This window comes from Sinosporangium album (genome assembly GCF_900100605.1).
Classification (GTDB): domain Bacteria; phylum Actinomycetota; class Actinomycetes; order Streptosporangiales; family Streptosporangiaceae; genus Sinosporangium; species Sinosporangium album.
The window spans coordinates 56,231-97,625 of record NZ_FNCN01000012.1 but is presented as its reverse complement, the minus strand read 5'-3'; the positions used below and the strand labels follow the sequence as shown (position 1 = coordinate 97,625).

At 63.2% G+C, this 41,395-nt stretch carries 51 protein-coding genes and 2 pseudogenes (1 of these 53 only partly in view); 14 read left to right on the top strand and 39 right to left on the bottom strand.

Annotated elements, in window-relative coordinates:
- On the bottom strand, positions 1-235 hold a 235-nt coding region (locus tag BLQ73_RS33435; protein ID WP_218125859.1), incomplete at its 3' end, for a helix-turn-helix domain-containing protein.
- 206 nt (positions 236-441) lie between these two features.
- On the opposite strand from BLQ73_RS33435, the gene BLQ73_RS14825 reads away from it, so the two are divergent.
- The 4 genes from BLQ73_RS14825 (at position 442) to BLQ73_RS31335 (ending at position 2,665) form a co-directional block, all read left to right on the top strand.
- Entirely contained in the window at positions 442-708 is a 267-nt protein-coding gene (locus tag BLQ73_RS14825; RefSeq protein ID WP_093171038.1) for a hypothetical protein, read from the top strand.
- Positions 701-1,639, top strand: a complete 939-nt coding sequence (locus tag BLQ73_RS31340) for a hypothetical protein (RefSeq protein ID WP_143020274.1) — start codon at positions 701-703, stop codon at positions 1,637-1,639. The genes BLQ73_RS14825 and BLQ73_RS31340 overlap by 8 nt, the downstream gene beginning before the upstream one ends.
- Before the next feature lie 73 nt (positions 1,640-1,712).
- Entirely contained in the window at positions 1,713-2,414 is a 702-nt protein-coding gene (locus BLQ73_RS14815; RefSeq protein ID WP_143020273.1) for a hypothetical protein, read from the top strand.
- Positions 2,415-2,440: 26 nt separating this feature from the next.
- Positions 2,441-2,665, top strand: a complete 225-nt coding sequence (locus BLQ73_RS31335) for a hypothetical protein (RefSeq protein WP_143020272.1) — start codon at positions 2,441-2,443, stop codon at positions 2,663-2,665.
- 54 nt (positions 2,666-2,719) lie between these two features.
- Here BLQ73_RS31335 and BLQ73_RS14810 read toward each other — a convergent pair whose 3' ends face one another.
- The 12 genes from BLQ73_RS14810 to BLQ73_RS14765 all read right to left on the bottom strand — a co-directional run bounded on the left by BLQ73_RS14810 (position 2,720) and on the right by BLQ73_RS14765 (position 13,213).
- Positions 2,720-3,160, bottom strand: coding sequence for a hypothetical protein (locus BLQ73_RS14810; RefSeq protein ID WP_093171036.1), 441 nt, complete (start codon positions 3,158-3,160; stop codon positions 2,720-2,722).
- A gap of 174 nt (positions 3,161-3,334) precedes the next feature.
- A complete protein-coding gene (locus BLQ73_RS14805) occupies positions 3,335-3,514 on the bottom strand; it encodes a hypothetical protein (protein ID WP_143020271.1) in 180 nt (59 codons plus the stop codon).
- A gap of 28 nt (positions 3,515-3,542) precedes the next feature.
- A complete protein-coding gene (locus tag BLQ73_RS14800; RefSeq protein WP_093171034.1) occupies positions 3,543-4,985 on the bottom strand; it encodes a DUF3987 domain-containing protein in 1,443 nt (480 codons plus the stop codon).
- A gap of 94 nt (positions 4,986-5,079) precedes the next feature.
- Positions 5,080-5,730 carry an Lsr2 family DNA-binding protein gene (locus BLQ73_RS14795; RefSeq protein ID WP_093171033.1) on the bottom strand — a complete coding sequence of 217 codons (651 nt, stop codon included), beginning with the start codon at positions 5,728-5,730 and terminating at the stop codon, positions 5,080-5,082.
- A gap of 639 nt (positions 5,731-6,369) precedes the next feature.
- Complete coding sequence (locus BLQ73_RS14790) at positions 6,370-6,762, bottom strand: hypothetical protein (protein WP_093171032.1); 393 nt, start codon at positions 6,760-6,762, stop codon at positions 6,370-6,372.
- A gap of 76 nt (positions 6,763-6,838) precedes the next feature.
- Positions 6,839-7,153: a hypothetical protein gene (locus tag BLQ73_RS31330; RefSeq protein ID WP_143020270.1), complete on the bottom strand. Its 315-nt coding sequence runs from the start codon at positions 7,151-7,153 to the stop codon at positions 6,839-6,841.
- A gap of 755 nt (positions 7,154-7,908) precedes the next feature.
- Complete coding sequence (locus BLQ73_RS31325) at positions 7,909-8,202, bottom strand: hypothetical protein (protein WP_143020269.1); 294 nt, start codon at positions 8,200-8,202, stop codon at positions 7,909-7,911.
- Positions 8,195-8,509 (bottom strand): hypothetical protein, encoded by a 315-nt coding sequence (locus BLQ73_RS14785; protein ID WP_093171031.1) that lies wholly within the window; start codon positions 8,507-8,509, stop codon positions 8,195-8,197. Before BLQ73_RS14785 ends, BLQ73_RS31325 begins: the two co-directional genes overlap by 8 nt.
- A 342-nt stretch (positions 8,510-8,851) precedes the next feature.
- Positions 8,852-9,055 (bottom strand): hypothetical protein, encoded by a 204-nt coding sequence (locus BLQ73_RS14780; RefSeq protein WP_093171030.1) that lies wholly within the window; start codon positions 9,053-9,055, stop codon positions 8,852-8,854.
- 1,872 nt (positions 9,056-10,927) lie between these two features.
- Complete coding sequence (locus BLQ73_RS33430) at positions 10,928-11,233, bottom strand: hypothetical protein (RefSeq protein ID WP_093171029.1); 306 nt, start codon at positions 11,231-11,233, stop codon at positions 10,928-10,930.
- A gap of 131 nt (positions 11,234-11,364) precedes the next feature.
- Entirely contained in the window at positions 11,365-11,730 is a 366-nt protein-coding gene (locus tag BLQ73_RS14770) for a histone-like nucleoid-structuring protein Lsr2 (RefSeq protein ID WP_093171028.1), read from the bottom strand.
- A 349-nt stretch (positions 11,731-12,079) separates the two neighbouring features.
- On the bottom strand, positions 12,080-13,213 hold the full coding sequence (locus BLQ73_RS14765) for a helix-turn-helix domain-containing protein (RefSeq protein WP_143020268.1): 1,134 nt from the start codon (positions 13,211-13,213) through the stop codon (positions 12,080-12,082).
- A 1,203-nt stretch (positions 13,214-14,416) separates the two neighbouring features.
- On the opposite strand from BLQ73_RS14765, the gene BLQ73_RS14760 reads away from it, so the two are divergent.
- Both BLQ73_RS14760 and BLQ73_RS14755 read left to right on the top strand, forming a co-directional pair.
- Complete coding sequence (locus BLQ73_RS14760; RefSeq protein WP_093171026.1) at positions 14,417-15,247, top strand: endonuclease/exonuclease/phosphatase family protein; 831 nt, start codon at positions 14,417-14,419, stop codon at positions 15,245-15,247.
- A 721-nt stretch (positions 15,248-15,968) separates the two neighbouring features.
- Positions 15,969-16,229 carry a DUF4190 domain-containing protein gene (locus tag BLQ73_RS14755; protein ID WP_176955457.1) on the top strand — a complete coding sequence of 87 codons (261 nt, stop codon included), beginning with the start codon at positions 15,969-15,971 and terminating at the stop codon, positions 16,227-16,229.
- 35 nt (positions 16,230-16,264) lie between these two features.
- Here BLQ73_RS14755 and BLQ73_RS14750 read toward each other — a convergent pair whose 3' ends face one another.
- From BLQ73_RS14750 to BLQ73_RS35000, 19 genes and pseudogenes are all read right to left on the bottom strand, one after another.
- Positions 16,265-16,480: a hypothetical protein gene (locus tag BLQ73_RS14750; protein WP_093171024.1), complete on the bottom strand. Its 216-nt coding sequence runs from the start codon at positions 16,478-16,480 to the stop codon at positions 16,265-16,267.
- Positions 16,481-16,482: 2 nt separating this feature from the next.
- Positions 16,483-16,803, bottom strand: coding sequence for a hypothetical protein (locus tag BLQ73_RS14745; protein WP_143020267.1), 321 nt, complete (start codon positions 16,801-16,803; stop codon positions 16,483-16,485).
- Positions 16,804-16,833: 30 nt separating this feature from the next.
- Entirely contained in the window at positions 16,834-17,112 is a 279-nt protein-coding gene (locus tag BLQ73_RS14740) for a hypothetical protein (RefSeq protein WP_093171022.1), read from the bottom strand.
- A gap of 55 nt (positions 17,113-17,167) precedes the next feature.
- On the bottom strand, positions 17,168-17,398 hold the full coding sequence (locus tag BLQ73_RS14735) for a hypothetical protein (protein ID WP_093171021.1): 231 nt from the start codon (positions 17,396-17,398) through the stop codon (positions 17,168-17,170).
- Positions 17,399-17,450: 52 nt separating this feature from the next.
- The gene (locus tag BLQ73_RS14730) at positions 17,451-17,996 is read right to left on the bottom strand and encodes a hypothetical protein (protein ID WP_143020266.1); all 546 of its coding nucleotides are present in this window, start codon (positions 17,994-17,996) and stop codon (positions 17,451-17,453) included.
- Positions 17,986-18,369, bottom strand: coding sequence for a DUF6915 family protein (locus tag BLQ73_RS14725; protein ID WP_093171019.1), 384 nt, complete (start codon positions 18,367-18,369; stop codon positions 17,986-17,988). The genes BLQ73_RS14730 and BLQ73_RS14725 overlap by 11 nt, the downstream gene beginning before the upstream one ends.
- A complete protein-coding gene (locus BLQ73_RS14720; RefSeq protein ID WP_093171018.1) occupies positions 18,366-18,713 on the bottom strand; it encodes a DUF7296 family protein in 348 nt (115 codons plus the stop codon). Before BLQ73_RS14720 ends, BLQ73_RS14725 begins: the two co-directional genes overlap by 4 nt.
- Positions 18,714-18,993: 280 nt before the next feature.
- The gene (locus BLQ73_RS14715) at positions 18,994-19,557 is read right to left on the bottom strand and encodes a hypothetical protein (protein WP_143020265.1); all 564 of its coding nucleotides are present in this window, start codon (positions 19,555-19,557) and stop codon (positions 18,994-18,996) included.
- A 34-nt stretch (positions 19,558-19,591) separates the two neighbouring features.
- Complete coding sequence (locus tag BLQ73_RS14710) at positions 19,592-19,894, bottom strand: hypothetical protein (RefSeq protein ID WP_093171016.1); 303 nt, start codon at positions 19,892-19,894, stop codon at positions 19,592-19,594.
- Complete coding sequence (locus tag BLQ73_RS14705; protein ID WP_093171015.1) at positions 19,891-20,121, bottom strand: DUF3310 domain-containing protein; 231 nt, start codon at positions 20,119-20,121, stop codon at positions 19,891-19,893. The genes BLQ73_RS14710 and BLQ73_RS14705 overlap by 4 nt, the downstream gene beginning before the upstream one ends.
- Before the next feature lie 92 nt (positions 20,122-20,213).
- Complete coding sequence (locus tag BLQ73_RS14700; RefSeq protein WP_245691082.1) at positions 20,214-20,846, bottom strand: toprim domain-containing protein; 633 nt, start codon at positions 20,844-20,846, stop codon at positions 20,214-20,216.
- 19 nt (positions 20,847-20,865) lie between these two features.
- Positions 20,866-20,979: pseudogene (locus BLQ73_RS35005) on the bottom strand (CHC2 zinc finger domain-containing protein); the annotation flags it as partial.
- A 280-nt stretch (positions 20,980-21,259) separates the two neighbouring features.
- On the bottom strand, positions 21,260-21,826 hold the full coding sequence (locus tag BLQ73_RS14685) for an RNA ligase family protein (RefSeq protein WP_093171011.1): 567 nt from the start codon (positions 21,824-21,826) through the stop codon (positions 21,260-21,262).
- Positions 21,823-22,002 (bottom strand): hypothetical protein, encoded by a 180-nt coding sequence (locus tag BLQ73_RS14680; protein ID WP_143020264.1) that lies wholly within the window; start codon positions 22,000-22,002, stop codon positions 21,823-21,825. The genes BLQ73_RS14685 and BLQ73_RS14680 overlap by 4 nt, the downstream gene beginning before the upstream one ends.
- Before the next feature lie 48 nt (positions 22,003-22,050).
- Positions 22,051-22,428, bottom strand: coding sequence for a hypothetical protein (locus tag BLQ73_RS14675; RefSeq protein ID WP_093171009.1), 378 nt, complete (start codon positions 22,426-22,428; stop codon positions 22,051-22,053).
- Between the two features lie 78 nt (positions 22,429-22,506).
- A complete protein-coding gene (locus BLQ73_RS14670) occupies positions 22,507-23,298 on the bottom strand; it encodes a DnaB-like helicase C-terminal domain-containing protein (protein WP_093171008.1) in 792 nt (263 codons plus the stop codon).
- 3 nt (positions 23,299-23,301) lie between these two features.
- Positions 23,302-23,790, bottom strand: a complete 489-nt coding sequence (locus BLQ73_RS14665; protein ID WP_093171007.1) for a hypothetical protein — start codon at positions 23,788-23,790, stop codon at positions 23,302-23,304.
- 23 nt (positions 23,791-23,813) lie between these two features.
- A complete protein-coding gene (locus BLQ73_RS14660; RefSeq protein WP_093171006.1) occupies positions 23,814-24,662 on the bottom strand; it encodes a RecB family exonuclease in 849 nt (282 codons plus the stop codon).
- 439 nt (positions 24,663-25,101) lie between these two features.
- Entirely contained in the window at positions 25,102-25,539 is a 438-nt protein-coding gene (locus BLQ73_RS35000; RefSeq protein ID WP_093171005.1) for a helix-turn-helix transcriptional regulator, read from the bottom strand.
- A gap of 195 nt (positions 25,540-25,734) precedes the next feature.
- On the opposite strand from BLQ73_RS35000, the pseudogene BLQ73_RS14650 reads away from it, so the two are divergent.
- Together BLQ73_RS14650 and BLQ73_RS14645 are read left to right on the top strand one after the other, a co-directional pair.
- Positions 25,735-26,754: pseudogene (locus tag BLQ73_RS14650) on the top strand (SDR family oxidoreductase); the annotation flags it as partial.
- 221 nt (positions 26,755-26,975) lie between these two features.
- Positions 26,976-27,815: a glycerophosphodiester phosphodiesterase gene (locus BLQ73_RS14645; RefSeq protein WP_093171004.1), complete on the top strand. Its 840-nt coding sequence runs from the start codon at positions 26,976-26,978 to the stop codon at positions 27,813-27,815.
- Between the two features lie 49 nt (positions 27,816-27,864).
- On the opposite strand, the gene BLQ73_RS14640 is transcribed toward BLQ73_RS14645, so the two are convergent.
- Together BLQ73_RS14640 and BLQ73_RS14635 are read right to left on the bottom strand one after the other, a co-directional pair.
- On the bottom strand, positions 27,865-28,323 hold the full coding sequence (locus BLQ73_RS14640; RefSeq protein WP_143020263.1) for a hypothetical protein: 459 nt from the start codon (positions 28,321-28,323) through the stop codon (positions 27,865-27,867).
- A gap of 175 nt (positions 28,324-28,498) precedes the next feature.
- The gene (locus BLQ73_RS14635; protein ID WP_093171002.1) at positions 28,499-29,230 is read right to left on the bottom strand and encodes a hypothetical protein; all 732 of its coding nucleotides are present in this window, start codon (positions 29,228-29,230) and stop codon (positions 28,499-28,501) included.
- Positions 29,231-29,585: 355 nt separating this feature from the next.
- Between BLQ73_RS14635 and BLQ73_RS14630 the strand changes: the two genes are divergently transcribed.
- Positions 29,586-30,506, top strand: coding sequence for a hypothetical protein (locus BLQ73_RS14630; protein WP_093171001.1), 921 nt, complete (start codon positions 29,586-29,588; stop codon positions 30,504-30,506).
- A 295-nt stretch (positions 30,507-30,801) separates the two neighbouring features.
- Entirely contained in the window at positions 30,802-32,823 is a 2,022-nt protein-coding gene (locus BLQ73_RS14625; protein WP_093171000.1) for a PhoX family protein, read from the top strand.
- A 135-nt stretch (positions 32,824-32,958) separates the two neighbouring features.
- Here the strand turns inward: BLQ73_RS14625 and BLQ73_RS14620 are convergent, their stop codons facing one another.
- Positions 32,959-35,220: a WD40 repeat domain-containing serine/threonine protein kinase gene (locus BLQ73_RS14620; protein WP_093170999.1), complete on the bottom strand. Its 2,262-nt coding sequence runs from the start codon at positions 35,218-35,220 to the stop codon at positions 32,959-32,961.
- A 288-nt stretch (positions 35,221-35,508) separates the two neighbouring features.
- The gene (locus BLQ73_RS14615) at positions 35,509-36,078 is read right to left on the bottom strand and encodes a hypothetical protein (RefSeq protein ID WP_093170998.1); all 570 of its coding nucleotides are present in this window, start codon (positions 36,076-36,078) and stop codon (positions 35,509-35,511) included.
- A 256-nt stretch (positions 36,079-36,334) separates the two neighbouring features.
- Here BLQ73_RS14615 and BLQ73_RS14610 point away from each other — a divergent pair, with 256 nt between their 5' ends.
- Positions 36,335-37,417 carry an SAVED domain-containing protein gene (locus BLQ73_RS14610; RefSeq protein WP_218125858.1) on the top strand — a complete coding sequence of 361 codons (1,083 nt, stop codon included), beginning with the start codon at positions 36,335-36,337 and terminating at the stop codon, positions 37,415-37,417.
- Here the strand turns inward: BLQ73_RS14610 and BLQ73_RS14605 are convergent.
- Both BLQ73_RS14605 and BLQ73_RS32410 read right to left on the bottom strand, forming a co-directional pair.
- Positions 37,359-37,868 carry a quinone oxidoreductase family protein gene (locus BLQ73_RS14605; protein WP_093170997.1) on the bottom strand — a complete coding sequence of 170 codons (510 nt, stop codon included), beginning with the start codon at positions 37,866-37,868 and terminating at the stop codon, positions 37,359-37,361. The two genes, BLQ73_RS14610 and BLQ73_RS14605, sit on opposite strands and share 59 nt — an antisense overlap.
- A gap of 263 nt (positions 37,869-38,131) precedes the next feature.
- Positions 38,132-38,305: a hypothetical protein gene (locus tag BLQ73_RS32410; protein WP_176955455.1), complete on the bottom strand. Its 174-nt coding sequence runs from the start codon at positions 38,303-38,305 to the stop codon at positions 38,132-38,134.
- A gap of 115 nt (positions 38,306-38,420) precedes the next feature.
- Between BLQ73_RS32410 and BLQ73_RS14600 the strand changes: the two genes are divergently transcribed.
- The 3 genes from BLQ73_RS14600 to BLQ73_RS14590 are packed head-to-tail and all read left to right on the top strand — an operon-like array spanning position 38,421 to position 40,931.
- Complete coding sequence (locus BLQ73_RS14600) at positions 38,421-39,059, top strand: hypothetical protein (RefSeq protein ID WP_093170996.1); 639 nt, start codon at positions 38,421-38,423, stop codon at positions 39,057-39,059.
- Between the two features lie 46 nt (positions 39,060-39,105).
- Positions 39,106-40,239, top strand: coding sequence for a sensor histidine kinase (locus BLQ73_RS14595; protein WP_093170995.1), 1,134 nt, complete (start codon positions 39,106-39,108; stop codon positions 40,237-40,239).
- Positions 40,236-40,931, top strand: a complete 696-nt coding sequence (locus tag BLQ73_RS14590) for a response regulator (protein WP_093170994.1) — start codon at positions 40,236-40,238, stop codon at positions 40,929-40,931. Before BLQ73_RS14595 ends, BLQ73_RS14590 begins: the two co-directional genes overlap by 4 nt.
- Positions 40,932-40,997: 66 nt before the next feature.
- Here BLQ73_RS14590 and BLQ73_RS14585 read toward each other — a convergent pair whose 3' ends face one another.
- Positions 40,998-41,395 carry the 3' portion of a MerR family transcriptional regulator gene (locus BLQ73_RS14585; protein WP_093170993.1) on the bottom strand. The gene runs 331 nt beyond the window's last position, so 398 of the gene's 729 nt are visible here — the last part of the coding sequence; its start codon lies beyond the right edge, outside the window; its stop codon occupies positions 40,998-41,000.

Sequence of the window (41,395 nt, the reverse complement as noted above, 5' to 3'; positions counted from 1 at the left end):
GGGCGGGGTTCAGTCTGCACTCGGCGCCGCCGGCTCCTTTGGAGGTCAGGGCTGCGCGTCCGCCGTTCTCCAGGGCTCGGCGCCAGCGGCCGACCGACATCGGGGTGACCCGCAGCTCGCGGGCGATCCGGGTGTCGGTGGCGCCTTGGGCGATGAGGTCGGCGGCGCGCATCCGCAGCTGCTCGCGGCGTTTGCGCTGCTCGGTGGTCAGTCCTCCGCCGTCGGGGTATCTCATACCCCGGTGATCTCATCTGGGCGGGCGCGTGCCAACTGACGATCAGGTGACGATAGCTAACCCTCACCTTTAAAGCTCTCTAGCCGCATGGGCTATGCCCATCACATGAGTTTGGAGGGCCGCCGCTGGCGTCCACCTACAAAATCGCTATTGACCAGGGGGCTACCTGGGCACGAGCCCTCAAATGGTCCAAAGACGGCAACCCCGTGAACCTCACGGGCTGGACCGCCCGAATGGAAGTGCGGGACCGGATCGGTGGGGCGCTGCTGTACCGGCTGGACACAGCGAATGGCCGCATAACCATTGGCGGCACCACGGGGCAGATCACTCTCTCCATCCCTGACACGGTCACGTCCGCGTGGACGTGGCGTGCCGGAGTGTATGACCTAGAGCTGGTCGCGCCTGACGCGCGGGTGGTCCGTCTCATCGAGGGCACCGTGACTGTGCGGCCGGAGGTGACCACCGGTGCCTGAGATACTGGAGATCTCCGGCGGCGACGTCACCGTGATCGACGGCGGGCAGGACGTCATCCTCGTTATCGAGGCCGCGCCTGAGCTGGTGGAGATCGGCTACCTGTCGGGTGGGGGTGGTGGCGGGCAGGGCCCGCCTGGTCCCGAGGGCCCGCAAGGGCCGCAGGGCCCTCAGGGTGATCCCGGTTCCCAAGGCGTGCAGGGCGTTAAGGGCGACAAAGGCGACCCTGGTATCCAAGGAATCCAGGGTCCGAAGGGTGATCCGGGTGACCCTGCGCCGATAGCGGCCCACGAGGCAGCCGCCGACCCTCACCCCCAATACCTGACTGTGGCCGAGGGTTCGGCCGCTTTCGCGGTGGCCACTCACCATCACGACACGGCTTATAGCGCTGTCGGGCACACTCACACCCTGGCCGCTCTTGGTGCCGCCGCCGCTTCACACACCCATGTCGCGGCTGACGTCACTGGGGTCGAGACCCCCTCGGGAGCACAGGACAAGGCTACGGCCGCCGAGAACGCAGCCAAAACATATGCCGATACGACTGCTGTTCCTCGCGCTTCCACGCTCACGGCAGACCCGCCGACGCCTCTCTTCAGGCATAACCGGAACTATACGATCACTGCGGGCAGCCCCAACGTGTCCGAAGTTTCCATCCAAGGGACCCTGACGGGATGGATGAATGAATGGGGCGGATTCCGGGGGCAGCCTCATTTTGCTTGGGATGCGGTTTTGCGCATGTATGCGAACGCCGGCCAGTCAGGCAACATCGTCGAGTATTTGAATTTCACTCGGAACCGAACCTTGTGGGGGATCGATAAGGACGGTTTCACCGTCATGTCTGGCGTGAAGATGTCGCCGGTTCTGGTTTTGGGGCCGACTGATCCCGTTCCTGCGGATACTCCGGCAGGCACTGTCGTAATGAGGACCGCGTAGGAGGCTATTGCCTGTCATAGCGAAGTGGTCGGGCGATGGCCTGGCCGACGGAACGCCTCTCACGTCCTCTACTGTGGGTGCTGGTGATACGCCGTTCGGGACGCTCGCGGCCACCGGCACCCGGACCGTGGTTTCGGGAGGGCCGCGAAGCCCCCGTATCCGCGTCTCGAACAACGGCGCCGCCGGGGCGTCTTGGGTCGCATTCGGTCAGCCGGTCTTCGGCGCGGCCGGTCTGAGTGTCTACGCTCTCCGCCTCTATGTGGAGCTGGCCGCGTACGGTTCGACGTCGTTCACGCTCGCAAGCGGTTACACGGCGAATAACGCTACGCAGCAATGGAAGATTGAGCTTGCTGGTTCTGGTGCGGGTGCGCAGGCTGGCCAGATACGGATCAGGACCGGCGCCAACGTCCAACTCGGGTCGTCCGGGAACGATGTGATTCCGCTGAACCAGGTTACGCGTTTCGAGTTGACGGCCACGGCGTCGGAGATTCGGGCTTACGTGTTTGCGGGTGAGTCGGTTTCGCCGCTCGCATCTGCGGCCGGCACTCCCCCCGCCGGTATGACCCTCATAGACACGTGCCGTTTCGGGCCGACGACCACGAGCCCGCTCGTGGCGGATTTCTATCTGGACGATCTCGCGGTTTCAGATTCCGCGGAGTTGATCGGACCTGTCGTGGCTGCGGGGTGGGTGCCGTCGCTATGGACTGGGGCGGCCGAGACCGCGTTGACGGTGGCGGGGCGTTGGGACGGCGCCGTGTTGGTGCCGCTGAACTGATGGGACGTATGATTAAAGGTATTCACGTGAATGAGCCTGAGAGGCAATCTCAGCGGTTCGACGCGCTTGCGCGGTCGGCACGTACCCTGTTTCAGAATCTCGCCGCTGTGGCGCTTTTGGCGGCCTCTGGCACGGTGGTGGCGCTTGGGCCGTCCGATCTGAAATCGTATGCGGTGGCTGCCGGTCAGGCCGCGTTAGCGGCCGTGGCCGCGTACGTGCATAATCTGGTTTGGCCTCGTAAACAGGCATAAAAAAAGCCCCCCGGGGGAACCATCTTCGGTTCCCCCGGGGGGCTTTTTTGTTTTCTACTCTAACTCGTCGCCTGCCAGGTGCTCGCACCTGTAACAGGTGCGGTCATAGTGGTAACGTCCGATAGCGGCAAGGTGGATCAGCTCTTTGCAGCCGATCGGCGTTCCGCTTTCATCGGCAACCTTCCTGTGGGTGACCCTCAGATCGGGACACCCTAAGGCCATTATTACCGCCTTTGAAACGATGATCTCTACCCCGATTTGCGGCGGGGGAAGGTCTATAACTCTCCCGAAAGAGAGACTCACGTTAGGCACCTCTCCCCATTCCAACCGGGAGGGGGAAAGCGGCCCCACCCGGATGCAGGGGAGGTGTGCGTGTACGTTCCCCGCGGGGATGAGGCCCCGGTATCCGAGGCGCAGTTGCTCGTAGGTGGCGTGCTCCCCGGGTGTCTCTTCCGCGAAGATGATTATGTCTCGCTTGATACGGTTAATGATCATTTTTCGCCTTTATTCTGGGTTGTGAGTATGGGTTTCACCCATGCCCATGTTTCGCCACGCCTTATAGCGGTGATGCTTTGAACGCTCACGGCGAATCGTGCGGCCAGATATTTGACGGTTTCCGGCCCCGGGTCACGTGCGAGGACTCTCTTTATCCGAGCTACTTTTTGCCGGTCAAGTTTCTGCCCGATCCGGCACACGCGCCTCCCGCAGGGAACGCACATGGTCACCACCTGTTTCTACTTCGTACCCGAGATCTTTCGCGATCGACAGGAACATCTTTTGCAAGGTTTCCATGTCGCCGTCCGCTATGGCTTTGAGGCCGTCGTCTATCTGGATTTTCAGGGTGCTCATCCTGGCCATTCTTTCCCTCTCTATCTAGCTAGATACGGAACCCGACGACCTTTCCGCGCCCGTTCAAGGGATTCGTCGGGGATTTTGCAGTTACCGGTTTCGCAGCAACCGGCTTAACCGGGAGCGGTTTCAAAGGTATCTGCTTAGCAGGGACCGACCTCGCGGGTGCAGGCGTCGGAGGTGCGACGGGCGGCTCAGGCTCTTCAGGAAGCGAACCAATGATTGGTTCGATCCCCGCAGGGATATTTTTGGCCAGCCCGTAGACGTGGCCTCGGCGTCCCCCTGTTGGAGTTGGGTCAGGCCATACGGCGATATCGCCGCGCCATTCCCTGACAGCCGCATCGATTCGTTCCTTCGATCGATGCCGCCCGATCACCTCCCGTAGCTCACTGGCCTTTATCGGCCCACTCGAAACCACGTTGAAAATCTTGACAGCGAGCGACGACTTTCCATCGGGGCCGATGTCCGACTGCATCACATGGCGAACCGATTCGATGCTGTACCTGACCAGTGCTACCGAAGCGTTCAGATCATTGGCAGTGATAATCGGCGGGCCTGGTGTTGTAAGCGCGTAGAGACCAGCGGTGCGGAGAACGTGCGGGATCGTTCTCCCCGTGAATTGCTCCATATCCTCGCCAGAGGCCGCAAGGGCCTCTAGGTCGGTGTAGAGGGTTTCCCATAGCTTGCGCGCACCTGCATCCATTTTGACGGCATGAGTCTTCTGAGCGGCCTCGACGTATTTTCTGAGCTGAGAGACCAAAGGCTTGATCCTCCCCATATCCAGGTCCCCTCCGAAAGGCAACGCCTTCGACCTGAAAACGGAGAAGACGAGGAAGCGGTTTATTGTGCCTCCCGCGAGATCGGCCGCACCGAGCGAATCACGAAATTCCCTAGGTGTCGCATGCCCCGTAATGCACACATGCGGGTTCTTGAGAATCAACCTCCCGTCCTTCTTTGTGATCGAAGAGATCGATTTCCTCTCCCACAGCTTTCGGAGGTTGACGGAAAAGTTTTTATCCACTCTTCCGCGTAGGAGGGCTTTCGCCCATTCTTCTTCGGCGACAAGGACGGGGAACCCGTCCTCTCTGTGCCAGATAGGCACCGGTGCATTCATCTCAAGCAGGCCGCTTACTAGCGCGGCCCCCGATTCCGGGATTCCGTCCAGCAGGAATCCGGCGTCCTCACCGGCCATTTCAGGGGCGGCCATCTCCATTACTGTCGCCGCCGCATGCCGGGCTGTGCCCTTCTTGCCTGTCGACGTCGGCCCGATGAGCAGGCTCCAGATGATCAGCGGGTGGTTGATCAAGCCCTGTTGCACGTGCGGGTTGGGGCCCATGGCATGTGACGTGTAGGTCATGAGCGTTGCGAGTACGCCCATGGGGTCGGCCTCTGTGGTGGGCTCTAAGGCCCTCGTGAGGTCTCCCAGAACGCCCCGGTAAACGAGCTCGCTAGGCGTAGGTTTTTCAAACAAGGATATCCCTCGGTTTGGTTTTTGGGCATGGTTGGAGAGCCCCCCGACCAACGGCCGGCCGGGGGGCGTTACCGATTACAGAGCTAGCAGACTGCTACACGCTCAACTCGTGGCCGTGCGCCTTCTCATAGTTCCGCCGTATCCAGTTCTTGATCTGGCCACGGTCGCCAATCTCGATTCCCTCTGATTTGGCCCATGCACGCAAATGTGAGTCCTGGTATGCCCGCTCGATTTTCTGAGCGGGCTGTAGCCCGTTAGGCTTTTCCGGGTTCTGCGCCGATTGCCTGGCCGCCGCTCGGATGGCCTTCACGGCGGGATTCGGCGGTTTCGGAGCGAACGGGTTCCGCACCATTGGTGTGGACCTAACGGCCTCAGGCTCCGATTCCCGATCCGGATCCGGTTCGGTTTCCGGAATCTCCTCTTCGTCATCGGATGATTCAGTGCCCTCGTAGCCGTCGTCTATCTCGCCTGCCTGAGCGGCGGCGAATTTTTCCATAGCGCCGAGATAGGAATTGAGCTGTTCCAGGATTGTGAGCGCCCCATCCTTATGGTCCGTGCCGTGAGTGTGATCCTCACACACATGCAAGTGCCGCTTTTCGTGAGGGGTCTGCGCCTCAGTTCCGGGAGTATAGGAAATCTGGATACGGCCCGTTTCCTCATCCTTTTGATACGTGAAGTTCACCGTACCGGCGGCGAGCGTGAGCTCATTGCCCTGGTGGCAAATCGTGCAGGTCCTAACAAGCATTTCTAGATCCTTTCCCACCTAGATGCGATTACTTGCGTGACCCCGCTAGGTCGCGAACCTACGCCCCCGAAATCGGGTGCGGGGTCTGAAAACTATTTGACGGGTATCGGCGGCGGAGAAACTCCCCCGCCCGCCGTGTAGCTTTGAAGAGCAAGGACCGTCATCCGGTAGCGCCCCTCTGCCTCGTGTTCCGTATCGCATTCGCACACGTGGATCACTGCACCGATATTCCAGAACACCAGCCAACGTTTCTTGTCAGGGTGTTCCCGCCTGTTGAGATCAACGGGAATCCGTTCCATGAGGCTCACGAGCCCGCCGGTTCCGACGTGCGACCGCACCGTATGATAAATGTGCCGAGTGACCTTCATTTGACTACCTGTCCGTGTACGTTGTGCAGCACAGTTGTTCTCTCTTTAGTTTCAGGGTTTGTGTCGTGCCGCTTGACTTGGCCCCGCAGACGCACGCGGACGCCTTTCCGCCAACCGGGGAGCGGTTCCGGCGACCACCACTTGTATAAGTCGCCGTCGTCATCCTTAAGAAAGTAGAGCCAATAGGGCTCTCTAGTCCTTTTCGTGGAGACAGTATCGAGTATCTCCACCTCGCCCTCTACTACCTTTCCCACCTCGTAAACGTGGCGGCTCACCCTTCCACCCATTGAGGTCGCGGAAACGTCGTTTCCCCCGCCTTATAGTGGAGCCGGTGCACGAAGCCCTCCACTGTTCTCCGAAACTCTTGCGGAGTGCGTGCCGGGTCGTAATCGACCGGTCCGACCGGCACGGACCCAAACCTCAAGAGATATAGGGTTGCCAGCCACGTGTAATGCACATCTTGCTCTATCTCGTAATCGGGCCGATAGGTGAACTGCACCGTGCCGACACGCACCCCGTCAGCCTGAATGTGGTAGTACGCCACACTGTCCGGATCGTAATCCTGATCACTGATGTGAATGTGGTTCCTTCCCTCTACGAGGGTGATAGCCCGTCCTCTGATCTCACCTGCAAGCTCTTGCTGTCCGCCCGGGAAAAGACGCACAGTCTTTCTCCTTCCCGCAACGCTCCCCCCGCCCCTATAGAGAAGCGGGGGGAGCAATCACCTACCTACTAGCTGGCTAATAGGTCCTGATCTCTGCCAGCTTCCACCACGTGGAGTCTGACTTTTTAAGAGTTCGCAGGAATTCCACGAACACTTGAAGCGCTTGAAGGACGTCCGCGCATTCGTAAACGTGGATTCCTTCCTCCGAGTTGGACATGATGACTGCCGTGCCATCCCTTTTTTCTCGGACCGTGAACGACCATAGACTTTCTCGAATGCGGTGGACCGCACCCGCTACGGGATTTCCGTAGTTGTCGAGGTCTTTGCCGGTGATCTGCTTCCAATCCGAGCTCACCGACGGCACTATCAGCGAAATCTTTTCTTCTTTCACCGTTTTCCCTCCGCGCTTTCGAACCCCGTGGCGGCCCTTTCTGTGTCACCACCGACGGGAGCGGATTTCCGGCTACTCGCCCAGAGCCATACGAGCGACCCGAGACCGCCGATGACGAGGAGGACGGCCACCAGGACGAGCGCCCCGACGAGCGCGCTGCCCCCTGCCTCCTCAGGGACCGGCTCAGAGAGCGGCCCAGGGGGCGGAGCAACAACGGACGGGAAGGTCACACGAGGGGCCTCTAGACGCGTCGGCAGCACCTGGGGCACATGGGGCACCGGCGCTTGCGGCACCCCCACCCCCAGACCGGGCACCGCCGGACCGGGCACCGCCGGACCCGGCACCGTGACTGCCGGACCGGGCACCGTGACGGTAGGGCCCGCGACAGGCACGCTCACGGTCGGACCCGGTACCGGCACCGTCACCGTGGGGCCAGGTACCGGCACCGACACGGTGGGGCCAGGTACCGGCACCGACACGGTGGGCCCCGGCACGGTCACCATGACGCTAGGACCCGGAACCGTCATTGTTGGCCCCGGAATCATCACTGTCACCGTAGGACCGGGCACCGGCACGGCCGGTGCCTGTAATTTCGCTAACACCCTTTTCTCCTTTCGACTGCACAGCGTCTAGCCATGCAAAAGGGCACTCAACCCATTCAGGTTTGAGTACCCGATGCATTTCCAGCCATCTACGGGAGCCGTGTCAGCAGGATTGCGATAGTGCATCCGACGATGACCACAGCCACCAACACGTCACCCGTCGTTATTACGTTTAGCCACACTTGTCGCTTCTTCCTTTGCATCCTCCTTGATGAATACGCGGACTCGTTTCCCTTCGACCGCCCACCGGATTCCTTTGATCGTAAATAGCGCATACCTAGTCATTTCCGTGCCGTGGCGGCACCTGTCATAGTTCTTCGGAACCGGCTCACCCGGTCGAAATATCTCGATATCAATAACCGTCTGCCTCTTCTCTCCCCTACGTATCACGTCTCCTTTTCTAACCTCTCTTGGTTCTTTCGGCAGATAGACCCTTTCTCTACGCATCCCGCTTGCCACCCTCCAGAGCGATTACCCACAGGTCCTTTCCCTCCTTTAGCCCCCCCTCATCGCCGGGAAGGGCGCCCATAAGGGCATCCGTGAACAGTTCCCGATATCGGAAGAACCAGGCGCGATTAAACGCTTTCCGTCGCGCCATTTCCAGGGCATACTTTCGCAGCATCCCCGGATCACCGGCCCAAGCGCGGGCGCACATCCAACAGCGGGGGTCGTGCTCCATGTACGTGTACAGGCATCCCGTTTTGCCGCTCAGCAAGACTCGTACCGTTTCGCGGGCATTCGCAAGCACCGTCATTCGATTCTCCTTTCTAACCGGTCACAACCCAGGCGTAGGCGACAACGCCCGCCTGAACGATTGCGAACCACAGGCCAGTAACCAGATTGATAGTGTCCACGCGCCCTAGTGCCCTACGACAGGCATACGGCCAAACTCGCCGCTAGGGCTGACCCGAATTTCAGATTTCCGCCCCATGCACGTACTTGACATAGCGGCGGAGACTACGGGATCTCATTTTCCTGTCGAGGCCCGTCTCTCTACGCATGAAGTTCCAAGTTTCCTTAACTCGACTATCCGCCCGGCACGGCGGGCATTCAACTACATGCGCCATCAGTGTCGCAGTCGATAACCGAGATATCTTCACCTGATCGGGGTCCCTCTGTCGGCCATTACTTCGCGTGCCGCATCGGCAATGCCGTAATAGAAGCGATCGAGGCCGTGCCCGACCGAAAGGCCGTCGCTCCATCGCTCGCCCGCGAGATCCTCTAGATCTTCCACGAGGATCTCTAAAGCCTGGTCGTCCATGCCCTTAAGTACCCCGAACAGCGCGTCTTCCCACGCCATATTCAGCCCCTACTATCGAGCTGCTTAAAGATTCCGTCGACAGCGTGAGTTCTCATCGTCTCGGCCGGATCGGAGCTCAGGATGTTCCGTTCAAGCAGCAAACTCAGATCTAAGCACAAGTGAGACCACGCGAAAGGGAACCCTTTACCTACCCAGATACGGCACCCGCATTTCAGCGTGTAAGACCGGCGCTGATACCGATGAAAAAGCGGGAGATCAATTGTCCCCCCATCTCCGTGATCCCCATGGGTGCAACACCAGCCGTGGTCGGCGAGGGAAAGGTTGTCGATCGTGTGGAAGCAATCCATGATTGCTGCCCCCCGGCCCTTAACAATCTCCCCCGGGAGCGCGTTGGCATACCTGCCGTCCCGCATACTCCGCACACACACATACTTGGCGCGCACTGTGGCGACGAGAGCCGGATAGCCTGCCGAGCCTTCTTGCGGAGTCACGAAAACCAGATCACCGAAACGAAACACCTTTTCTTCCTTTCTCCCTGCCCGCCTCCTACGGCGGAACCGTTTCTCGTTTCGAGCTCCGGCACGGAATCGAACCGCGCGCTAACCACACAGACACAACCGCAATGATGGTTGTTGCCTGTGTGTGGACCCGTAGCGCCTACACCAGCAGGCCAGAGCAAAACAATGTGCGACGCATAAATCATTCGTCATTCCGACTTGAGAGAGTCCGGACGGCAAACCCCTTCTCTCATCTCCGAATCGGCGGTGAAACCAAAGTCCTAGATTTCACCCATCTAAATCGGGCATTTCCACTATTGAATTCTCAAGAAACAAACGCGTACCGTGAGACGAACCAGATCAAGAACCTTCCAACATCCCTCGGATACCTGAACGCCATGGCGTTCAAAGCAGGTCACAAAGACCGGGATTCCAGCTCTTGCCAGCTACATCTCCACCCGCCTTAGAGAAACGAATCAGAAGCGAAAGTTACGGAAGTGCCAAAACTTGACAGAAAAAAAGACTTCCGGCCGCTCCACAAGGATGCGAAACAGACGCCATGGCGTCTACACCCTTGACTCCCATCGCCACCCATACCGGCGAGATCGGCTCGGAACGGAGAGGCTCTCAAACCGCCTCAGAAACGCTAACCCCGGGAGCCTAGATTCACACACCACCCTGGCGTGAAATCCGCTCAACCGGCGCTTCAAGCGCTCTCGGCCCTATTTACTGGCCGCTCCGTTCCGTGTTCTGTTTTCAACTTGCCGCCGGTAGCCAGCCCCCGTGTCGGCGGGCCTTGCTTCCGAACACTGCAAACACTAGCCGAAGTTACGGAAGTGCCAACACCCTTCCCCGCATCACAAACAAATAACAGCCACAAAGCCCCAGGTCACTGCCCCGCAAAAAAACCCCCACCACCCTAGACATCACACAAAATAATCGGAAAATTACACCCCGTCACGCCCTACTACTACCCCAACCCACCCCAAAACACCACAACATCCCAAATGCCCGAAACACCCGAACCATCCCCCCAACAGCCCCAACATCCCAAAAATGAATCCCCCCTAGCACCCCCCAATAGCCAGCCCCCTACACGCGCACGCGCGTTCCCACCCCCACCCACCATATGAAAAAAGAATCGAAAACCAGTTCCAAACCACCAAACCACCCACCAAACCCACAAAACCCAAACCCGAAAACAAAACCACAAAACACCCAAAACCAAAAAAACTGGATAACCCTAAACTAACCCCCCAGGGGTATACCCCCTAAACCAGTTCGCTTGACCCCGCCGGGGGAGTTTCCTCGCTGTGCGCGCAAATCTGGCTGAAAATCGTTTTCGTATTTGGGTACCGGCTATCGGCATGAAAAAACCCCGCCTCTCGAAACGGGGTTTCGGTTCCGGTTTCGGTTAGTCTTCCGGCCGACTGATTTCCCGGACCCATCCGGCCTGCTCAAGGTAGGACAGTAGGGGGATTTTCTTTCTGTACCGATTCCAGAAGCCCCGGCAGATCGCCGCTTCCGCTGTTTCATATCGACTGTAGGGCAGGGTGTCGTGACAGATGATGTGTCCGCCCTCGGCGACGATGGCGGTATTCACCATTTCTCGCAGCCGGCCAGGGGCTAGCTTCATGAGGTTGCCTGGCCGGAAGATACACGTCGAGCACTGGCTCGCCAAGACGCGGACGCCGTCGTGGTCTGCGACGGGATGACTCATGCTGCTGCCTCCCCAGAGGTATGAATTAAGTTTCGGATATGAAAACGCCCCGGCTCCACGAGGAAGCCGGGGCGGTGCGGACCGACGGGCAGAAAGGTCCCGCCGGTACACACGACCAGGGTAGCACTTCTCTACTGCGCGTTGCTTTCGTTGTACTGCTCGACGATGTTGCGGGGAATGCGGCCTCGGGCGCTGACCTCCAGACCCTGACTTCTAGCCCACTCCCGGACACGCCGCGCGGCGGCGGAGTCGATGCTAGGAACGGCGGCTGCCGGAGGCACACTGCGCGTGCTGGCACGGCGTCTCGATGGCGTGCGCCGCCGGACGACGGCCCGCGCGTTGAGCAGGTAAGGCGCGAAGATCTTGCGTAGCCGCTGCTCATTCTTCGGCGACACGTCTATCTCGTAGCCTTGACCGTCGAGGCCGAATTTGATTGTGCTCTCGGCTTTGCTGCCGTCGATGTCGTCTGTGACGGTCTCCACGATCTTTCGCACCATAGCTACTCCTGTGCATGCTTGTCCGCGGCCTGGGGGCCGGGAGAGGATCTGTGAGAGCCTGCGTGGGGTGTAGCGCGAGCTTGGCTCAAGCGCTGCGCAGGGCTGGCAGCAGAGTAACACGCCGTCTAGGCGATGCAACCATGGGTTCTGTTGAGGATTCGTCGTGCGTTGTGGTCGGTTGTGTCCTTCTTAGGGGGATGAGTAGAGCCGGGAACAGGTTTCTTGCGGAGGTTCGACCCCATGCGGGGGATGAGGCTCAGGGCCGCCGTTCAGATGTCCGCAACAGGGACGGGCAAGCGCCGGCCGTTGAACCCTATCTAGGCCCCCGACGTCTGCCGGGGGCCTAGATCTACTTGATACCTGCCGCCAACAACCGTAGGTGCTCCGCGGCGGCCCTGAGGTCTGAGCCGTGTGGACGATCCTCGACCAGCGCGAGGATTTCACGCACTCGCTTATCGAGGCGAGTGGACGCCACGAACGGCAACGCGTTCGCCAGGGTAATCAAGAGTGGTATTGCTCGTTCAGGAGACGGCCCATTGATCTGTGCCTGAATCTGACGGGCCATGAGGGTGCATCGCAAACGCAGGCTATCCCCCGCGCCGTTGACCGCTTGCCCGATCAGATCGGCGGATTCAAGGCCCAGCTCACTCAGGCCGGTTCCAATGTCGCCCACCAGTAAAGCCCGGTTCTGGCCACCCACGTCAGATATGAGGCTCATAGCCTGGTCGAGGCCCGCCCGCGCGCCATGCTCATACCCGACCCTCCCGCACGCGCGTGCATGTCTGATCTGTAGCCGGGCTGCCTGCTCGGTAGCTAGGTCTGGTATGCGTAGCGCACGCGCAGCTAGCGCGAGAGACTGCTCGTAGTCTCGGTGATCGTATAGGACTCGGCAGAGTGAGCCCATCGCTCTCGCCAGGGCATCATGTCCGCGTCCTGCGGCGCGTCGGGCCAGATCGGCGGCCAAGTGGCCAGCCCTCACGGCGATGTGGGCGCCGCCGGAGTCGTTCAGCGCTATGGCGGCCTGACTGGCGAGCTCGGATGCAGCCAGGAGGAGCGCCACGTCCTTCGTGTCGCGGGTCTCTCGCTCCACTAGGACTAGGTGGTGCATGGTCTCACGCTGGACCGTGACCCCTCCCATTGCAAAATTCCTCTGCTTGATGTGCTGTGCGAGCCCTTCCACGTAGTCGGCGTCTCGGTAGGAGCTGAGCCTGTCAGACGGGATGACGATCACGCTCGCCATAGCCGCTACCGAAGTTGTGAACTGTCTGCGCCTCACATCATCGTCCTCACATTTGCGCTCTATTCGTACCCTCCATCCTAGTTTGTCTAGTACTTCTATGGCCTTCTTCCACTTGGTGTCGCGGCGGCCCTGAAGGATGTCCGATACCCATTTTTGGGACTGTCCGACTTCCTCGGCAAGCTCGCTCTGCGAGATCTGTTGAGATGCCTGTGTGGCTCGTAGGACATCGGCAAATGAGTTCACCGTGACTACGGTACGCCGCTAGAGCCCTTCTGACCAGGGATTACCGCTCCGAGCACTAAGACTCTGGCGCGTGCCTGCACTTTGAGTGACCATTGCACCCCGACAAGCAATGGGCCCGCCGCGCTACAGGGACGGAGCGCGCGGACCCTGGACCGCATCGGAGGTGCGATCCGTATGAAATATGTTACCCCTAGAAGTGTTCACGTTCCTGCGATCCGTTCGCGGGATACAGAGGCAGCGGCGGCCCGAGATGAGGACGCTTTGCAGCCACTCCAAAACCTTCTGACCTCTCATGGCGTACGTTCGATCATGAATCGCCGGGTGGCCGTCCGGATGACCGGCCATATTCCAGTAGGGGAAACCCCCAGAAGGTGGTTCAGCCCGGAACTGGTCGTCTATAGTGGCGGCATCGTGGTGGCGACTGTTTCCGCTGAAATGCGGACAGCTAACTTTTCACTTGTACTGGCGCGATCTGCCGCCGAAAGAGTACCGATCGATCGGCCGGACAAAGTCGTATCCATAATCGCTGCTGCCAGCGCAGACCACCAGTGCGAGCCTGGCCCGCATTGGTGTAATCACGTTTTCTGCACACGCTCTTGCGGCGACATGCAGTGCCCCGAGTGTTTTCCTAGTGCGCCTGGCTAGCCGGTGACGGTTTCTAGATTTGCCCTCCCGGTGATGGGAGGGCTCTCAAAAAATAAGAGGGGGTGGCGCGTTAAGACGAGCCTTACATACGGTCCTGCCCTCCCTCGGAGTCTCCCGATTGATACCGAGGGTGGGCTGTCGATAGCTGAAAAGATTACGGATATGACCTCTTCACTTCCCCAAAGGCTGCTATCCGATTCGTCTCGGCCTAGAACACTGGATGAGCATTACGACCCTCGGCATCCCCATTGGTGCGCCCGTTGGGGGTGCGCCCATCACTGCGGGGAAGCCGAGTGTGCAATCTGTTATCCGGACCCCGAGACTATCCGCTCCGAGGAAAAATAACCCATGCTGACGAAAACGCTTACCCCTGTCCTGGTCGGACTCTCCGTGCTTATTGGGGTGGCTAACGTAACCGCTCCGCCGGTGGCGGTTAGTCCGTTGTGTGCTGGCCTGGTGTGCCCTGTGCCGCCTCCGCGGCCAGCATGAGGGCGAAGAATCGCCGGTTCTAGATCTACCTCCGTGTAAAACCTGGTCGACTCGGTTCAGGAGACGCGAATGCAGATCACAGTTATGAGCTGGAACATCCAACACGGCGGTAAGGATGGCCGTTGGATCGGCCAGGCGCGGATCATCAATGAAGTAAATCCCGACTTCCTGCTTTTGCAGGAGTGCAGTGACTGGCCGGAGAGGGACGCCCGGCAGGTCGCCCAAGCGGAGGCGGACACGGGTCTCCGCATCATGGTGGGGCGTTCCCGCACCAAGGGGTATACGGCCGTGGGGTGGCGTCCGGAGAAGGCTCGGTGGATGGGGTGCGACAGCAACATGTACGCACTCACAAACGGCTATACGGGGGTGTGGTTCGAAATCCCTCACCTGCCTGCACCGCTCATGGTAGTGAGCGCTCACCTATCCTGCTATAGCGCCGTACAAGCGAATATGGAAATTCAAACGATCCTCGCTCGGACTCATAAGCCTCAGCACCTTGGGCTTTTAGGCGGGGATCTTAATCACGTCCCTCTGGGCGATGAGGAAATCGACTGGAGTTCCGTGCAACCGTATAACAGGTCTTCTCGCTGTCTATTGCCTGCGCCGGAAGGTCCTCCGGTGTGGAGGGGAAACCCTATTGTCGCGCAGACGCTACGGGCCGCAGATATGACAGATGTTGCGGCCCACGTCGCGGATAGCCGTGGGGACCATAGTTTACGGGCGCCCACAGCGATTCACGGGAGGATCAGGGTCGATCAGATCCATGTGACCGGTGCGTTGAGGCCGGCCATCTTGGATTACTGGGTGATCGCTGACCAGGATGTGAGCGATCATCACCCTATCGTCGCGCGATTCGACCTCGCCAAAATCGACGAATCCAAGCTGGCTAAATACAGGTAGGCGAATTTCAACAAGGCGACGATGCTCCCCGGACCAGGTCGCCGGGGAGCATCGTTATGCGGAGGTGAAGTGTGGACGAAGAGGGCGCCGTCGGGCCTTCTGAGGTTCCTATCATGAAGGTAATAGTTAGGGTCGAAGGAATACCACCTGCGCGGTACGGGAAAGCGCCGAGAAAGAGACATACCGAACAGCCCTTGATTTCCGCGCTGTTGCAAACGAATCGGCGTGCGCTGGTAGCGGATGCGGACATGCGAGAGATTCGCCGGGTAATGGCTCGGATCTATCGGCGGCGCGGCTCGTGGTCGGCTCACGCCTGGGAGGTTTCTACCCGGTCCGGCATCGAGACTGTGCGTCTGTGGGTGCGCCATGAAGCCGGTTGCTGGTGCGGCGCCGCCGGTGTGGTGCGTGACGGAGAGCTGCCGGAAGGGTTCAGTTGGGGGGACCCTCCACGCTGCCGCGATCAACCCCGACAACTCCGGCGGCTCCCAGAATTCGAGAAGTTCAAAGATGAGATCCGGCGGCGAATCGATCAGGTCCTAGTGTGCGGGGGGCGGCCGGTCTTAGTGGCCGCCGTCCGGGGCCCAGTCGAGTCAGCGCTGAAAAGGTGGCTTACGTGGCCAGGCTTCGTGCCTGGCCATCGGATACGGGTGGCCGTACGGCAAGCCTCCTGCGGTGACGTCATGATCTATGCATGGCATGCTTGCGATGGCAGGGTCGATGTATGAATTATCCTCCCCCTCACTCGTGGGGGCCTCCGGCGAGAACATCCGGGCTCGCCGTGGCCGCCTTCCTCCTCGGCTTGACCTCGCTCCTGATGCCGTGCCTGGCGGGGCTTCCTGGCCTGGTGGGGATTGCCCTGGGGCATAGTGCCCGTGGGCAGATCAAGCGCGGCCACCGCGGCGGGAACGGGATCGCGGTGGCCGCGCTGATCCTCAGCTACATGTCGCTCGTGTGGCTAGCGCTCGTGGTCGCCGCACAATAGGAAAGCCCCCAACCGGCTGGTTGGGGGCTTCAGTGTTACAGGTCGTGGGAGCAGTAGGGGCAGATCCACATCTCGCCCCGGGGGCCGCGAGCCACGCCGTTCTCCTGGTAGGCGCGGATCAGATCCGCCCGCGTGGGATACACGTGGTTGCACTCCAGGCACACGTCATGTGCGCCCTGTGGGGTCGGCTCGTCTTCATCGTGGACGTAGCAGTGGATCGCGTGACAGTCGTCGGTGACCTCATGGGGCATGCCTAGGCTGCTTTCGCCGCCATGGGCCGGTACATGACCGTGGTGACGAGTTCAGCCTGATAGAGACTGAACTCGGCGACGTCGTCATACTCCCAGGGGCTCTCATGCTGTGACTCCGTCAGCCCTTGCCGGAAGTCTGATCCCCACAAGCGGCCGGCCTCATCGGCGACGACGAGCGTATGCAGGCTGCTCCATCTACTGTGGTCGTCCTCTGTCGTGGCCATCACGGTAAAGGAGCGTCCCTCAAACTCCAGCCTGGCGCCCGGCGGTAGCCACGCGAGTTCGATGGCCACGTCCGCGGGCAAGGTCAGCGTCTTGTTCAACAGGCTCCCAGGGATGAATGTAAGACTCAATCAGTCTCCCGTTACGAGACGCTTGAGAGTTTGGATCTCGGCGAGAGCCGTCTGCTCATCGTGGGCGCATCCGTGCAGCGCAGACCGCACATAGTGGTCAAGGCGCTTCTGCGTCTTTTCTGCGTACTCGTCTAGCTTCGCGACGAGTTCATCACGCCTAATGTAATCCTTATCGATCTCCGCTGATTTCACCCCGATCACGTGAGTTTCGAGCACAAGCATCCCCTCTTCAAAATACATCCTTGAAATGTCTTCGATGGGGAATAGATACTGGTTCACAGTGTTTCCCTCCCGGTCCCCCGGCGGAAGGCCGCCGGGGGTGTAGGACGTATGATTAAAAAGGCTTCATGATGGCGATTTCTCGCTCCATCATCTTTTGCGCAAAATTGATAGCTACTCTTTCCGCATCAAAGAGGTCAAAGCCTTCTTCCTTCATAGCGTCCCGCAACTTTGCCGCTTCTACGGCGAGCGCCTTGTAAGGGTCGACAGCCTTAGCGGCGGCCTTAGCATTCTCCAGTTCCTCAGCGAAGATCTTCCAAAGAGCATCAGTCGAGTCGTTACGCATAATCATTCTCCAATTGAGGTTTGTACAAGACGGTTAAGGTTAGGAGCTGGGTCTAGTCGTGGGAGTATTCCTCGACTTCGATGCGGTCCTTATACACGGTGACCCGAGCGTGGTCACCAAAAAGATCATAGAAAAGCTGGTCGAGGTATCCAGCTTCGATGGAGTTCGAAAAATCGTTCATGGCGTCATAGTCGTCATGGCGCGCACAGAAATCGCCGTACTCCTCCCACTCAGCCTTAACATAATTATCCTCAAAGTACCGTCCGGTTCCCGGTACGCGACGCTCATACCTTCCCCCCTTCAGCCGGGGAGAATAGGTGGTGAGAAAATCCTCTTCCTCGTCATAGTCGTCGGCAGGGTCGGGTAGTGGGCGGTCGTTGACCTTGTAGCTAGCGCCGTAGACACTGAATTCGCAGACGTCGCCGTCGTTGAAATACGGCGTGTATTGGGTCCACCTGATCGCCTCGATGCGCGGCGATTCCATCAGAGGCGCGAGAACCCGGCTGGCCCGGTCCCCGTCCCACTGCTCGCCTGCGCGGACGCGGTTGAAATCGCGGTCTCCCTCAATGGTCAGACCCATGAAACTGTCATTGCTCATTGTTTTCTAGTCCTTTCAGGAGGGTTGATAGTGGCACAGTTTTGAGTTTCGCGCCGGACATCCACGGCTTGACAGGCATCCCGTCGATATAGTCGGCCGGCGACGGTAGCCAGCCGAGATCCTCTAGAATGTGGCGCTCAGCGATGAGCCTCACAGGCACCTCAACCGCCGTATGCTTTTTGTGTACGGTGATTGTGGCGCCGAAAATGCGCTCACACATGAACACGCCTAGCGTGTGGTGGAACAGGGATCGGTGTCGTACGTCACCGATTACCTGTTTCGATGAGTCGATGAATGTGTGAATGGGGAGGTAGTCTTCGGGGACGCCTCCCCAGTGGCGGGCGCATGATTGGGCGTGGTAGTACGAGTTCACGTGGCAATGGCCTGCATGCTCTCACCCACCACAAATGCAGTGATGCGGCCATCCATGTAATGCACGTAGCCATCAGAATTTGTGGTTTCGGGGACCTCTGTAACACCTTCTCCGTCGATCTCCGGAGCATGGGAGCCTTTTTCGTCGCCCCAAAGCGGGGTCCACCGGTTGCCGCAGCACGGACAGTCTCCGCTGCCGTCGAAGTACAGGCCGCTGTCTACGGCCAGGGCGTTAGCTTCATTGGCGTTCTCTGCCTCGATGATGATATAGGGACCAATCCCCGAGGAGGGATCAATGTCGAGTTTGGCCCACGAAGGGTTCTGGTGGAAAGTGAAGAAGGCCATGCTATTTCTCCTTCGTAGTTCGGGTCCGGCGCTTCACGGGCGGCATCGGGGGGTCTACGATTTCGGCGTGGCACCGCCACCCAAGCGACGACCAGACGAAATGTGTCTCGTCGCCCATGAATGTTCGGCATGCGGTGCAGTACAGCGGCACCGGTGGCGTTTCAGATGAAGAAGACACGCCACAGCACCCCCGTTACTGTCACCAGCAAAGCCCATGCGAGGATCAGTACCAGGCACCCCGTGAACAACCCTAGATCGCTGTTCTTTTCTCTTCGACTCGTCATGTTTGCACCTGCGTTGCTGCGATGGCTTGCGAGTTACTCAGCGCCTTTCGAGTACCAGGCCCGTCGGTGCGCGTATCGGGACCCGAAAGCCTTTTGTTCAAGAGACGTGTAAGGTATTCGGTGGCGCGGTAGTACTGTTTGCGCTCTGTTTCGGTGACGGGTTCCCCGTCCAGCTTCCGCCGGATCACATCTTGATCCGAGGGCCGCAAATCTCCGAAGGCCCTCACCAAGTCGATAACAGCGACAGTCGCGTCGTTCACTTTCACGTAATCGTCTATGTCGCTGTTGGTCGTGTGCGCCTTAATGAGCAAATCGCGTACCTCTTGCGGCGTGTACACGTATTGGCCCGAGTAGTACATCCAGTCGATGGTTTGCTTGTTGCAATACCGGATCGCTGTCGCGTACAGCACTGACCAGAGCCACGCGTCGTGGTCTAGGTGCCGCTCGAAAAGCTCGCTGTTCTCGCATGCGTGCAGGATCACGTGTGCGGAAATATCTTCGGCTTCTATGCCTACGTACTGGCTAGCCGCTATGCGGCCAGCGTCTTCAGCCAAAGCCATCAACCGGCCTGCTGTATCGTCGTCGAACAGCCTGTCATCCTCCTTCCATGTCTACATAGCCGACGTGTAGATAGATCTCATACGAGCTTGGGAAATCGGGGTCGCGGTAGACGAGCATCCGCGCAGACGACAGATAGAGCGTGGCGCTGTCGCGTTCGTCCCGCTCCAACCCGTCTACCATCCGCCGCACGACTGCTTCGATTTCGTCCGCGGTCGGGTATCCGTTTTCCGCGTCAGCTATCGGCCATCCCTGCATGGCGTAGATAGCTGCGAGGGATTCAGGCTGGATCTCCCACATGTAACAGGGGTAGTCCTCGTTATCGAGAGTAACGGTCAATTGGCGTTCTCCAAGTGGGCGATTTCCCGTTCCAGATACCATCGCGCTTTCTTCAGGTCTTGAAGAGCGTCGCCCTTGCTACCAGCGCGCCATACGTACTTGATGACGTTGCCGAGCCTGAAATTGAAATGCTCCGCTATCTGGATGCACTCCACCCCTGAGGGGTGTGTCACGTAGTGAGGAGGCTCGTTGACCGGGTCGGCCTGCTTGCCCTGGTATTGCTCCATGCACTGTGGCCACAGGCGCTTACCACAGCTACATATGGAGCTTGGCCTGATGCCACCGGCCATGTGCTGTTTTCCGCACGCGCACGTCATCATCAGGCGGCTAGTTTCTCCCTGAGAGCCCCGGGTCCCGAGGCGGTGTGGATCGAATTCATGTCGTTCCCGTCTCCGAGATCGACCAAGTAGGTATTCGACAGTTTTTCGGCGATGCTGGCACCGAATTTGCGGCCGGCGGGGTCCCCATGCATCGGCACAATCACCCGCCGGTACTGATGGAAGATGTGCGCCCATTCGGGTTTCCAGCAGTTGGCGCCAGGTACACCGATTGTCGGTAGCCCTACCTGGTGGCCGCTCATGGTGTCCATTTCGCCTTCGGCTAGGACTATGTAATCCTCGGCGCGTTCTACCGCCGAAGTGTTGTATGGGCGTGGCTTGTCGCCCGGCATGGACCGGTATTTCGGGCCGTCGCGCGACAGATTCCGAAACCGGATCGACAGGGTGTCGCCGTTGGGGGCCATATAGGGGATGGCGAGCATCCCCCGATAGTCGTCATGCTCCGGCGACGGGTTTCCGACGACCCCTAGACGGAAATGGGTGATCGTCTCCCACGAGAGCCCCCTGTTCTCCGTCAAGTACCGGCTTACGTCCTCGCTGGACATCAGGTCTTGCTGATATTGCTTCCGGGCTTGTTCCAAGGATTTCCGCCGCTCTGGCGACGGCACCGGCATAATCTACCCCTTCCAATTCTCGGATGAGGCTTATCGCGTCGCCTTTGAGTCCGCATGCGTGGCAGATGAAACCTGTCTCGCAGATGGAGGCGGACGCCTGCCGATCCCCGTGGAATGGGCATCGGCAGGGCATCCATCTATCTCCCGCGTGCGGCAGATAGGTATCATTGTCGCCGAGGGCCTCTAGGATCGGCCTTATCGGTATGCGCCCTATCCGCGGTCGTCCTTACTCCTCACGTACGACGTGATAGATACCGCAGGGTATACGAGGATTTCGCTATCTTCGTAGTAGTCTTCCGCCTCGTAGACGTTCCTCTGGCAGACGTATTTCAGGCTTCCCTGCACGATCCGAGTCCGTTCGGAACCAGTCCCGATGCATAGCACTCGTTCCATGTGCTCTTCGGGGATCTCCATTACCAGCCACGCTTCCTCTGGTCGCCCTTAAGCGTGTACTTGAAATACTGTTGGGCTTCCGTCAGATACACGATCACCCCTTCAGGGGCCATGTAGCCTGGCACGATCGCTGAACCATTGCTTTCGAGCTTTGCCGTCTCAACGCAGATGGACACCGTCGAGAATGGGCCCGTGTGAATGGTAGGCACAACCTTGAGGGAAGGGATCAGCCGGAGATCGCTTTGCTTCCAGCGCCCGGTGTTGAAGAGGGCAAACTGGCGGTGCTTGAGCCCATAGCCGCGATTGATATCGTGCCCGAACCACTCGCCCCAATGCACCCCAGGCCCCAAAATAGCACCGAGTTCATCTTCCCAAAGATGCACCCATCTAGAAAAACCTTGACCCGTGCAAGAATCGCACATACCGGGGTCAGTCGACCGCGGAAGTAGCTTCGTGCGGGTTTGCGCTCTAACTTCGCCGTCCTTCGAAACACGAACAGCGCAACACATACCGTCAACCTTTTCCGTGATCACCATGTCGCCATGGAAGAGGCGAGGGATGGACGGAAATTTTGCTACCTCGGTCACGCTGCCTCCATGTCAGAGAGCCTGATTTCCCGCTCGAAAGCCATCAGGGCTTGCTTGTCCCACTTCAGCGCTTGGATGCTCTCTTCGGGAATCGTGTAGACGACGTCCGCTGAAAGCCCTTGGAAAAGCCACACTTTGGTTTCCGACTGGAGCAAGCCGGCGACGTCAATCCACACGCCCCCAACGAGGACCCGCTCAATTCCATCAACCATCCCGTTACCCAATTAGAAGACCCATTTCTTGAATTTCTTGATCGTGTTTTCTAGCTCGCGGATGTATGAAAGTAGTTCGCGCGCTTTCCACAAGGGCATGACAAAGAGCGCCTGCTCAGTGCTCTTACCTCTTGTTTTGCGGATGACGGCCCACCAGCGGGTACCGGCGTTGGCCGCTTGTTCGGCGGTGGCCTCGAACCATGGCCCCCACCGGGTATCACGCGTGTTTTTGAGTTGCAGCGTCCAGTTAGGGACGCCGGCCAGGTCTCCCCGGTCTTTCGCGCCGAACCTGTTGCCGTTCCTACGCACATGCCTAAACGCGTTCTTCAGGAACTTGACGACGGCGCTTTCGAAGGTCGTGCCGAGTCTCTTGGAGCGTGTGCCGCTCAATATGTTTGCTCCACTGTGCAGTTTTCAAGCAGCCTGATATGAGCCCGTGGCCTCACACGGCCACGGGGGCGGTATGATTTATCTCGCGGCAGGTAGTTTGGATTCGATCCACATGCGGGAAAGGTCCATCCCTAGCCGGGTTCCGAAGCTGCCGTTCGCGGCGGCCAGACCTGACCGGTTTTTCACGACAGCCACATTCAGCCGCGGCTCGCCGAAAACACGGTTTGCGGTGAGGACCAGCGCGGGCAGTTTAGAGATTTTCCCTCTCAGCCCCGACAGGGGCACGGGGATATCTCCTGTCTCGTAGTCGCCTGTCACATGGTGCAGGGCGACCACGCAAGAGCTGGTTTTACGGGCTAGCTGATGAAGCCAATCCATGACCTCTTCCAGCCCTGCGAAGCCTTCTTGTTCCGAGTAGATGTTGCTGGCGTTGTCGACGATGATGAGTTGTGGCCATTGGCCGTACACCCACCCGTACGCCAACATCTGACGATTCAGATCGTCGATGGACGGTGACGAGTCGAAGACGAATTTTATGTGCCGTGCTCCGTCGACGGCGGCATCGTAGTGCTCTACCTCGTTTCTTTCGATGGCAGCTTGAACCATGGCCACGGGATGGCCGGTGATCATTGATGCGGCTCGGGCGTACTGTGTAGCGGCGTCGCTGTCGGCGCTGATATAGAGGGTCGGCACTCCGGCCCAGATCGCGAGTGTCAACGCGAAAACCGATTTACCTACCCCGGGGGCGGCAGCCACCAAATGTAGCTGCCCGCGCCTGAAATCAACGCTGACGCGATTTAGCGCCTCGAATACTGTCGGAATAGGGGAGCCGCTTTCTGATGCTTTAGCGGCTCTCTGAAGGCTCCACAAGCGTTACTGAATCTTCGGCAGCTTGCACTTGGGCTGCCCCTGTGGAGCCTGGCAGCTCCAAAACGCTCCGTACGGCTTACCGGTGCGTGCGGATACTCCCGCAGGCATGTACCGCGCGGGCCCGTGCGCGCACACAGGCGTCTGCATGCCCGGGGGCGATCCGGCCTGAGTGACGGCCGTCTGCTCATAGGCGGGCGGGTAGGTCGGTGTGGGCGTGTACGGCTGATAGTCCGGCGCACTGCCCTGTGAGGCGTCTGCCCATGGCGTCTCGTATCCCGTCGTGGGTGCCGTCGGCACGACTCGGGGGCCGAGTTCGCCGAGAGCGGTCATGCCGAGAGCCTCACTGAACGCGTTGCCTACGGCGGTCCACAGGTCGGCGTCAACGTCCCGCAGATCCCGCTTGAGATCCCCGACATTGTTGCCAGTGATACGGACCTCGGAATACGAGTAGGGAGCTTTGCCGGGCAGCCTGAACACAACCTCAATGCTCAAATACTCTCCAAATGGTTAGTTTTTTATGACATGACGAGGCAGTGATGAGCCACGTCACACACCCGACAGTGATCACCGGGATTCGCCAGGTAGCGGCCGGCGCGTTCCGACTCGTCCATCTGACGAAGTTCTCGCGCTACCCATGCGTAGTTATAGCGAGTCAGATCTACGGGCGGCAAAGGAGCACCGTCTTTCCCCATCCAGTAGTCACCCCACAGGGGGTCTATCCCCAGGGTGAGCCTGACGGCGTGACGGTAGATACCTAGCTGGATAGCGCCCGCAGGACGTTTCGATCCGGTTTTGATGTCGCGGATGTGTAGAGCGCCCGTTCTCGGGTCCATGAGGATCAGGTCTATGAACCCGTAGACCGGGATACCGTCGAAGTCCGCGAAAAACTCCACCTCGCTCGCGGGTTCTCCTGTGTCCGGAAGTACCCACGGCTTCAGCGGATCGGTCTGGACGTAGGACAGATACCGTCTGATCTGCTCAATTGACTCGGCGTGGCGGTCGTCGAGGTCGTTTTCGACCTTTTTCCGCCCCGGCTGTAGCCAGGTATCGAGGTCGGGGTGTGCCGCTATCGCCTCACCGAGAAGGCGAGACCATTCGTCCTCGAAGATCTCAATCAGCTCGACCTCGCTGAGCTGTCTCCAGCTCTTCTCGTATGCCTCTAGGGCTGCGTGTACGGCGTTCCCTTGCAGGGTCCACGCGGCCGGTCGCCGCATCACCTGCTGCACACGCGAGAGCCGGTATGACTCGCCACACTGTGCATATGATTTAAGTTGGGAAACACTCCGCCGCCGCGCGGTGTTCGTCGTGATTCTTCTCCTCTCCTGCGTGTTTCCAAAAGAGCAGTATCGGGTAAGGACGGCCATCGTCTGGGTAAGTGAGCCCTATGAACCGTGACCCTGCCGGTATCAGGGCACGCTGACGTTTCAGCCGGAGACGATGCAGGGGGCTCTTACGATGCACCTCATAGAGCGTTCCAAGGGAAGTGCGCAGAGCATAGATGTCTACCCACCTGCTGATCAGTAGCGTCACGGTCGTTCCATGCAATATGGAGTAGTTGATCAGTTGTTGCGTCCAACCGGCCACCTGTCACCGCTCCCACGCCGAGGTTTCAGACACGTAAATGCCTGCTAATGATCGGATAAAGAGGCGCGTATTGTGTAGATCCATACCGGCCGAAACGGCTGATCGTGACCAAACGGAGATGCCCGTGTCGGGGGCTTGTGCCCGTATGTCTTCGTTCGCATGGGGAGGACAGTACGCCCGCGATGTGCGGGCAGCAAACGGTAAAACCCCTGATAGGGGCTATTTGGACCCTTCCAAGGTGCTCAATGCGGCGGCAAGAACCGCCTTCAGGTGCCATTGGGACTCTACGGCGGGCACCATCCGCCACCCAAGAGAGTCATAGATCACATCAAGATGATCGGCTACACCCTCGCGTGCCCATCGAAGCGCGGCTGAACGCTGGCGCGGCGAGCCCCCAGGCACCCCCTGCGCTATGTAGGAGAGGGCGCGGAGGTACGTGCAGTAGGTGTGGTCAACGTCCGCCTTGGGGACCGTCCAGGGGATGGCGCTGGAGTGGTCCATCACGCGCTTGGGGATTTGGGCTTGGTCGCGGCGACGATAGAAAGTGCGACGGGACACGCCGAGCCTGGACGCAATCTGCTCATCGGTTAACCCGGGGTCCTCGGCGCGTATCTGGGTCACCTGCTGCCACCACTCCCGCGCCCGGAGGCTATCCATCAGCGTCCCTCCCGATGCGACATGCCCTTGACAGGGAGTCTAGCTATGAAAGCGCTTCCTTTCACGGTGCGCGCGGTGGCGGCGCGGAGCGGCTCCGTTGTCGAAGATTGCAGGACCTTGTGACGTGCTGCGATGCCGTGCGCCCCAGAGTCGGCTATGCTGCCCTTGTCTTGTTGTGGAAGTGCATGGTTCGACTCGGCGTCGTTCGAGATGCTGCGCAACCTCACCGAGCGCCTTCCGGTGATGACGACGCCGCGCTGGGTGCACACCCGCACGCAGCCGATCGCGATCCGGGACGTGCTGCGTTATCTCGTCGGCTGTGCGGCGTTGCCGTACGAGGTGAGCCGGACCTTCGACATCGGCGGCCCCGACGTTCTGACCTATGCGGACATGATGCATGGCTATGCGGCGGTGGCGGGGCTGCCGGACCGTCTGATCATCCCGGTTCGCGTGCTCACGCCGGCCCTGTCCAGCCTGTGGGTCGGCCTGGTGTCCCCGGTCCCCGCCAACGTCGCCCGTCCCCTTGTGGAGTCGCTCCGCGCCGAGACGGTCTGCCGGGAGCATGACATCGCGGAATACGTGCCGGATCCGCCGGAGGGCCTGATCGGCTTCCGGCGGGCCGTGGCGCTCGCCCTGCTCCGGATCAAGGAGGCCGACGTCGCCACCCGCTGGAGCTCCGCCTCGACGCCGGGCGCCCCCAGCGATCCGCTGCCCACCGACCCCGACTGGGCCGGCGGCAGCCTCTACATCGACCGGCGCAGCCGCGTCGTCGACGCCTCGCCGGAGATCCTGTGGCGGGTGATCGAAGGGGTCGGGGGCGACACCGGATGGTATTCCCTGCCGGTCGCCTGGCGGCTCCGCGGCTTCCTGGACCGCCTCCTCGGCGGCGTCGGTCTGCGCCGCGGGCGCAGAGACCCGAGCCGGCTCCGGATCGGCGACGCCGTCGACTTCTGGCGTGTGGAAGAGCTCGAACCCGGGCGGCTGCTCCGCCTCCGTGCGGAGATGCGCCTTCCCGGACTCGCCTGGCTGGAGCTCACCGTCCACGACAGGGACGGCACGACGCTCTACGGCCAGCGGGCGATCTTCCACCCTCGGGGGCTGCTCGGCCACCTGTACTGGTGGGGAATCTCCCCATTCCACGGGCTCATCTTCGGCCGCATGCCAAGGAATGTGGCAAAGGCCGCCGAGCAGGCCGAGCCGTACGGCTACCGCTGACCGAACCCACGCCGCGCCCGCCCCTACCGCGTCCTCCCGCGTCCTCCCGCGTCCTCCCGCGCCCGCCCGCGCCCGCCCGGGGCCGCCCGGGGCCGCCCGGGGCCGAGCGTGGCGCAAATGCTCATCTGCATGGCACGAACACGTCACCCGCATATCAGCGGGAAGCCATGTAGAGCGCCAAAGATCCGAGTTGTAGGCCGCTCCCGACCTCAGGAGATCCCTTGTTCCGCAGCATCGGCCTCATCCTCTCGATCCTCGTGACCGCTTTCGCGCCGGCCCTGCCCTCGGCAGCCGCCACCGCCACCGCGCCTCCCACGATCATCAGCGTCGCGCACCGCGGAGCGTCCGCGTACGCGCCCGAGAACACCATCGCCGCGTTCAAGCTGGCCCGCCAGCAGCGCGCCGACATGTTCGAGATCGATATCCAGATGACCAAGGACCAGCAGCTGGTCCTGATGCACGACATGACGCTCACCCGCACCACCAACGTCGAAGAGGTCTTCCCGGACCGTTCGCCGTGGAAGGTGAGCGACTTCACCCTGGAGGAGATCCGCACGCTCGACGCGGGCTCGTGGCTGGGCGAGCAGTTCAAGGGCGAGCCGGTCCCCACGCTCGGCGACACGCTGCGCGCGATGAACGGCAGCCCGATGGACCTGCTGCTGGAGGTCAAGGCCCCCGAGCTCTACCCGGGCATCGAGGCCCGCACGGCCGGCGAACTCGAGCGCCACCGCTCGTGGCTGCGCCCCAACCGGCTCGTCGTGCAGTCCTTCAACTGGGACTCCATGCGCACGTTCCACGAGGTCATGCCGGACGTGCCGATCGGCTTGCTGGGCACCCCGCAGGCCGCCCGGCTGGTCGAGCTCGCGACCTTCGCCGACCAGATCAACCCGCATTACAGCACCCTCAGCGCGGAGTACGTCCGGCAGGTTCACGACCTCAACATGGAGGTCTTCACGTGGACGGTCGACGACCCGCAGACCATGCGCCACGTGATCACCCTTGAGGTGGACGGCGTCATCACCAACAAGCCCGATGTGCTGCGGGCGGAGCTCAGCGTCTGACGCCCGGCGCGGCACCAGGGCCGTCCCCGTCCGGGGACGGCCCTTCCCCCTATTTGAGGGTGAACTCGCACAGGCTCTTGCGGTCGTCGTTGTCGGCGACCTTCTTCCCGTCGACGTAGATGCGGCACTTCCCCGGTTTGAGCATCTTTTTCTCGTCGAGTACTGAGCCGGGGATGACGGACACCACACGCCCGACCTGTCGCTCGGCCTCGGTCAGCTCGATCTCCACGGTCTTCTTCCACGGCAGCTCGGCGTCCTCGTCGATGCCGTTGGTGTCGGCCACGAAAGCGATCGGCTGGGCGCTCTTGCCCTTGCCGAGCACCTCCAAGGTGACCTCGCGGGTCTCCGGCTGGCGCGCGGCGCCCGTCTCCGGCGGTGGGCCGGACACGGAAGGCGTCTCGTACGGCGCCGCCCCCTGACCACCGCCTCCGCCGCCCCCATCACCTCCGCCCCCGCCGCCTCCGCACGCGGCGGCGGAGAGCGCCAGCACGCCAATCAGAGCGGACATTCTTCCCCGGACCGACAATCGCATCATGTCGCCAGAGGCTAGCGGTGCACACATGTCCAAAGGGTCGTTTAGCCATTTTCTGGACGTTCTGGACAGAGCGCGTGGGCGGCATCCGTGACGGATGCCGCCCACGCCGTTCCCCCGTGTGTTTCCCCAGTACGCGTTCAGAAACAGGTCACAAGGCGGCGCACTGCCCCGTCTTGCTGCCGGCGCCGTCCGCACCTCCGACGTTGCCGCTTCCGGTGGGCGCGGGCACATTGTCACTGCAGTTGATGTTGTCGTTGGAGCTGTTGTTGACGATGTCCGTGCCGCCGAGGTTCTTGTTCACGGAGAGGTTGTCACCGGCGACATTCGAGTGCACCGATGTAGTCCCGCCGTAATTCTCCTCGACCATCAGGTTCGCATTGGCCCGGCTGCTGTGAACGGTGGCGCCGCCCTGGTTCTTCGCGACGAGAATGCCGCCGTTATCGGAGACGGCACGCGTGAGACCGGGCCGTGCCGTGTTCTCGGTGATCTCCAGGCCGCCGAAGGCGGAGCTGTCGGTGACGGTCACGCCACCGCCCTTGACCGCCTTGATGCTGCCCTGCACGGTCGAGTTGGCGGTGATGGAGACGAGCCGGTGCTGGGAGGCGAGCACACCGGCGGCGACGCTGACGCCGCTCGCGTTCAGCGTGGAGTCGATGCGGACCTCCACGCCTCCGAGAACGACGGTTCCGATGAGGGTGCAGGTGGCGCCGTTCGGCACGACGAGTTTGCCGGGCACGGTGACCGCGCCGAGGGAGGAGGTGCAGTCGGTGTCGGGGGCGAGGAACGCCGCCTTGGCGGGAGCGGCGCCGAAGGCCGGGGCTGCCGGCAGGGTGAGTGCCGCGGCGGCGAGCAGTCCTAAAAGGGCAGAGGTCTTCCTCATGCGAACTCCAGTGGAATGCAAGGGATGCTCCGGGAGCGGCCCTGGGGGCGTGGCAGGGCTGCCTGGCAACAACGTCGCGGAGTCAGATGAGCGGGCTATGAGAAAAACGTTAAAACTTCTCATTCACCGCAGAAGATTTCCAACTCTATCGAGCCCGATAATTCCCCCTCATTCCCCCCTCCACCCCCAACCCCGACAACATTCACTTAGGCCCCAGATTTATGTGATGACAGTTATTGTTTTCAGACGCGCACCAACGATGGATACGGCAAGGCCGTATGGGCGGGACGCGGCCCAGGGAGGCGGTAGCCGTACGGCTTGACCCTCACACCGTGCGAGGTCGGAACCTGCAGGAATGTCCGTTCCTTACCTCGGCTCCGGGCCGTACTGCTACTCCAACTCCCTGGCGATGATCCTCGGCGACGAGGCTCCCGCCGTACAGATCATCGAGGTCCTGACCGGCTCGCCGTACGGCATGCAGCTCATCGGCGGCCACCTGCCCCTCTTCGACCCGTTCGGCTGGGACCCCGACCAAGGGCTCGACGCGGCGATCGAACTCCTCGGCTGGTCGTGTGAGCGCAGCGACGGCGGGTCGCCCGCCGACGCCGTACGGCGCCTGCGCGAGGCATGCGCCGGAGGCCCCGTCCTGGTCGGGCCGGTGGAGCTCGGCCTGCTGCTCTACCAGCCGAGCGCCGGGAAGGCCGTCGCGGCCGACCATTACCTGGTGGTGCTGGAGGTGGGGGACGACACCGTCCTCGTGCACGACCCGCAGGGATACCCCTTCGCCAGCCTGGCGATCGACGACTTCGTCGCCTCCTGGAGCGGCGAACTGATCGACTACCTGAAGCACCCGTTCGCGATGCGGTCGCGGTTCGTACGGCGGGCGCAGGTGGCCCCGGTCGAGGCGCTGCGGCGGTCGCTGCCCGCCGGGCTCGACTGGCTGGCGGGCAGAACAGACGCGACCGTGGCGCCCGGCACGGTGGGGCAGGCCGAGGCCGCCGAACGCACGGCCGACCTGGTGGAGGCGGGGCTCGACCCCGAGGTGAGAGACCTCATGAAGGCGTTCGCGGTGCGGGTGGGGGCCCGCAGGCTGAACGACCTGGCCGTCTGCCTCGGCATACTGGGGCTGGGCGAAGGCGCCGCCGTCGCCGCCGAGCAGGCCCGCATCGTGGGCGGACTGCAACTGCCCCTCGTGCGGGGCGACGACGCGGCTCTCGCAGCCGGCCTGCGCAGCCTGGCGCCCACCTACGGGAGATTGCACGCTGCGTTGACATGAGCGTGCAGATCGTGAGATCTGCTCCCGAGAGGCGCGGTACGCCGCTAACCTGTCGGCCGTGCCACCGAGCCGGGCAAGGCCATGACGGCGTCGGCCCCCGGATCTCGCGCCCGCCCTAATGGGTATTTATCCCCATGAACGGCCGGACTCCACAGCAAAACCCGAAATAGCACTACAAATGAGCACATATCGTTCATCGAGGTTCATCGAGGAACAGGAGATCGTTCACCGGTGGTTCGGAAAGCCGCCGTAGCGTCCAGGCACGAACGACCGTGCACCACCTTGGAGGAACCCCGTGCTGCTGCCCCTGCTCACCGACTCGCACACGGGCGGCCGATCCGCTCTGACGTGCAGGTTCCGATGCGGCAACGCGTGTGCGCACGATGTGGCCAACCGTAGCGGGAACCCCTACTTCGGCGACATCGCCGCCGCAGCCCTGTCCCGTCGGGGCGTGCTGCAGGCCGGTGCGCTCGGCGCACTGGTCGTCGGAGCCATCGGAGCAGGGAGCGTAGGCGCCGCACCGGCCGCCGCCGACCCCGGCAAGAAGCCCGGCGGGGGCGGCCGACCCGGCCACGGAGGCGACCTGCGGTTCAGCCCGGTACCGCCGAACAAGGACGACGCCCTGCGGATCCCCGCCGGCTACCGCTCCCACGTGGTAGTGCGGTGGGGAGACCCCGTACTGCCCGGCGCGCCCGCCTTCGACTTCGACAAGCAGACCGCCGAGGCGCAGGCCAAGCAGTTCGGCTACAACTGCGATTACGTCACCCTTTTCCCCATGGGGCAGAACAAGGGCCTGCTCTGGGTCAACCACGAATACACCGACGAAGTGCTAATGTTCCGCGGATACTCGGCGTCGGCCCCCACCGAGGAACAGATCAAGATCGCGATCGAGGCGCACGGAGGCTCCGTCGTCGAGGTCGAGCGGGTTCGCGCGACCGGCGAATGGCGGCTGACCACCAACGGCCGCCGCCGCTACAACCGGCGCATCACGGCCAAGACGCCGATGCGTTTCAGCGGCCCCGCAGCCGGCCACACCCTGGTGAAGACCGCCGCCGACCCGACGGGGCGCAAACCCCTCGGCATGCTGAACAACTGCGGCGGCGGGACCACGCCGTGGGGCACCGTACTCACCGCCGAAGAGAACTTCGACCAGTACTTCGTCAACGGCGACAAGACCAACCCCAACACCGCCAGATACACCATCCCCACCGACATCCCGGCCGACAGCCGCCGCTTCGACAAGGTCGACGAGCGCTTCGACCTGGCCAAACACCCCAACGAGGTCAACAGGTTCGGATGGATCGTGGAAATCGACCCGTTCGACCCGGACAGCACGCCGATCAAGCGCACCGCGCTCGGCCGCTTCAAACACGAAGCGGCCAACAGCTCCGTGACGCGTGAAGGGCACCTCGCCGTCTACATGGGCGACGACTCCCGCTTCGAATACATCTACAAGTACGTCTCCAAAAACCGCTACATCCCCGGCCACGACCGGCATAACCGGACACTGCTCGACGAAGGCACGCTGTACGTCGCCACGTTCACCGGCGACAGCCCCAAGGAAGAGATCGACGGCTCCGGCAAACTGCCCAAAGACGGGGCGTTCGACGGCTCCGGCGAATGGATCCCCCTCGTCACCGGCGACACCTCCCACGTGCCCGGCATGAGCGCCGCCGAAGTCCTCATCTACACGCGCACCGCCGCCGACAAGGTCGGCGCCACCACGATGGACCGCCCCGAAGACATAGAGCGCAACCCCGTCACCGGCGGCGTCTACGTGGCACTCACCAACAACTCCAACCGCACCCCCGCGCAGGCCGACGAAGCCAACCCGCGCGCCTCCAACAAGCACGGGCACGTCCTGGAACTCGTCGAAGGCAAAGGCACCCGCTTCGCCTGGTCCGTCCCGCTCGTCTGCGGCGACCCCAACGACCCCTCGACCTACTTCGCGGGATACGACAAATCGAAGGTCTCGCCGATCTCCTGCCCGGACAACATCGCCTTCGACCGCGACGGCAACCTGTGGATCGCCACCGACGGCAACGCCCTCGGCAAGAACGACGGCCTGTTCGTGATGCCCGTGCAAGGCCCCGAAAGCGGCCACGTGCGCCAGTTCCTCAGCGTGCCCGTCGGCGCCGAAACCTGCGGCCCCATGGTCACAGCCGACCAGCGCAGCGTCTTCGTCGCCGTCCAGCACCCCGGCGAGATCGACGGCGCCACCCCCGACAACCCCGCCAGCCGCTGGCCCGACGGCCACCAGCCCCGCCCCGCCGTCGCCGTCGTCTGGCACACCCAAGGCAAGAAAATCGGCTCCTAGCCGCAAAGGGGCACATCCCGTACGGCACAGCCCGTACGGCACAGCCCCCTCAGCGCCACCCGCCGCCGCGGGTGGCGCTCCGCCGTCCACGCCCCTCCCCGCCCACCCTGCCCGCCGCAACACCCCGAACCCCTCCTACGGCCGCGCTCCCGAGCCAGGCACTCGAGTCGGCGCCGCAGTATCTGGACCGGTCGTGGCTCCTCGCGTGTGACCATGCAAGTCCCACAACTGCACGGTCGTGTCCTTGCCGCCGGTGACGGCGAACAAGCGGCCGTCCGCCTGCCCGATCGCCGCCGAGTAGACGGTGTTGGTATGGCCGGTCATCGGCTGACCGATGGGCCTGCGTGTGGCCAAGTCCCACACCCGCACGGTCTTGTCCCAGCTGCCGGTGACGGCGATCGGCCGACCGTCCGCCTTCCCGAGCGCCACCGACGTCACGACGTGGGTGTGGCCGGTCATCGGCTCACCCAGGGGTTTGCGCGTGGTCAGATCCCATACTCGGATGTTGCCGTCCGCCCCACCGGTCACGGCCACCGGCCGACCATTCAGCTCCCCGACCTTCGCCGAGTAGACATCCCCCGCGTGGTCGGTCATCGCCCGGCCAAGGGGGTTTCCCGCGGCCAGATCCCACACCCGCACGCTGTCGTCTCTGCTGCCGGTGACGGCGATCGGCCGACCGTTCACCTCGCCGACGGCAACCGCCCAGATTTCGTCGGTGTGGCCGGTCATCGGCTCACCCAGGGGTCTGTGCGTGGCCAGATCCCACACTCGGACGCTGCCGTCCGCCCCACCGGTCACGGCCACCGGCCGACCCTCCAGCTCCCCGACCGCGACCGCGTAGACGGTGCCGGTGTGGCCGGTCATCGGCTCACCCAGGGGTTTGCGCGTGGCCAGATCCCACACTCGGATCTTGCCGTCCGCCCCACCGGTCACGGCCACCGGCCGACCCTCCACCTGCCCGACCGCAACCCCGTAGACGTCGTTGGTGTGGCCGGTCATCGGTTCACCCGCGAGTTCGCGTCTGGTCAGGTCCCACACCCGGACCGTGTGGTCCGCACTGCCGGTCACGGCGACCGGCAGACCCTCCACCTGCCCGACCGCAACCGCCCAGATGCCGTCGCTGTGGCGGCCTACTTCGCCTGGTGTCATTGCTGGACTTGGCGTGGGGCTCACTGTCGGTTTTCGCGTGGCGTCCACCGTCGGTGCCGCCGATTCTTCGCTGACGCGCAGCGCCGGTTCCTTCGCCGCGAAGGGCCAGAAAATCACAGCGAGCGCGACGAGTGTGACACAGGCCGTCACCGCGGCGACCCCTCCGAGCCGATCGCGCCAGAAGGACGATCCCGACCGGGCCGCCACCGGCGACTCGCCGTCCTGCCCGGGCCCCCTCGCAATCAAGTCCAGCGTGCCCGGAAAGTCCTGTTGCGCAAGGTCGGCCGCCCCGCCCGCCGGTCCGCCCGCCGGTCCGCCCGCCGCCGCCCAAGGAACCGGAGGAAGGGGCACCGCCGGAGCGGGAGATCCGACGGGAGCCCCAGCGGGGTGATCGGCGGGAGGACCGATATGGCGGCCCGGTTCCACGGTCGGAGTACGGCCGGTCAGCACCGCCAGTACGTCGCCCAGCGCGGGACGGCCCCGTGGGTCTTTGGCCAGGCAGGCGGCCAGCAACGTACGCAGCGGCTCCGGCACACCCTCCACATCCGGATCACGGCCGAGAACGGCACCCATGACCGCCGCGGCATGCTCGCCGGCGAAGGCGGGATGGCCGGTGGCGGCGAAAACCATGGTGGCCGCCCAGGAGAACAGGTCTGAGGCTGGGCCGGCGGGCTGGTTGGCCAGTTGCTCGGGCGCCATGTAAGCCGGGGTGCCGACCAGCCCCGAGGATGTGGCCGAGGTGGCCGTGGTGGTCTCCAGGATGCGCGCGATGCCGAAGTCGATGACCACCGGGCCTTCCGGCCCCATGATCACATTGGCGGGTTTGAAGTCGCGGTGCACGATCCCGGCCCGGTGGACAGCCTCCAGCGCGGTGAGTGTGGCGACCGCCAGGCGTCGCAGGCCGCTTCCGGTCCGGGGTCCGCCGGTGGCGACCAACTCGTGGAGGGAAGGACCGGGCACGTACTCGCTGACCAGGTAGGGCCGTCCCTCGCTGAAGCCGGCCTCCAGCACGGCAGCGGTGCAGAAGATCGCCACCTGCTGCGCAAGCGCGGTCTCACGCCGGAAACTCCGAACGACAGTGTCGTCGGTGGTCATACGCGCATGCAGTACCTTGACGGCGACCTGCTGCCCCGTGGGGCTTTCGGCCAGGTAGACGGTGCCCTGGCCGCCGACGCCCAACACCCGCAGCAGCCTGTGAACGCCGATGCTCTCAGGGTCGCTCGCGCTTAACTGACCCGCATCGGACACCGCTTGCCTTCCTTTCCCACCGACACGCGCAAATGAGTGGTAACCAGTGGAGCCGTCCGGCCGCAGGCAGCCGGGAGAATCATCATTTCTGCCGTGCAGATCACGATGTATCGATCATGCCCTGCGAGGCGCGCATTCGCGTGACAAATCAGACATTGCTACCAGCTTGCCCTGGAACAAGGGCAAGGACTCGAACCCGCGCCCCCGCCCTCAGGCGAGCGCCCCACCAGACGCCGCAAGCCAGCAGCCTCGCGGTCCGGGCCCATGGTGACCCAAGGACGGAAACGACTACTCTCCAGAGCCGCCTCCAGAGTCGCTGTAGTCGTGCGTGGCGCCGGTCTGCCTACCTGAGCCATCCCGGGGCCTCAAGAGGTGATACCAGCAATACCGCGCGATGAACACAGCCGCGCCGGCCATGAGAGCGCCTGTGAAGATGTCGCCCTCGACAAACGAGTCAACCATCGTCCAGACGAGAAGCACGGTCGCCGGCACGAGGAAAACGAGCAATAACACGACCACGGTCCGGCGCATGCCCTGCACAATCCGATGTCCGGAGTCGAGCACCGCATCCCTGAGCTCGTCCCGCTCGTTTTTGAGCGCCGCACCGCCAACGGGTGCAACGCCGGGAGAAGAGCTGGGGGGCACTGACGAGTTCGCGGCCGTCCCATGCAGCCGTGGTTCCCCACGAGGCTTGACCTTGCCCAGCATCGTCCGGAATCCCTGCCACGTGAAGGCCACCACTCCGTACCACAACGCCATCGTGAGAATCCACATCGGCGACACATACAGCGCAAGCAGCGCAAGCCCCCCGGCGAACACCAGCTGCAAGAGCCCCACCTGCATCCGGTACTTCATCACGCGTCCTCCCAAGAGTTGCGGAATCCTTCATGGGGATACGACGCGCGGAATCCTGCTTTTGTTGTGACTTGGCCTTAGAGAAAAGGGGTGTCCAAGGGCCCACACCCGGCTGAGCGTTGAGCACATGCCGACCGGCGCGGTCGAATGATTCCGTTGCACGAGAGACGGCGACATCGAGGTCCAGCCGAATAAAGTGGCATGGCTCTGTTGGCTCGATTACGCCGCCGGCGTTAACCCCCCCGAACGGATGATTGCGGTGACAGGTTCAGAACCGACGGCTTCACCGCGGCTGACGGTGGTCGGCTCCGCCGATGCCTCTGGCGGCTCACAAGGAAGATGGGCCGCCATCTCGGACGGCACGGCGCAGGTCACCGTCGGCGGGGTAGCGGCGGGCGGTTTCGGGGTAGAGGCCGCGAAGTCGTTCCTAGCGGACGAGCCTGCCGGGCGCTGGTGGTTCGTCCTGGCCGCCGCCGCGGGACTCGCGCTTGTCGCCCTAGGGCTGTGGCTGAGAAACCGAGCACGTCGGCGGGTGCAGGTCGGCATCGTGGTGACCGCGATAGACGCCCGTCGCGGGTCGGCACGCGGCCGACAATTGGACCAGCAGGCGGAGACGTACAGCCGGAGCACATGCACAGTGACTCTGAAGACCAGCGTCGAGTTGCCCAGCGACGGCGTCTGGGACCGGCAACTGGTCGACGCCCTCGCCGACGAGACACTGCTGGCCGCCACCATGGCGGAACGCCTGACCCCCGACGCCGTCCAGATCAACCTGATCCCGACCATGCCGCTGCATGTCGCGTTCTGGTTCGGCGCCAGGCTGGGATACACACACGCTCGCGAGATCGTGGTGCACGCCATCCGGCAGGCGGACGGCGCACCGGCATACTTTCCGGCGACATCGCTGCGGGCAATCGACTCCGGCAACGAGCCGCTGACCGGCGACCGGCTGGAAGCCGTCGAGGACGGCGACCCGACCAAGGTCGCCGTCGCGCTGGACCTGCAGGACCGAGGAGACCAATTCTTCGATCAGGTGCTGGCGGCCTGCCGCCGGCACGGCATCGGCTACCTGCTGCGGCTCCGCAGCACGTCTCCACGCCTGGCCGAGGACAACGCCACCTTCACCGGCGTGGTGGAGCAGGCCTGTCGCGCCTGGCGAGAGGCGCCCCTGCCATCCGGTGCTCGAATGGGTCGACACGCCATCTTCCTCAGCGGACCCGTCGCGATCGCCGTAGCCCTCGGCGCCCGCCTGGCGTCGCCCGAACACGGCCGGTGGACAGCCTTCACCTTCGACCCGGCCGGCAACACCTACGAGCCCTTCCCTGCCCCGGCCTCCGCCTGACACAGGTGATCAGTCGGCCGAAGCTCGCGACTGTGCCGAGGGCCTGCTCGAACACCGCCCCGCCGATCGCGTCCAGCACGACGTCGACCGGGCGACCGTGGTTGGCGTCCAGGATCCGCTCCCGGTAGCCGTCGGCGGCCCCGTCGACCGCCACATCGGCCCCCAACTCAAGCGCCAAGGCCCGTTTCTCCGGGGTCGACGCTGTGGCGATCACGCGTCCCGCCCCGAATCGTCTGGCCAGTTGGACCGCCAGCGAGCCGACGCCTCCCGCGGCGGCGTTCACCACCACACTCTCCCCAGCCTGCACCCGCGCCGACGAACGGAGCAGGTGCCAGGCGGTCAGGCCCTGAACGAGCAGTGCCGCGGCCTCGCCCGCGCTGACCTTCTCCGGGACCTCCACCAGGTCGCGGGCGGGAACAACGGCCTTGGAGGCATAGCCGCCCGAGAACATGAAACCGAGAACGCGCTTGCCGATGGCACCCAGACATGAACAGGCCCGTCAAGGCATTGTGCGACACCTAGCGGGCCCTTGATCGCGCAGCGGAGGTGCGAACGATGGCCTCCGGTGAGCCAGAGATGACGGAATAGATCCAGAGGTTGTCAGCAGTCAGACGAACGTGAATGCCCCATCTGCGGAGCGCACTCGCATACCGCGTCAGAGCGAGACGGGTGTCCGTTTTATGCGATTGGCGCGGTCGCGCCTCTGGCTCGTCCCTAAGGTTGGACATCGGTCCTGGTCGGCAACAGCCGGAGGACCCGCCACCGCCGCCCCAGGGCGGCGGGCAGCAGGAACACGCCGCGTACACCGTGAAGTGCGACCTTGACCGTGTCCGGCCGCTCAAGGTCGCCAACGGCCTGCTCCACCGGCAGGTCGGGGGCTGGGGGCATGTGTCTTCTGGCGGCGTCCAGGGTGCCGCCATTGTGACCTGCGGCACTTATGTGACTGGAATGCCGGCTCCTACCGTCGGAGCGTTCCTCCACTTCGGCGCGGTAAGGAGTTTTCATGCCCATTGTCTGGATGTTGCGGTTCGGCGCGGTGTGCGGCGTTGTCATGGCGTTGTCGCTCGGCGTGCCCGGCGCGATCGAGGTGTTCACCGGCGAGACCGCCGCGACCAGCCTGGTCATCGGGCTCGGCGCCGGGCTCGGGGCACCCGCGCTAACCGCGTTCCACCTACACCAGAGCGCCTTCTCCGGACGCTTCGGCGCCATCGCCTACGGCGTCAACATGATTGGGTTCAGCCTTTTCGCGGGCATCGCGTTCGCGCTCAACGTCGTCGTCTTCTTCCTCGACCCTGCGGTGGCGACGCAGTTACTCGCCGGGCCCACCCGAATCGTGCTGCTCACCGGCGTGGCCGTCTTCGTCGTCGGCACCGCGCTGTTCTGCGCGTCGATGGTGCGCGCACGGGTCTTCCCGCGAGTTCCGGCCTGGGGCTACGGTGTCACGCTGGTGCTGCTCGCGTTGTCCTCGTCGCTGCCCGACACGCCCCTGACCGGCGCGTTGCACGTGTTCGCCGCCGGATCGCTGATCTGGCTGTCGCTGTCGCTGCGGCAGGATCGCCGGCCAGGCCGGGGACGGCAGGATGCGGTGGTGCCCGGGCAGGCGGGGACACAGGCGGGGACACCGTACGGGATCGCCGGGTAGACGGGGAAGCAGCGTGCGGTCCGGATCCGGCCGTAGTCTTGCGGACATGCCCCTCTCGCGCCCGGTGCCATGGGTGTCGCCAGTGCTCTACGGCGCGGTGCTGGTGGCGGGTCTGTACGCCTGGCTGGCCGGGCTCGGCGACACCCAGCCGGTGTTGTTCACCGGCGGGCTGGCCGCGCTGGCCATGCTCGACCTGCTGGAGCGGCGCCGCTACCCGGACCTCACGCCGCCGCGGTCGGCGGCAGTGCTGCTGGGCGCGCGGATCGCGCTGTTCGCCGCCGTCGCGGCGGTCGACGGATCGCAGTTGTCGCGGGCGCTGTTCGTGCTCGTGCCGTTCACCGCGTACTTCGCCTTCGGCCCCGCGGTCGCGCACGCGCTCGCCGCGGCCTGCGCGCTGCTGCTGGTGGCCGCCGCAGCGGTGGCCGACCCGCGCTGGTACGCCAACGTCGAACAGGTATCCGACCTGCTGATGTTCGGGGTGGGGCTGGTCCTGGCCGTCACCATGGCGGCTGTCGCCGTGGAGGAACGGCGGGCCAGAGCCGATCTGGCCGCCTCCACCGCGAGGGTCGCCGAGTTGTCCGCCACGGCCGAGCGCAACCGGGTGGCGCGCGACATCCACGACGACCTCGGACACCATCTGACGGCGATCGTCGTGCTGCTGGAGAAGGCCGCCGCGTTCCGCGACCGGGATCCCGGCGCGGCGGACCACGCGCTCGTGGACGCTCACGACTCGGCACGGCGCGCGCTGGAGGACGTACGGCGGTCGGTGCGCACACTGCGCGAGGAACGGCAGTTCAGCCTCTCCCAGGCGCTCACCGACCTGGTGGCGGGCCAGGCAGGCGATGACGGCCTGGCGGTGGACCTGGAGGTCACCGGTGAGGAGAGCGGGCACGACGCGGCGGCACTCAGGGCGCTCTACCGGGCCGCCCAGGAGGGCATCACCAACGCCAGGCGGCACGCGCACGCCACCCGCGTCCGGGTGGCCGCCGCTCTGGACGCGACGGGCGCGACGCTGGTGGTGCGCGACGACGGCCGCGGCTTCACACCAGGACGGGAGGGGTACGGCCTGCTCGGCATGCGCGAGCGCGTGCAGGCGGCCGGCGGCCGGGTCGACATCGGCAGCGCCGCCGCAGGCGGAACCGTGTTGAAGGTCACCATCCCCCGCCGGGCCGAGTCATGACCCCGGAGCCGACCGACCACGCCGTTGACCCCGAGCCGCCGGTGCGGGTCCTGGTCGTCGACGACCAGCGGCTGATCAGGGAGGCCATCGCCTCGTTGCTCGGCATCCAGCCCGGCATCGCCGTGGTCGGCACCGCGGGAGACGGACGCGACGCGGTGGAACAGGCGGTCTCGCTGGCGCCCGACGTGGTGCTCATGGACGTCAGGATGCCCGAGATGGACGGTGTGGCGGCCCTCGCCGCCCTGCGCGACCGCGCCCCCGGCGTACGGGTGGTCATGCTCACCACCTTCGACGACGAGGAGTACGTCGTCCAGGCGCTGCGCGCGGGCGCGACCGGCTACCTGCTCAAGGACCTGCCTGCCCGGGAACTGGCCGCCGCCGTACGGCTCGCGCATGCCGGCGTCGCCCAGTTCGACCCGGCGGCGACGGCGCGCCTGGCCTCGGCCATCGCCGACCGGCCCGGCGCACGGCCCGGCACCGGGACGAGCACCCCGCCGGGTACCTCCCTCACCTCCCGGGAGGTCGACGTGCTCCGGCTGATCGCCCGCGGTTCGACCAACCGCGAGATCGCCGGGCGACTGCATCTCAGCGAGGGCACCGTGAAGAACCACATCTCGCGCATCCTCACCAGGCTCGGCCTGCGCGACCGTACGCAGGCCGCCGTCTACGCCCGCGACCACGATCTGCTCTAGGGCCACTCAGAGCACCGGTCCACTGAGCCGGACGTGCGAGCGCGAGTGGAGACCTCGCGAGTCATTTCAAGCCGGGCCAACGTGGTGGCTTCGGTCCACCGGCACCTCCAGAACGGTGGCGTTGGCACCGCCCGCGTCGATGAGGTGATCTTCCAGAGTGGGGCCGGCGACGGTCAGCCCGTGGCGGTGCAGCCAACCGAACAGCTCCTCACCGGCGCGGACGACACCGATCGAGGAGGGGACGACGGCACGCACAACCGCGCGGGCCGGCAGAATGAGTTGCTCGCCTCCCCGATCGGTGGTCACCGCTGCGGCGAAGCCACCCGTCGGATGTCCGCCGAGCCAGGTCAGCAAGGTCGACGGCGAGTCCGCCGCGCAGATGACGGCCAGCTCCGATGCGTGCTCGAGACGCAGGCGGCGGACGCGCAGGCGGCGCGGCCCCACCGTGGTCTGCTGAGGCAGGA

Excerpts from the sequence above, each read along its gene's own strand:
- BLQ73_RS14660 (WP_093171006.1), bottom strand. The coding sequence starts at position 24,662 with ATGGCCGTCCTTACCCGATACTGCTCTTTTGGAAACACGCAGGAGAGG.
- BLQ73_RS14755 (WP_176955457.1), top strand. The coding sequence starts at position 15,969 with ATGAATTATCCTCCCCCTCACTCGTGGGGGCCTCCGGCGAGAACATCC.
- BLQ73_RS14730 (WP_143020266.1), bottom strand. The coding sequence starts at position 17,996 with ATGAGCAATGACAGTTTCATGGGTCTGACCATTGAGGGAGACCGCGAT.
- BLQ73_RS14705 (WP_093171015.1), bottom strand. The coding sequence starts at position 20,121 with ATGGAGCAATACCAGGGCAAGCAGGCCGACCCGGTCAACGAGCCTCCT.
- BLQ73_RS35000 (WP_093171005.1), bottom strand. The coding sequence starts at position 25,539 with ATGGATAGCCTCCGGGCGCGGGAGTGGTGGCAGCAGGTGACCCAGATA.
- BLQ73_RS14700 (WP_245691082.1), bottom strand. The coding sequence starts at position 20,846 with ATGCCGGTGCCGTCGCCAGAGCGGCGGAAATCCTTGGAACAAGCCCGG.
- BLQ73_RS14640 (WP_143020263.1), bottom strand. The coding sequence starts at position 28,323 with ATGTCCGCTCTGATTGGCGTGCTGGCGCTCTCCGCCGCCGCGTGCGGA.
- BLQ73_RS14770 (WP_093171028.1), bottom strand. The coding sequence starts at position 11,730 with ATGGTGCGAAAGATCGTGGAGACCGTCACAGACGACATCGACGGCAGC.
- BLQ73_RS33430 (WP_093171029.1), bottom strand. The coding sequence starts at position 11,233 with ATGAGTCATCCCGTCGCAGACCACGACGGCGTCCGCGTCTTGGCGAGC.
- BLQ73_RS14595 (WP_093170995.1), top strand. The coding sequence starts at position 39,106 with ATGCCCCTCTCGCGCCCGGTGCCATGGGTGTCGCCAGTGCTCTACGGC.
- BLQ73_RS14605 (WP_093170997.1), bottom strand. The coding sequence starts at position 37,868 with ATGTTCTCGGGCGGCTATGCCTCCAAGGCCGTTGTTCCCGCCCGCGAC.
- BLQ73_RS14795 (WP_093171033.1), bottom strand. The coding sequence starts at position 5,730 with ATGCTTGTTAGGACCTGCACGATTTGCCACCAGGGCAATGAGCTCACG.
- BLQ73_RS14780 (WP_093171030.1), bottom strand. The coding sequence starts at position 9,055 with ATGGCGTGGGAAGACGCGCTGTTCGGGGTACTTAAGGGCATGGACGAC.
- BLQ73_RS14590 (WP_093170994.1), top strand. The coding sequence starts at position 40,236 with ATGACCCCGGAGCCGACCGACCACGCCGTTGACCCCGAGCCGCCGGTG.
- BLQ73_RS14720 (WP_093171018.1), bottom strand. The coding sequence starts at position 18,713 with ATGGCCTTCTTCACTTTCCACCAGAACCCTTCGTGGGCCAAACTCGAC.
- BLQ73_RS14760 (WP_093171026.1), top strand. The coding sequence starts at position 14,417 with ATGCAGATCACAGTTATGAGCTGGAACATCCAACACGGCGGTAAGGAT.
- BLQ73_RS14750 (WP_093171024.1), bottom strand. The coding sequence starts at position 16,480 with ATGCCCCATGAGGTCACCGACGACTGTCACGCGATCCACTGCTACGTC.
- BLQ73_RS14735 (WP_093171021.1), bottom strand. The coding sequence starts at position 17,398 with ATGCGTAACGACTCGACTGATGCTCTTTGGAAGATCTTCGCTGAGGAA.
- BLQ73_RS31325 (WP_143020269.1), bottom strand. The coding sequence starts at position 8,202 with ATGCGTAGAGAAAGGGTCTATCTGCCGAAAGAACCAAGAGAGGTTAGA.
- BLQ73_RS14635 (WP_093171002.1), bottom strand. The coding sequence starts at position 29,230 with ATGAGGAAGACCTCTGCCCTTTTAGGACTGCTCGCCGCCGCGGCACTC.
- BLQ73_RS14785 (WP_093171031.1), bottom strand. The coding sequence starts at position 8,509 with ATGACGGTGCTTGCGAATGCCCGCGAAACGGTACGAGTCTTGCTGAGC.
- BLQ73_RS14600 (WP_093170996.1), top strand. The coding sequence starts at position 38,421 with ATGCCCATTGTCTGGATGTTGCGGTTCGGCGCGGTGTGCGGCGTTGTC.
- BLQ73_RS14805 (WP_143020271.1), bottom strand. The coding sequence starts at position 3,514 with ATGAGCACCCTGAAAATCCAGATAGACGACGGCCTCAAAGCCATAGCG.
- BLQ73_RS32410 (WP_176955455.1), bottom strand. The coding sequence starts at position 38,305 with ATGCCCCCAGCCCCCGACCTGCCGGTGGAGCAGGCCGTTGGCGACCTT.
- BLQ73_RS14810 (WP_093171036.1), bottom strand. The coding sequence starts at position 3,160 with ATGATCATTAACCGTATCAAGCGAGACATAATCATCTTCGCGGAAGAG.
- BLQ73_RS14630 (WP_093171001.1), top strand. The coding sequence starts at position 29,586 with ATGTCCGTTCCTTACCTCGGCTCCGGGCCGTACTGCTACTCCAACTCC.
- BLQ73_RS14715 (WP_143020265.1), bottom strand. The coding sequence starts at position 19,557 with ATGGCTTTGGCTGAAGACGCTGGCCGCATAGCGGCTAGCCAGTACGTA.